The sequence below is a fragment of the Aeromonas sp. FDAARGOS 1414 genome (assembly GCF_019047065.1).
In the GTDB taxonomy this organism is placed as follows: Bacteria; Pseudomonadota; Gammaproteobacteria; order Enterobacterales; family Aeromonadaceae; genus Aeromonas; species Aeromonas veronii_A.
Window position 1 is genome coordinate 2588492 of record NZ_CP077210.1, and the last position, 57671, is coordinate 2646162.

General features: G+C 57.5%; 54 protein-coding genes (1 of these 54 cut by a window edge). 20 read left to right on the plus strand and 34 right to left on the minus strand.

Annotation, left to right across the window (positions count from 1 at the left end; genetic code table 11):
- Positions 1-273 precede the first annotated feature (273 nt).
- Positions 274-1224: a transaldolase gene (tal, locus tag I6L44_RS11430; protein WP_139443195.1), complete on the plus strand. Its 951-nt coding sequence runs from the start codon at positions 274-276 to the stop codon at positions 1222-1224.
- Between the two features lie 160 nt (positions 1225-1384).
- Positions 1385-1567 (plus strand): DUF3545 family protein, encoded by a 183-nt coding sequence (locus tag I6L44_RS11435; protein ID WP_005338547.1) that lies wholly within the window; start codon positions 1385-1387, stop codon positions 1565-1567.
- Between the two features lie 314 nt (positions 1568-1881).
- On the opposite strand, the gene accA is transcribed toward I6L44_RS11435, so the two are convergent.
- The 17 genes from accA to rpsB all read right to left on the minus strand — a co-directional run bounded on the left by accA (position 1882) and on the right by rpsB (position 21148).
- The gene (gene accA / locus I6L44_RS11440; protein WP_204483984.1) at positions 1882-2832 is read right to left on the minus strand and encodes an acetyl-CoA carboxylase carboxyl transferase subunit alpha; all 951 of its coding nucleotides are present in this window, start codon (positions 2830-2832) and stop codon (positions 1882-1884) included.
- Positions 2833-2847: 15 nt separating this feature from the next.
- Positions 2848-6327 carry a DNA polymerase III subunit alpha gene (gene dnaE / locus I6L44_RS11445; RefSeq protein WP_216951876.1) on the minus strand — a complete coding sequence of 1160 codons (3480 nt, stop codon included), beginning with the start codon at positions 6325-6327 and terminating at the stop codon, positions 2848-2850.
- A 38-nt stretch (positions 6328-6365) separates the two neighbouring features.
- Positions 6366-6956 carry a ribonuclease HII gene (rnhB, locus tag I6L44_RS11450; RefSeq protein WP_216951877.1) on the minus strand — a complete coding sequence of 197 codons (591 nt, stop codon included), beginning with the start codon at positions 6954-6956 and terminating at the stop codon, positions 6366-6368.
- A 117-nt stretch (positions 6957-7073) separates the two neighbouring features.
- The gene (gene lpxB, locus I6L44_RS11455) at positions 7074-8213 is read right to left on the minus strand and encodes a lipid-A-disaccharide synthase (protein WP_216951878.1); all 1140 of its coding nucleotides are present in this window, start codon (positions 8211-8213) and stop codon (positions 7074-7076) included.
- Positions 8206-8997, minus strand: a complete 792-nt coding sequence (lpxA, locus tag I6L44_RS11460; RefSeq protein ID WP_005338557.1) for an acyl-ACP--UDP-N-acetylglucosamine O-acyltransferase — start codon at positions 8995-8997, stop codon at positions 8206-8208. Before lpxA ends, lpxB begins: the two co-directional genes overlap by 8 nt.
- Before the next feature lie 5 nt (positions 8998-9002).
- Complete coding sequence (fabZ, locus tag I6L44_RS11465) at positions 9003-9425, minus strand: 3-hydroxyacyl-ACP dehydratase FabZ (protein ID WP_244775422.1); 423 nt, start codon at positions 9423-9425, stop codon at positions 9003-9005.
- Between the two features lie 63 nt (positions 9426-9488).
- On the minus strand, positions 9489-10508 hold the full coding sequence (gene lpxD / locus I6L44_RS11470; RefSeq protein WP_005338561.1) for a UDP-3-O-(3-hydroxymyristoyl)glucosamine N-acyltransferase: 1020 nt from the start codon (positions 10506-10508) through the stop codon (positions 9489-9491).
- Positions 10509-10511: 3 nt separating this feature from the next.
- Positions 10512-11024 (minus strand): OmpH family outer membrane protein, encoded by a 513-nt coding sequence (locus I6L44_RS11475; protein WP_005338563.1) that lies wholly within the window; start codon positions 11022-11024, stop codon positions 10512-10514.
- A gap of 149 nt (positions 11025-11173) precedes the next feature.
- Positions 11174-13705 carry an outer membrane protein assembly factor BamA gene (gene bamA, locus I6L44_RS11480; RefSeq protein ID WP_075114987.1) on the minus strand — a complete coding sequence of 844 codons (2532 nt, stop codon included), beginning with the start codon at positions 13703-13705 and terminating at the stop codon, positions 11174-11176.
- Between the two features lie 34 nt (positions 13706-13739).
- Complete coding sequence (gene rseP, locus I6L44_RS11485; RefSeq protein ID WP_005338567.1) at positions 13740-15092, minus strand: sigma E protease regulator RseP; 1353 nt, start codon at positions 15090-15092, stop codon at positions 13740-13742.
- Positions 15092-16288 carry a 1-deoxy-D-xylulose-5-phosphate reductoisomerase gene (gene ispC / locus I6L44_RS11490; protein ID WP_216951879.1) on the minus strand — a complete coding sequence of 399 codons (1197 nt, stop codon included), beginning with the start codon at positions 16286-16288 and terminating at the stop codon, positions 15092-15094. The genes rseP and ispC overlap by 1 nt, the downstream gene beginning before the upstream one ends.
- The gene (locus I6L44_RS11495; protein ID WP_302055866.1) at positions 16288-17115 is read right to left on the minus strand and encodes a phosphatidate cytidylyltransferase; all 828 of its coding nucleotides are present in this window, start codon (positions 17113-17115) and stop codon (positions 16288-16290) included. The genes ispC and I6L44_RS11495 overlap by 1 nt, the downstream gene beginning before the upstream one ends.
- A 57-nt stretch (positions 17116-17172) precedes the next feature.
- On the minus strand, positions 17173-17949 hold the full coding sequence (gene uppS / locus I6L44_RS11500) for a polyprenyl diphosphate synthase (RefSeq protein ID WP_216951881.1): 777 nt from the start codon (positions 17947-17949) through the stop codon (positions 17173-17175).
- A gap of 72 nt (positions 17950-18021) precedes the next feature.
- The gene (gene frr, locus I6L44_RS11505; RefSeq protein WP_216951882.1) at positions 18022-18579 is read right to left on the minus strand and encodes a ribosome recycling factor; all 558 of its coding nucleotides are present in this window, start codon (positions 18577-18579) and stop codon (positions 18022-18024) included.
- 48 nt (positions 18580-18627) lie between these two features.
- The gene (gene pyrH, locus I6L44_RS11510) at positions 18628-19362 is read right to left on the minus strand and encodes a UMP kinase (RefSeq protein ID WP_005343782.1); all 735 of its coding nucleotides are present in this window, start codon (positions 19360-19362) and stop codon (positions 18628-18630) included.
- A gap of 71 nt (positions 19363-19433) precedes the next feature.
- Positions 19434-20315 (minus strand): translation elongation factor Ts, encoded by an 882-nt coding sequence (gene tsf / locus I6L44_RS11515; protein ID WP_005343781.1) that lies wholly within the window; start codon positions 20313-20315, stop codon positions 19434-19436.
- Positions 20316-20419: 104 nt separating this feature from the next.
- Complete coding sequence (rpsB, locus tag I6L44_RS11520) at positions 20420-21148, minus strand: 30S ribosomal protein S2 (protein WP_204385178.1); 729 nt, start codon at positions 21146-21148, stop codon at positions 20420-20422.
- A gap of 371 nt (positions 21149-21519) precedes the next feature.
- On the opposite strand from rpsB, the gene map reads away from it, so the two are divergent.
- The 4 genes from map (at position 21520) to I6L44_RS11540 (ending at position 26555) form a co-directional block, all read left to right on the plus strand.
- A complete protein-coding gene (gene map / locus I6L44_RS11525) occupies positions 21520-22308 on the plus strand; it encodes a type I methionyl aminopeptidase (protein ID WP_216951883.1) in 789 nt (262 codons plus the stop codon).
- Between the two features lie 86 nt (positions 22309-22394).
- The gene (gene glnD, locus I6L44_RS11530) at positions 22395-25043 is read left to right on the plus strand and encodes a bifunctional uridylyltransferase/uridylyl-removing protein GlnD (protein WP_216951884.1); all 2649 of its coding nucleotides are present in this window, start codon (positions 22395-22397) and stop codon (positions 25041-25043) included.
- A gap of 174 nt (positions 25044-25217) precedes the next feature.
- On the plus strand, positions 25218-26045 hold the full coding sequence (gene dapD / locus I6L44_RS11535; protein WP_216951885.1) for a 2,3,4,5-tetrahydropyridine-2,6-dicarboxylate N-succinyltransferase: 828 nt from the start codon (positions 25218-25220) through the stop codon (positions 26043-26045).
- Positions 26046-26171: 126 nt separating this feature from the next.
- Entirely contained in the window at positions 26172-26555 is a 384-nt protein-coding gene (locus I6L44_RS11540; RefSeq protein ID WP_005338583.1) for a DUF3461 family protein, read from the plus strand.
- A 269-nt stretch (positions 26556-26824) separates the two neighbouring features.
- Here the strand turns inward: I6L44_RS11540 and ptsG are convergent, their stop codons facing one another.
- The 6 genes from ptsG to I6L44_RS11570 form a co-directional block, all read right to left on the minus strand.
- Positions 26825-28255, minus strand: coding sequence for a PTS glucose transporter subunit IIBC (gene ptsG / locus I6L44_RS11545; RefSeq protein WP_005338586.1), 1431 nt, complete (start codon positions 28253-28255; stop codon positions 26825-26827).
- Positions 28256-28678: 423 nt separating this feature from the next.
- Positions 28679-29650 carry a MalM family protein gene (locus I6L44_RS11550; RefSeq protein WP_216951886.1) on the minus strand — a complete coding sequence of 324 codons (972 nt, stop codon included), beginning with the start codon at positions 29648-29650 and terminating at the stop codon, positions 28679-28681.
- Positions 29651-29736: 86 nt separating this feature from the next.
- Positions 29737-31056, minus strand: coding sequence for a maltoporin (locus I6L44_RS11555; protein ID WP_302054505.1), 1320 nt, complete (start codon positions 31054-31056; stop codon positions 29737-29739).
- A 530-nt stretch (positions 31057-31586) separates the two neighbouring features.
- Positions 31587-32027, minus strand: a complete 441-nt coding sequence (locus I6L44_RS11560; RefSeq protein ID WP_216951888.1) for a flavodoxin — start codon at positions 32025-32027, stop codon at positions 31587-31589.
- A gap of 90 nt (positions 32028-32117) precedes the next feature.
- Positions 32118-32891 (minus strand): tRNA pseudouridine(65) synthase TruC, encoded by a 774-nt coding sequence (gene truC / locus I6L44_RS11565; RefSeq protein WP_041202291.1) that lies wholly within the window; start codon positions 32889-32891, stop codon positions 32118-32120.
- Positions 32888-33223, minus strand: coding sequence for a YqcC family protein (locus tag I6L44_RS11570; RefSeq protein ID WP_005338596.1), 336 nt, complete (start codon positions 33221-33223; stop codon positions 32888-32890). Before I6L44_RS11570 ends, truC begins: the two co-directional genes overlap by 4 nt.
- A 276-nt stretch (positions 33224-33499) precedes the next feature.
- On the opposite strand from I6L44_RS11570, the gene I6L44_RS11575 reads away from it, so the two are divergent.
- The 5 genes from I6L44_RS11575 to I6L44_RS11595 all read left to right on the plus strand — a co-directional run bounded on the left by I6L44_RS11575 (position 33500) and on the right by I6L44_RS11595 (position 36432).
- Positions 33500-34540 carry a DUF3549 family protein gene (locus tag I6L44_RS11575; RefSeq protein ID WP_005358648.1) on the plus strand — a complete coding sequence of 347 codons (1041 nt, stop codon included), beginning with the start codon at positions 33500-33502 and terminating at the stop codon, positions 34538-34540.
- Between the two features lie 111 nt (positions 34541-34651).
- A complete protein-coding gene (locus I6L44_RS11580) occupies positions 34652-34951 on the plus strand; it encodes a DUF3301 domain-containing protein (protein WP_139409987.1) in 300 nt (99 codons plus the stop codon).
- A 74-nt stretch (positions 34952-35025) separates the two neighbouring features.
- Complete coding sequence (locus I6L44_RS11585) at positions 35026-35262, plus strand: DUF2789 family protein (protein ID WP_005338602.1); 237 nt, start codon at positions 35026-35028, stop codon at positions 35260-35262.
- Positions 35263-35346: 84 nt separating this feature from the next.
- Positions 35347-35643 carry a hypothetical protein gene (locus tag I6L44_RS11590; RefSeq protein ID WP_216951889.1) on the plus strand — a complete coding sequence of 99 codons (297 nt, stop codon included), beginning with the start codon at positions 35347-35349 and terminating at the stop codon, positions 35641-35643.
- Positions 35644-35646: 3 nt separating this feature from the next.
- Positions 35647-36432, plus strand: coding sequence for a Zn-ribbon-containing protein (locus tag I6L44_RS11595; RefSeq protein ID WP_216951890.1), 786 nt, complete (start codon positions 35647-35649; stop codon positions 36430-36432).
- A 92-nt stretch (positions 36433-36524) separates the two neighbouring features.
- On the opposite strand, the gene syd is transcribed toward I6L44_RS11595, so the two are convergent.
- A complete protein-coding gene (gene syd / locus I6L44_RS11600; RefSeq protein WP_216951891.1) occupies positions 36525-37073 on the minus strand; it encodes a SecY-interacting protein in 549 nt (182 codons plus the stop codon).
- Positions 37074-37277: 204 nt separating this feature from the next.
- Here syd and queF point away from each other — a divergent pair, with 204 nt between their 5' ends.
- From queF to I6L44_RS11635, 7 genes are all read left to right on the plus strand, one after another.
- On the plus strand, positions 37278-38126 hold the full coding sequence (gene queF, locus I6L44_RS11605; RefSeq protein ID WP_216951892.1) for an NADPH-dependent 7-cyano-7-deazaguanine reductase QueF: 849 nt from the start codon (positions 37278-37280) through the stop codon (positions 38124-38126).
- Positions 38127-38303: 177 nt separating this feature from the next.
- Positions 38304-40586, plus strand: a complete 2283-nt coding sequence (locus tag I6L44_RS11610; protein ID WP_216951893.1) for a hypothetical protein — start codon at positions 38304-38306, stop codon at positions 40584-40586.
- 79 nt (positions 40587-40665) lie between these two features.
- Complete coding sequence (locus tag I6L44_RS11615; protein WP_216951894.1) at positions 40666-42279, plus strand: diguanylate cyclase; 1614 nt, start codon at positions 40666-40668, stop codon at positions 42277-42279.
- A gap of 148 nt (positions 42280-42427) precedes the next feature.
- The gene (gene ppnN / locus I6L44_RS11620) at positions 42428-43783 is read left to right on the plus strand and encodes a nucleotide 5'-monophosphate nucleosidase PpnN (protein ID WP_019445906.1); all 1356 of its coding nucleotides are present in this window, start codon (positions 42428-42430) and stop codon (positions 43781-43783) included.
- 135 nt (positions 43784-43918) lie between these two features.
- Positions 43919-44719 carry a flap endonuclease Xni gene (xni, locus tag I6L44_RS11625; protein WP_216951895.1) on the plus strand — a complete coding sequence of 267 codons (801 nt, stop codon included), beginning with the start codon at positions 43919-43921 and terminating at the stop codon, positions 44717-44719.
- 159 nt (positions 44720-44878) lie between these two features.
- The gene (locus I6L44_RS11630) at positions 44879-45886 is read left to right on the plus strand and encodes an isocitrate dehydrogenase (protein ID WP_005349723.1); all 1008 of its coding nucleotides are present in this window, start codon (positions 44879-44881) and stop codon (positions 45884-45886) included.
- A gap of 117 nt (positions 45887-46003) precedes the next feature.
- A complete protein-coding gene (locus I6L44_RS11635) occupies positions 46004-46462 on the plus strand; it encodes a hypothetical protein (RefSeq protein WP_136501476.1) in 459 nt (152 codons plus the stop codon).
- An 82-nt stretch (positions 46463-46544) separates the two neighbouring features.
- Here I6L44_RS11635 and rlmM read toward each other — a convergent pair whose 3' ends face one another.
- The 6 genes from rlmM to dinB all read right to left on the minus strand — a co-directional run bounded on the left by rlmM (position 46545) and on the right by dinB (position 53160).
- Entirely contained in the window at positions 46545-47639 is a 1095-nt protein-coding gene (rlmM, locus tag I6L44_RS11640) for a 23S rRNA (cytidine(2498)-2'-O)-methyltransferase RlmM (RefSeq protein WP_005338617.1), read from the minus strand.
- Entirely contained in the window at positions 47632-48018 is a 387-nt protein-coding gene (locus I6L44_RS11645; protein WP_216951896.1) for a DUF423 domain-containing protein, read from the minus strand. Before I6L44_RS11645 ends, rlmM begins: the two co-directional genes overlap by 8 nt.
- Before the next feature lie 51 nt (positions 48019-48069).
- Positions 48070-48699 carry an alpha/beta family hydrolase gene (locus I6L44_RS11650; RefSeq protein ID WP_216951897.1) on the minus strand — a complete coding sequence of 210 codons (630 nt, stop codon included), beginning with the start codon at positions 48697-48699 and terminating at the stop codon, positions 48070-48072.
- Positions 48692-49612: a transcriptional regulator GcvA gene (locus I6L44_RS11655; RefSeq protein WP_185227590.1), complete on the minus strand. Its 921-nt coding sequence runs from the start codon at positions 49610-49612 to the stop codon at positions 48692-48694. Before I6L44_RS11655 ends, I6L44_RS11650 begins: the two co-directional genes overlap by 8 nt.
- Positions 49613-49896: 284 nt before the next feature.
- Positions 49897-52038, minus strand: coding sequence for a methyl-accepting chemotaxis protein (locus tag I6L44_RS11660; RefSeq protein ID WP_216951898.1), 2142 nt, complete (start codon positions 52036-52038; stop codon positions 49897-49899).
- Positions 52039-52104: 66 nt separating this feature from the next.
- Complete coding sequence (dinB, locus tag I6L44_RS11665; protein WP_216954444.1) at positions 52105-53160, minus strand: DNA polymerase IV; 1056 nt, start codon at positions 53158-53160, stop codon at positions 52105-52107.
- A 131-nt stretch (positions 53161-53291) separates the two neighbouring features.
- Between dinB and I6L44_RS11670 the strand changes: the two genes are divergently transcribed.
- Positions 53292-53498, plus strand: a complete 207-nt coding sequence (locus tag I6L44_RS11670) for a hypothetical protein (protein WP_101530802.1) — start codon at positions 53292-53294, stop codon at positions 53496-53498.
- Positions 53499-53609: 111 nt separating this feature from the next.
- On the opposite strand, the gene I6L44_RS11675 is transcribed toward I6L44_RS11670, so the two are convergent.
- Both I6L44_RS11675 and I6L44_RS11680 read right to left on the minus strand, forming a co-directional pair.
- Complete coding sequence (locus I6L44_RS11675; protein WP_101530803.1) at positions 53610-54170, minus strand: DJ-1 family glyoxalase III; 561 nt, start codon at positions 54168-54170, stop codon at positions 53610-53612.
- Between the two features lie 37 nt (positions 54171-54207).
- On the minus strand, positions 54208-55161 hold the full coding sequence (locus I6L44_RS11680) for a ketopantoate reductase family protein (RefSeq protein WP_216951899.1): 954 nt from the start codon (positions 55159-55161) through the stop codon (positions 54208-54210).
- 201 nt (positions 55162-55362) lie between these two features.
- Here I6L44_RS11680 and I6L44_RS11685 point away from each other — a divergent pair, with 201 nt between their 5' ends.
- The gene (locus I6L44_RS11685; protein ID WP_216951900.1) at positions 55363-55845 is read left to right on the plus strand and encodes a YajQ family cyclic di-GMP-binding protein; all 483 of its coding nucleotides are present in this window, start codon (positions 55363-55365) and stop codon (positions 55843-55845) included.
- Positions 55846-55942: 97 nt separating this feature from the next.
- On the opposite strand, the gene I6L44_RS11690 is transcribed toward I6L44_RS11685, so the two are convergent.
- Together I6L44_RS11690 and I6L44_RS11695 are read right to left on the minus strand one after the other, a co-directional pair.
- On the minus strand, positions 55943-56785 hold the full coding sequence (locus tag I6L44_RS11690; protein WP_216951901.1) for an outer membrane protein OmpK: 843 nt from the start codon (positions 56783-56785) through the stop codon (positions 55943-55945).
- 156 nt (positions 56786-56941) lie between these two features.
- A protein-coding gene (locus I6L44_RS11695) for an MFS transporter (RefSeq protein WP_216951902.1) crosses the window boundary here: on the minus strand, positions 56942-57671 show its 3' portion. Its footprint extends 650 nt past the window's final position; the window shows 730 of its 1380 coding nt (coding positions 651-1380); its start codon lies beyond the right edge, outside the window; its stop codon occupies positions 56942-56944.

A 57671-nucleotide genomic window follows, 5' to 3' on the forward strand; every position in this document is an offset into this window, starting at 1 on the left:
GGAGCGAGGTCGGAACGAAATGTAAAAAACCTTACTAATCATATAGTTTCAAGCCATAAAACGGGATAACTCAACAGCCTGAATGTTTAACAACCAAGCGCCCCTATTGCAGGATGCAGCACATCAGTATTAATTAGGCAGGCAATGACGATGGGCCGCCCCCATCGCGCTTTTCTGAGCCTGAGGCACCAAGATCCTGTAATTTTATTTCAGAACCACCGTCTCAAGCCCGCAACCCAGGGATTACTCCCTCATTAAGAGATGATATTCGCTATGGCCGATAAATTAACCCAGCTGAAAGCCCTGACCACTGTTGTTGCCGACACCGGTGATATCGAAGCCATCAAACGCTATCAGCCCATCGATGCCACCACCAACCCCTCTCTGGTTCTGAAGGCCTCCGAGATCCCCGAGTACGCTCCGCTGATCGAAGACGCCATCAAGTGGGCCAAAGCCCAGAGCCAGGACAAGGCACAGCAAATCATCGACGCGGGCGACAAGCTGGCCGTCAACATCGGTCTGGAAGTGCTGAAGATCGTTCCGGGCCGCATCTCTACCGAAGTGGATGCCCGTCTCTCCTTCGATACCGAAGCCAGCATTGCCAAAGCCCGCAAGCTGATCCGTCTTTACAACGAAGCCGGCATCAGCAACGACCGCATTCTGATCAAGCTGGCCTCCACCTGGGAAGGGATCCGTGCCGCCGAGGTTCTGGAGAAAGAGGGTATCCAGTGCAACCTGACCCTGCTGTTCTCCTTCGCCCAGGCCCGTGCCTGTGCCGAAGCCGGTGCCTTCCTGATCTCCCCGTTCGTGGGTCGTATCCTCGACTGGTACAAGGCCAAGCACAACCGTGATTACACCGCCAGCGAAGATCCGGGCGTGGTCTCCGTCACCTCCATCTACAACTACTACAAGCAGCACGACTACCCAACCGTCGTGATGGGGGCCAGCTTCCGCAACACCGGCGAGATCCTGGAACTGGCCGGTTGCGACCGCCTGACCATTGGCCCGGCCCTGCTGGAAGAGCTGAGCAAGACCGAAGGCGCCGTGGTACGCAAACTGGACTACACCGGTGAGCGCAAGGCCAAACCGACTCCGATGACCGAAGCCGAATTCCGCTGGGAACTGAACCAGGACGCCATGGCTCACGAGAAGCTGGGCGAAGGCATCCGCATGTTCGCCATCGACCAGGGCAAGCTGGAAACCATGCTGGCAAGCCGCCTGTAATCGGTTCTTTTTTCTGATAAAAACCGGGCCCCTAACAAGGGGCCCGGTTTTTTTTCATGGGCTTTTTTAGCGCTGTCATAGAGTCGTCACGAAAACGTTTTAATTTCAGATTCGTTATGTTATACGGGTGGTGAAAACGATAAAAACCAAGGAGGGAGCCATGGAAATGTTCAACTTCGATTATGACGAGGTGGTTGAACTCGGTTCGCGTAGCCGCGGGACAACGGGAAAAAAACGTAAATGGCGTGAAATCGAGGCGTTGAAAGACAAACATCGCCTGCAGAAGGAGCTGCAATCCATCGATATCGCCTATGAAGGTCTTACAGACGAGATTGAACTGTAATACCGCCAGACACCTGTAAAAGCGCTCCGCACAGTCGGGGCGCTTTTTTATGCCGCAATCGGATGATCACGTGGCTTGTCATGCCATCGCTAGCGATGCCACAGGATGCAGCGGGCAGGCGACAGACAACGCGTTGCCACAGTCCCTGACAGCCCTCACCAACAGCGTGGCATACCAACCCCTGCCCCTCACCCGCGAAGACTGAGCAGTGCCGTTTCAGGGCGCATTGGGGCAATCACCGCAAGACAAGTCATCAGCAATAAAAAGCCCCCGTCGCTGACGGGGGCCTGAATACTCGGGGCAGACGGCTGCTCTTAGCAGTAGCCGTAGCCCAGCAGACGCTGGTAGCGCTGCTCCAGCAGTTGCTCGGTATCGAGCGGACGCAGGGCGTCCAGATCCTGCTTGATGCGAGCCTTGAGGTTTTTGGCCATCTTCTCCACATCGCGGTGGGCACCGCCGAGCGGCTCCTCGACAATATTGTCGATGAGTTTCAGCTCTTTCAGACGCTGGGCAGTGATCCCCATCGCTTCGGCAGCCACAGAAGCCTTATCGGCACTCTTCCACAGGATGGAGGCACACCCTTCCGGCGAGATGACGGAGTAGGTGGAGTACTGCAGCATGTTGACGCGGTCACCCACGCCGATTGCCAGCGCACCACCTGAACCACCCTCACCGATCACGGTGCAGACCACCGGCACGGTCAGACCGGCCATCACTTTCAGGTTGCGGGCAATCGCTTCGGACTGGCCACGCTCTTCGGCACCGACGCCGGGGTAAGCACCCGGGGTGTCGATAAAGGTGATGATCGGCATCTTGAAGCGCTCGGCCATCTCCATCAGACGCAGGGCCTTGCGGTACCCTTCCGGACGCGGCATACCGAAGTTGCGCTTGATTTTCTCTTTGGTCTCGCGACCCTTCTGGTGACCAATCACCATCACAGGCTCACCGTCGAGACGGGCGATGCCGCCGACGATAGCCTTGTCATCGGCATAGGCGCGATCGCCAGCCAACTCGTCAAAATCGGTGAAGATATGCTCGATATAGTCAAAGGTGTAGGGGCGCTGGGGATGACGCGCCATCTGGGATACCTGCCAGGCACCCAGATCACCGAAGATCTTCTTGGTCAGCTCTTCGTTTTTCTTCTCCAGCCGGCGGATCTCGTCTTTCAGATCCACGGCGTGATTGCCTTCACTCACATGTTTGAGTTCATCAATCTGCGCCTGCAACTCGGCAATCGGCTGTTCAAAATCCAGAAAAAGACTCATAGGGCCTTAGAACCTCTAATCAAAAACCAATTCAACCCGCTCTCGTCCAAGCAGGACTCGCAAGTCATCTATCAGTTGATCGGTGGGCGTCACCCGCCACTCGGTACCGAGCGTCAATCGCACCCGGGAGCCGGGGCGACGATAGTTTACCTGAACCGGACAAACTCCGGCACGGGCGGGCTCCAAAATCTCGCACAAACGCGGGAAAAAGCGATCATCAATCCGCTGTTCATCGAGGGAGATGCGAATTGCTCTGGCAAAACGCTCCCTCGCATCGTTGATATCCAGTATTTCACGGGCCGACATTTTAAGGCCACCGGAGAAGTCATCAAAGCTGACCTGTCCAGAAACCACCAAAATACGGTCTTTTTGCATCAACTCTTCGTACTTTTCCAGCGCTTCGCTGAAAAGTGTCACATCGAGACGGCCGGAGCGGTCGTCCAGAGTGAAGATCCCCATCTTGTTGCCGCGCTTGGTCACCATGCTGCGGGCCGCAATCACCAGCCCCGCCGCCGTGGTCACGGTATCGCGGGAGGTGGGATGCAGATCGCACAGGCGACCCGAGGTATAACGACGCAATTCGCTGCTGTACTGGTTGATGGGGTGGCCAGTGAGATAGAGCCCAAGGGTCTCGCGCTCCCCTTCCAGCCACACCTTGTCAGGCCAGTGCGGCACGTTGGCAAACGCCTTCTTGACGTCGTCAATCTCTTCGGTGAGCACGCCGAACATGTCGACCTGCCCCACCGCCTGCGCCTTGGCGTGCTGCTCGGCGGCCCGCATCGCCTCCTCCAGCGTCGCCATCAGGGCGGCGCGGTGGGGGCCGAGCCGATCCATGGCGCCGGAGAGGATCAGCTTCTCCATCACCCGCTTGTTGAGCTTCTTGATGTCGACCCGGTTGCAGAAGTCGAACAGATCGCGGAACGGGCCGTCCTGATCCCGGGCGCTGAGGATAGCATCGATAGGGCCTTCACCCACCCCTTTCACCGCCCCAATCCCGTAGACAATATGACCATCTTCGTTGACCGAGAAGCGATAGCGGCCAGTGTTCACATCCGGCGGGATCACGGTGAGCCCCATCCGCTGGCACTCGTCCACCAGAGTCACGATCTTGTCGGTGTTGTCCATATCGGCGGTCATCACCGCCGCCATGAACTCGGCCGGGAAGTGGGTCTTGAGCCAGAGGGTCTGGTAGGAGACCAGCGCATAGGCGGCGGAGTGGGATTTGTTGAAGCCGTAGCCCGCAAACTTCTCCACCAGATCGAAGATCTTCATCGCCAGTTCGCCGTCGACGCCATTCTTGACGGCGCCCTCCTCGAAACCGGCCCGCTGCTTGGCCATCTCCTCGGGCTTTTTCTTACCCATCGCCCGGCGCAGCATATCCGCGCCACCCAGCGTATAACCCGCCAGGGTCTGGGCGATCTGCATCACCTGCTCCTGATAGAGGATGATGCCGTAGGTGGGCTCCAGAATCGGTTTCAGGCTCTCGTGCTGCCACTTCTCGTCCGGATAGGAGATCGCTTCATTACCGTGCTTGCGGTCGATGAAGTTATCCACCATGCCAGACTGGAGCGGGCCCGGTCGGAACAGGGCCACCAGTGCGATCATGTCTTCGAAGCAGTCGGGGCGCAGCCGCTTGATGAGATCCTTCATGCCGCGGGATTCCAGCTGGAATACCGCTGTGGTCTCATAGCGTTGCAGTAGGTCGAACGACTTCTTGTCATCGATAGGGATGGCGGCGATATCCACCGGCGGCTTGCCCTCTTTGGCAAGACGCGGGTTTATCATGCCGAGCGCCCAGTCGATGATGGTGAGGGTGCGCAGACCCAGGAAGTCGAACTTCACCAGACCTGCGTATTCCACATCGTTCTTGTCGAACTGGGTGACCGGGTGATGGCCTTCGTCATCGCAATAGAGCGGCGCAAAGTCGGTGATCTTGGTGGGCGCGATCACCACGCCACCTGCGTGTTTACCGGCGTTGCGCACCACCCCTTCCAAGCGGCGGGCCATGTCGATGAGGTCTTTGACCTCCTCATCCTGCTCGTAGAGCTCGGGCAGCTTGGGCTCAGCCTCGAATGCCTTGGCGAGCGTCATGCCCGGATCCGGCGGGATCAGCTTGGAGATGCGATCTACAAAGCCGTAAGCGTGGCCCAGCACCCGGCCTACGTCCCGCACCACCGCCTTGGCAGCCATGCTGCCGAAGGTGATGATCTGCGACACCGCCTCCCGACCATACATGTCGGAAACGTGCTCGATCACCTCGTCGCGCCTGTCCATGCAGAAGTCGACGTCGAAGTCGGGCATGGATACCCGCTCGGGGTTCAGGAAACGTTCGAACAGCAGGTCAAATTCCAGCGGGTCGAGGTCGGTGATCTTGAGGGCGTAGGCCACCAGAGAGCCAGCCCCCGAGCCCCGGCCCGGGCCAACGGGGATGCCGTTGTCCTTGGACCACTGGATAAACTCCATCACGATGAGGAAGTAACCCGGGAAGCCCATCTGGTTGATCACTTTGAGCTCGATGTCGAGACGCTCGTCATACTCGGGACGGCGCTCGGCCCGCACCGCCGGATCCGGGAACAGGAATTCCAGCCGCTCCTCCAACCCCTCTTTCGACTTCATGACCAGGAAGTCTTCGGTGGTCATGTCACCGGTCGGGAAGTTGGGCAGGAAGTATTCGCCGAGGCGCACCGTCACGTTGCAGCGCTTGGCGATCTCCACCGTGTTCTCCAGCGCCTCGGGGATGTCGGCAAACAGCTCCGCCATCTCCTCCTGGCTGCGCAGGTACTGCTGCGGGCTGTAGCGGCGCGGCCGGCGCTTGTCCATCAGGGTGTAGCCGTCGTGGATGGCGACCCGGATCTCGTGGGCATCGAAGTCATCGGCGGTGAGGAACACCACCTCGTTGGTGGCCACCACCGGCAGCGCAAACTCGGTGGCAATCGCCACCGCCATGTGCAGGTAGACCTCTTCGTCGGGTCGACCGGTACGCAGCAGTTCGAGGTAGTAGGCATCGGGGAAGTGGGTCTGATAGAAGGCGACACACTGCTCGGTCATCTGCCGGTTGCCCTTGAGCAGGAACTTGCCCACATCCCCCTCGCGGCCGCCGGAGAGGACGATCACCCCCTTGGCATGCTCGGCGAGCCAGCTCTTGTCGATGACCGGCCGCCCCTGCACGTGGCCGCGCTGGTAACCACGGGAAATAAGCAGGGTGATGTTCTGGTAGCCGTCGTTATCCATGGCGAGCAGGGTGAGACGGAACTGCTCGTCGCCGAGCTCATCGCTCTGCACCCAGAAGTCGGCCCCGACGATGGGCTTGATCCCCTTGCCGTGGGCCGCGCCATAGAAGCGCACCAGACCGCACATGTTCATCTGATCGGTCAGCGCCAGCGCCGGCATGTTGTTGGCCGCAGCCGCCCCGACGATGGGGTTGATCTTCTGCAGGCCATCGACCATGGAGAAGTCGGAGTGGACTCGCAGGTGGATAAAACGGGGGTCAGCCATCGTCATCTCCTCTCGCTGCTCAAACTAAATGGCATGGTCTACTCGATCCCCAGTGCGCGGCGCACCGGTTTGAAGCTCTTGCGATATTCGGGCAACGGGCCACGCTCGGCCAGAATGGCGAGGTGATCCGCAGTCGGATAACCCTTGTGACGGGCAAAACCATATTCGGGATGACGGCTGTCCAGCTCGGTCATCTCCGCATCGCGGGTCACCTTGGCGAGGATCGAGGCGGCGCTGATGGCGGCCACCAGGCTATCGCCCTTGACCACGGCACGCGCTTCCATCGGCAATGCAGGGCAGCGGTTGCCATCGATAAAGACCAGCTCGGGGGTGACCTTCAGTCCCGCCACGGCTCGCTGCATCGCCAGCATGGTGGCATGCAGGATGTTGAGCTCGTCGATCTCCTCCGGAGTTGCACGACCGATGGCCCAGGCGAGCGCTTTCTCTTTGATCTCGTCAAACAGGGCGAGGCGCTTCTTCTCGGAGAGCTTCTTGGAGTCGTTGAGCCCTGCGATCGGATTGGCGGGATCGAGAATGACCGCAGCGGTGACCACGTCACCCACCAGGGGGCCACGACCCACTTCGTCCACACCGGCAACCAGCTTGTCGTCAGGAATATCGATCATCATCTTGTAGCCTTGAATCAAAACAGGCCCCGTGGGGCCTGACAGGGGTTGACTGGCGCAGCATTACCGCTCGAAAAGGATGAACGGGTAGCGCGGCGCAATCGACGGTCCGAAATAGCGTTATCTGCCGAGCAGATCCGCCACCGCATCGGCGGCCTGCGAGTCGGCATTGCAGCGGATCAGCTGGTGCAGCTCGGTGAAGGTATTGACCAGCGCACTGTTGTCGTGCTCGAAGTACTTGCTCACCTCTTCCACCAGATTCTCCGGGGTGCACTCGTGCTGGATGAGTTCCGGCACCAGCATGCGACCGGCGAGCAGGTTGGGCAGAGAGACAAATTCGGTCTTCACCAGTCGCTGGGCCAGCCAGTAGCTGAAGGGCTTGAGCTTGTAGCCCACCACCATCGGCTTTTTCACCAGCATGGCTTCGAGCGCTGCGGTGCCAGAGGCCAGCATCACCACGTCGGCGGCGATCATCGCCTCGCGGCCCTGCCCTTCCAGCAGCACCATGTCGAGACCCGGCGCTACCTCGGCCTTGATGGCCATAAACTGCTCACGCCGTTTCTGGTTGACCAGCGGCACGATGAAGCCGAGATCCGGATAGCGCACCGTCAGGTGTTTGCATGCCTCGAGAAACAGGGGAGACATAAAGCCCACTTCTGCGGTGCGGCTGCCCGGCAGCACTGCCAGCCAGCGGCGATTGGCATTGATACCGAGATTGCGACGTACGGCTGCCTGATCCGGCACCAACGGAATATCATCCGCCATGGTGTGACCGACAAAACGGCAAGGGGCGTCGAAGCGGTCGTAGAAGGCTTTCTCGAAGGGCAGGAAGGCGAGCACCATGTCGGTGGCGGCCTTGATCTTGTGAATGCGGTTCTGGCGCCAGGCCCACACAGAGGGGCTGACATAGTGAACCGTCTTGATACCGGCGCGGCGCAGTTTCAGCTCCACTCCGATATTGAAATCTGGTGCATCCACGCCGATGAAGATATCGGGCGGATTGGCAATAAAGTGGCGCAGCAGTTCGCGACGAACCTTGAGGATGCGCGGCAGACGCCCCAGCACCTCGGTGATCCCCATGACGGAGAGCTCTTCCATCTCGAACAGGGCCTTGACGCCCAGAGCCTGCATGCGCGGCCCGGCGATCCCTTCGAACTGCGCGTCCGGGTAACGGACTTGCAGCTCGCGCACCAGACCGGCAGCCAGAATGTCGCCGGAGACCTCTCCGGCGACGATACCGATACGAACCGGATCAGGCACGGATGATCCCGCGCTCGTTGTCTTTGAGGAAGTCCACATAGAGCTGGACGGCCGGCTCGGCTTGCGCCATCTCGATCAGCACCGGCAGCACCTCTTCGATGGTCTTGCCGGAGCGGAAGATCTCTTTGTAGGCACGCTTGACGGCAGAGATGGCCTCGGCGCTGAAACCGCGGCGACGCAGACCTTCGGAGTTCACCCCGAACGGCTTGGCGTAGTTGCCGGCAGCCATCACGTAAGGCGGTACGTCCTTGTTCAGGGCGGCGCAGCCACCGACGAAGGCGTGGGAACCGACGCGGCCGAACTGGTGAATGGCGGAGAGACCACCAAAGATCACGAAGTCACCGATCACCACGTGGCCAGCCAGGGTCGCGTTGTTGGCGAAGATGCAGTTGTCACCAATGATGCAGTCGTGGGCAACGTGGACGTTGACCATGAACAGGTTGCCGCTGCCCACCTTGGTCAGGGATTGATCCTGAATGGTACCGCGGTGGAAGGTGCAGTTCTCGCGAATGACGTTGTTGTCGCCAATCTCGAGGAAAGTGCGCTCACCGGCGTACTTCTTGTCCTGGCAATCCTCACCGATGGAGGTGTGCTGGAAGATCTTGTTGCCGCGACCAATCTTGGTCGGGCCCTTGATCACCACATGGGAACCTACCCAGGTGTTGTCACCGATTTCCACCTCGGCGCCGATGACAGAAAAGGGGCCGATTTCAACCCCTTTACCGATCACGGCAGACTCATGGACGATGGCTGTATCGTGAATGATGGCAGTCTGGTCGATCACGTGTGTTAAACCTCGCGTTTGGCGCACATCAGCTCGGCGGTACAGACCACTTCACCGTCGACGGTAGCGACACCGGTGAACTTGGCAATACCGCGACGCTCTTTCAGGAACTCCACGTCGAGCACCAGTTGATCACCGGGGCCGACCGGACGCTTGAAGCGAGCGTTGTCGATTGAGGCAAAATAGTAGAGTTCATTGGGAGACGGTTTGCCCACCATGGTAAATGCCAGGATACCGGTGGCCTGTGCCATCGCTTCCAGGATCAGTACCCCTGGGAACACCGGCTTGGCCGGGAAGTGCCCCTGGAAGATCGGCTCGTTGAACGAGACGTTCTTGATGGCGCGCAGAGTTTTGCGCTCATCGCTGATCTCGTAGTTTTCCACCCGATCCACCATCAGGAACGGATAACGGTGGGGCAGCAGATCCATGATTTCCTGGATACCCAGGCTCTTCTTTTCAGTAGTCAAAACAGTACCCTATACCAATCGTGATTATTCTTGATCCAGCTTCTTCTCAAGCTTGCTTAACCGCTTGTGCATCTCTTCGATACGCATCACCCGGGCGGCGGTCTTGCGCCACTCTTTATTGGTTTGCAGAGGGATGCCGGAAGAGTAGACACCGGGCTCGGTAATGGGTCGCATCACCATGGCCATACCGGTAACGGTGGCCTGATCGCAGATCTCCATATGCCCGTTAAAGACGGAAGCGCCACCAATGATACAGTATTTGCCGACCTTGAGACTACCAGCCATCACGGTGGAGCCCGCCACGGCAGTGCCGTAACCAATCTCCACGTTGTGGGCGATCTGGCACTGGTTGTCGATGATGACGTTGTCAGCGATGCGGGTATCTTCCAGCGCACCGCGGTCGATGGTGGTACAGGCACCGATCTCGACCCGGTTGCCGATAGTCACGCCGCCGAGCTGGGGGATCTTGATCCACTCGCCACGCTCGTTGGCATAACCGAAACCATCGGCGCCGATCACTGTGCCGGATTGAACCAGACAGTCGGTGCCCATGGTCACATTGTGATAGAGGGTGACGTTGGCCCACAGCCGGGAGCGGGCTCCCAGCCGGGTGTTCTTGCCAACGAAACAACCCGGGCCAATGCGTACATCATCACCCAGCACGACGCCGGATTCGATCACTGCATTGGCGCCGATGGCCACTCTCTCGCCCAGTTGTACGTCAGCCGCGATAACGGCGCTCGGATGGATATCCGTGGCCGGCTGCGGGGTGGTGTCCAGCAGTTGGGCTACCCGGGCAAAGCCCACATAGGGGTCTTTGAGCACCAGGGCATTGGTGGGACAAAATGGCAGATCCGCTTCTGTAATGAGCACGGCGGTCGCCTTGCTCTGCTCCAGATAGTGCCGGTACTTCTTGTTGGACAGGAAGGTGATATCCCCCTCCCCGGCCTTTTCCAGTGTCGCTACCTTGCGGATTTCCAGGGTTCCGTCGCCATGGACCTGGGCCCCCAGTTGCTGGGCCAGCTGTGCGAGAGTGAATGCCATCAATTAGTTGCTCTTGCTTACCTGAGAAATAACCTGGCCGGAGATGTCCAGCTTGCTGGCGGCATACGGGGCGGCATTGCGCTCCAGCACCAGATCGTAACCATTGCTCTTGGCGATGGAATCGATGGCAGCCTGCACCTTGGTCAGGATCTTGTTGCGCTCTTCGGACTGACGGCGACCGTTGTCCTGCTCAAAGGCTTGACGCTTCTGGTTGAACTCCATCTGCAGCTTGGCCAGCTTCTCCTGGTTCTGCTTCTTCTGCTCGGCGCTCATGAAGGCTTCATCCTTGCGGAACTTCTCGACCAGCTTCTGGCCTTCCTGTTCCAGCTTCTGCAGCTCACGCATGCGCGGCTCGAATTCACCTTTCAGCTTGGCTGCAACGGCTTCACGCTGGGGCAGCTTTTGGAAGACTTCGCCCATATCCACCACGGCGATCTTGGTCTCAGCGAAGGCAGAACCCATGCCGGCAGCCATCAGTGCAAAGCTCAAACCAGCTACTTTCAACGCTTTATTCACACTTACTCCTTGTTCCCTCATGGCGAGGGCTACCTGATTTACCCGATTATGCAAGCGGCGTTAGGACCGTCTTGTTACCTGGTGAGGCACGCATACCGCGCGTCCCATCATTGAAGACCCCCACCGCATGGGTGGGGGCAAAACTCTGCTTAGAAAGTACGACCGATGTTGAAGGAGAAGACTTCGGTGCGATCCCCTTCATATTTCTTGATCGGCTTGGCCAAGGCGAACACCAGCGGCCCCATCGGCGAGAGCCACTGCAGGGAGACACCGGCAGAGACCCGGATATTGCCCGGGTTGGAGTAGTCCTGGCTCAGATAGTTGCAATCAGAACCGGCGGCGCAAGGATATGCTCCGTTGGCAAAATCGGTGCTCCAGACGGTACCAGCGTCCATAAAGACGGTGGAACGGATCTGCGGACGATAGGTCTCGGAGACGAACGGGGTCGGGAAGACCAGCTCCAGTGAGGCGACGGCCAGAGCGTTGCCCCCCACCGAGGTGTCGGAACCTTCGTAGTAGCCAGTTTCACACGGCTGAGAACCCGTGCAACTGCCAGCACCCGGCTTGTTGTAGGTCTTGTAGATCGCCTTGGGACCAATGGTATTGCTCTTGAAGCCACGTACCGTATCGAAACCACCGGCATAGTAGTTCTCGAAGAACGGCAGCATGGAGTCATCGCCATAGCCGTTACCGTAAGAGACACGACCCTTGCCGATCATTACCCAGCTGTGATCCGCATCGAGCGGGAAGTAGTGGGCATCTTCGGCAGAGAGCTTGTAGTACTGCAGCTCCATGCCCGGTACGGTCACCTTGGCGTTGATACGCTGACGATCGCCAGAAGTCGGGAACATCCCCTTGTTCAGGGTAGAGCGGGTCCAGCCAGCGGTGACATCGACGGTCACAAAGTCGAGGTTGGAACCATCCTGTGAGTAAGCATTCCAGAACTGATCCATCTGTACCGACTGGCGGTTATCATTCCACTGATCCCAGCAGTAGGTATTGCCATCAGTATCCGGATTGTCCTTCAGACACTCCTGATAGTTCTGGGCATTGAAGGACGGACGGCTCAGCTTGGTGCTCTCGATACCGGTACTGAAGTCGAGACGGTTGAACTCGTTGACCGGGAAGCCGCTGGAGAGACGGAAACCGATGGTTTCGTTCTCGTAATCAACGATATCGGCATCATCGGCGCGGAACTGGTTGTAGTAGACCCGACCACCCAGGCTGACACCATCCACGGTGAAGTAGGGGTCGTTGTAGCTCAGGTCAACGTTCTTGGAGTAGTCGTTGGTGCTGGCGTTGATGGAGACCTTTTTACCGGTACCCATAAAGTTGTCCTGGGAGATCCCCGCCTGCAGGCTCAGACCCGATTCGGTACCGTAACCGATACCGGCGTTGATGGAGCCTGCTGGCTGCTCCTTGACCTTGAAGTCGAGGTCAACCAGGTCATCGTTGCCCGGCACCCGCTTGGTGTCCACTTCTACACTCTCGAAATAACCGAGACGGTTGAGACGGCTCTTGGACTGCTCGATGTTGTCGGAGGAGAGCCAGGTGCCTTCCATCTGGCGCATCTCGCGACGCAACACCTGATCTTCGGTGGTTGCGTTACCGCTGAAGTTGATGTTGCGCACATAGACACGAGGGCCCGGCTCAACGTTGACGATCAGCTCAACTTCCTTGGTCTTGTCATTGACCTGCGGGAAGGTGACCACTTTCGGATAGGCATAACCGTAACGGCCGAGGAACTTGGAGAGCACCTCTTCGGTATGAGTCACCTGACTGGCAGAGTAGGTGCTGCCGGCAGCAATCGGGATCAATCCCTTCATCTCGCCACCGCGGTCGATCAGGTCACCCTTGAGCTGGACACCGGAGACCTTGTACTGATCCCCTTCCTTGATGTTGAGGGTGACGTAAACGCCCTTCTTGTCGGGGGTCATGGAGACCTGGGTAGACTCCTGCTGGAAGCGGATATAGCCACGATCCATGTAGTAGGAGCGCAGGGTCTCGATATCACCCGCCAGCTTCTGTTTCTGATAGCGCTGATCGGCGGTGAAGTTCCACCAGGGCACTTCGTCGCGCAGGGAGAGCTGGGCAATCAGTTTCTCTTCCGGGAAGACGCTGTTGCCGACGATGTTGATCTGCTGGATCTTGGCCGCTTCCCCTTCCACGAAGGTGAACTTGAGGTCGACCCGGTTGCGCGGCAACGGGGTGACGATGGCCTTGACCTTGGCGGAGTATTTACCCACGCCATAGTAGAAATCTTCCAGTCCCTTCTCGAGGGAGGTGAGCACAGTGCGATCCAGCGGATCGCCCACACGGATGCCGGAGGACTCCAGACTCTGGGTCAGTTGCTCCTCTTTGATATCCTTGTTGCCGGCAAACTCGATGCTGGAGATGGTCGGACGCTCCTTGACCATCACCTGCAGCACCTGGCCGTCACGGTAAACCTTCACATCCTCGAAGTTACCCGAGGCATAGAGCTTTTTGATGGCGCTGGCCAGAGCCACGGAGTCGACGGTATCACCGACCCGGATCGGCAGGTTCAACAGTGCGGCACCCAGGGTCACCCGTTGCAGACCTTCGACCTGGATATCTTGCACCACAAAAGAGGCAGGGGCCGCCTGGGCCAGGAAACTGGCACCCAGCAGGCAACTCAACACCAATGCTTTTTTAACAGCCATTTTGTTCTTATGTGTCCTTGTTGATGCTCTGGCCTCAGAGGCGAGCGAAATCGTTAAACAGCGCAATGCCCATCAATAACATCAGAATGGCGGCACCGATCCTGAAACCCACTTCCTGTATTTTCTCTGATACCGGCTTGCCGGTGACCGCTTCGATAAGGAAATAGACCAGATGGCCACCATCGAGCACCGGCAGGGGGAACAGATTGATAATCCCTAGGTTGACGCTGATCAGCGCCAGAAAACTCAAGAAATAGACCAGACCATAGTCGGCACTGCTGCCGGCGCCCTTGGCAATGGAGATGGGGCCGCTCAGGTTGTCCAGCGACACGATGCCACCGATCAACTTGCCAATCATGTCAAAGGTGAGCGTGATCAGGCTCCAAGTCTTGTCCGCGCCATGCCACAGCGCCTGCAAAGGCCCATACTGTAACAGAATTCGATATTCATCCGGTAATGGAACCAGTTGCGGTGAGAGACCGACGAATCCTACCAGCTTGCCCTGCACCTTGCGGCTATCCGGGGTCAGGGTCACGTTGAGATCACTGTTGTTGCGCTCAACCACCACTTGCAGGGGTTCGCCCGGTGCCTGCTGCACCAGTTCGACAAACTGGGCCCACGCGGTAATAGGCTGATCGCCGACCTGTTTGATACGGTCACCGACCTGCAGCCCCGCCTTTTCACTGGCACTCTTGGCCACCACGGCAGCCACGACTGGCAGCACTTTGCCACTCAGGGGGACGATCCCCAGACTACCGATGGGCGACTCTTTATCCGGATCGAAGGTCCAGCCGGTCAGCGACAAGGTTTTGTCGGTGGCATAGCTGGTATTGGGTGCCTGCACCTTGAGAGTCACAGCATCATCACCCAGATGGCTGATAAGGGCGTAAGTGACGCTCTCCCAGTCACCGGTCTGCTCATCGCCGACCCCGACAATCTCCATCCCCGGCAGCACACCCGCCTCGGCTACGATGGATGCCGGACGCACTTCACCGATCACCGGCTTGACGCTCGGCACCCCGATGATAAACATCAGCCAGAGGGCAAACAGGGCAAAGACGAAGTTGGCCATGGGACCTGCGGCGACAATCGCCATCCGCGCCCAGACACTCTTGTGGTTGAAGGCATACTGCTCGTCACCGGGCTTGAGTTCATCGACCCGGCCATCGAGCATCTTGACGTAACCACCGAGGGGGATCAGCGCCAGCACATATTCGGTGCCATCTTTACCCATCCGGCGCCAGATCGCCTTGCCAAAACCGATGGAGAAGCGCTCAACCTTGACGCCACAACGACGGGCCACCCAGAAGTGACCAAACTCGTGCACCGCGACCAGCAGGCCCAGCGCAACAACAAAAGCACCGATATTCCACAACACACCGCCCATCAGCCAAGCTCCTCAATCAAAATGTGAGCACGGGCTCTTGCCGCACCGTCCAGGGCAAACAGATCATCGAGCGAGCCGACGGCGCTGCTCTCCAGCGCCAGCATCACTGCCTCGTTGATCCGGGCAATATCCATAAAACCGATGCGCCCGGCCAGGAAGGCGGCAACCGCCTCCTCGTTGGCCGCATTGAGCGCAGTAGTCGCCGCTTGTCCCTTCTGGCAGGCATTGATGGCCAGCGCCAGACAGGGGTAGCGATCATAATCAGGCCGGATAAAGCTGAACTCTCCGACACTGAAGAAATCCAAAGGTTCCACACTGGAGGGGATGCGATTGGGATAAGCAAGCGCATGGGCGATGGGGGTACACATATCCGGATTGCCAAGCTGGGCCAGCACGGAGCCATCCTTATACTGCACCATGGAGTGGATCACCGACTGCGGGTGGATCACCACCTGGATCTGCTCGGGCGCCGCATTGAACAGCCAGCGCGCCTCAATGTACTCCAGCCCCTTGTTGATCATGGTGGCGGAGTCGACCGAAATCTTGGCCCCCATCGACCAGTTGGGATGAGCGATGGCCTGCGCCGGCGTCACCTTCGCCAGCTCGCTGATCTCGGTGTAACGGAACGGGCCGCCAGAACCGGTCAGCAAAATCTTGCTGATCCCCGCCGCCGCCAGATCGCAAAAACCGGGCTGGCGCTGCACGGCGGTCGGCAGACACTGGAAGATAGCATTGTGTTCGCTGTCGATGGGCAGCAGCTCGGCGCCATGTTCGCGCACGGCCTCCATGAAGAAAGCACCGGACATCACCAGCGCCTCCTTGTTGGCCAGCAAAATTCGCTTGCCGGCACGTACCGCGGCCATGGTCGGGGCCAGTCCGGCCGCACCGACGATGGCGGCCATCACGCTATGGGTGTCGGGGTGAGCGGCAACCTCGCAGAGGGCTGCTGCACCAGACATGACCCGGGTCGCACTGCCGTGCGCTTTCAGACGGGCAGCCAGTTCACGGGCGGCATCCTCATCGACCATCACGGCAAAACGGGGGGAGAATTCAAGGCAGTCCCGCAACATGGCATCCACGTTGCGGGCGGCGGTCAACGCCAATACTTGCCAACTGCCCGGGTTATGGCGCAGCACTTTCAAGGTACTCTGACCAATGGAGCCAGAGGCCCCCAGAATAACCAGTGACTTGTGCATCAAAACTCCTGACTGAGTAGCAGATAACTGAGCAGAAACACCGGCAGGGCGGCGGTCAGGCTGTCGATCCGGTCGAGAATGCCGCCATGACCCGGCAACAGGGTGCCGGAGTCCTTGATGCCCGCCTCGCGCTTGAACATGCTTTCGGTCAGATCGCCGAGTACGGAGGCTAGCACCGCCAGCAGAGAGCAAAACAGCACGGTGATCATCTTGGCAGGAACAAATCCCATCGACCAGGTGACACCGATGGCCAGCAGGCTGGCGGTAAAGAGGCCGCCGCACATCCCTTCGATGGTTTTGCCCGGACTCACAGCCGGTGCCAGCTTGTGCTTACCGAACGCCTTGCCGAAAAAATACGCGCCAGAATCTGCCGCCCAGACCAGTCCCATCACGAACAACAGGATCCAGGCCCCCATCATGGGGTCATGGTAAAAGTTGTAACCACGGATGGCGACCAGCGACCAGAAGAAGGGAACCAGAGTCACCAGACCAAACAGCGACTTGAGCCAGATAGACTCTTTCCACAGCTTGGCGCTTTGGGGATAGCGCAGCACCATCAGCAGACCCAGCAGCCACCAGCTTACCGCGGTCCAGAGCACGCCCATCACGAGGGGGTGCAGGTGAGGCGTCCAGAGTTGCTCCACCGGCAGCCAAAAGAGGCTGGCACCGAGCAACAGACAAAATACGATGGGTAACCATTGCTGCGGAGCAGCAGAGACAAACCCACTCCATTCGCGACTGGCCAACAAAAACACCAGCGCTGCCAACAGGGCAAAAAATTTCAATGGCAGAAAGAAGAGCGCCCCCAACACCAGGGGGATCAACATCAAAGCAGTAATAATTCGTTGTTTTAGCAAAAGAAACCTCTCTCTTGGGAGCGGGGTTTAGCCGGTCTGCTGCTCGGCGATCAATTCCCGTATCTGTTCACCCGTGCAACCGAAGCGACGCTCGCGGGCAACGAAAGAGGCAACCGCCTCACTGAACTCGGCCTCGTTGAAATCGGGCCACAATACCGGGGTAAAATAGAGCTCTGCATAGGCGAGCTGCCATAACACAAAGTTGCTGATGCGATGATCGCCACCGGTACGGATCAGGAGATCCACCGGCGGCAGGTCGGCCATACACACTTCGCGACCAAGCATGGATTCATCGATGTCATCGGCGGCCAGTTCACCGGCAACAACCGCGCGGGCCAGCTTGCGAGCCGCCTGAGCGATATCCCACTGGCCGCCATAGTTGGCCGCAATATTCAGGGTCAATCCCTTGTTATTGGCGGTCAAGGCTTCCGCCTTGGCGATTTTGGCCTGCAACCGATCACTGAAGCGAGCGGTATCGCCAATCACCCTGAGCCGGATCCCGTGACTGTGAAGTTTGTTCACCTCGCGGCCCAGCACGGTAATGAACAGCTCCATCAAGGCGCTGACTTCCCCTTCCGGACGACGCCAGTTTTCGCTGGAGAATGCAAACAGGGTCAATGCCTCGATCTTGGCTCGCGCAGCAAAGGTAACGGCCTCGCGCACTGACTTGACGCCCGCCTTGTGGCCATAAACCCGCATCTTGCCTCGGTTCTGGGCCCAGCGACCGTTACCATCCATGATGATGGCGACGTGACGGGGTAAAGACGAGTTGGCACAATCACCCAACGCAGCCAAAAGCGACATGGTTTTCTCCCACAAAGACAAAAGCGCCGTGCAGGGGCACTACACGGCGCTCGTAATATACCTTTCAGGCGCTTAGATTTCCATTAGCTCCTTCTCCTTTGCAGCAAGAGCCTCATCGACCAGCTTGATGTAGGAGTCAGTCAGTTTCTGGATCTCTTCCTGGGCGCGACGGTCGTCGTCTTCGGAGATCTCTTTGTCCTTCAGCAGCGCTTTCAGGTCGGCGTTGGCATCGCGGCGAATGTTGCGCACGGCAACACGGGCGTTTTCCGCTTCGGCACGGACGATCTTGGTCAGGTCGCGACGGCGCTCTTCGGTCAGCGGCGGCAGCGGCACGCGCAGGGTCTGGCCATTGCTGGAGGGGTTCAGGCCCAGATCGGAGGTCAGGATCGCCTTCTCTACCGCCTGGATCATGGAGCGGTCAAAAATGGAGATGGAGAGGGTGCGAGCATCTTCTGCCACGACGTTGGCCAACTGTTTCAGCGGAGTGGCAGCACCGTAATACTCAACCTGGATGCCGTCTAGCAGGCTCGGGTGAGCACGGCCAGTACGGATCTTGGACATCTGGGTCTTGAGTGATTCGACACTCTTGCCCATACGCTCCTTGGCGTCGTTTTTAATCTCGTTGATCACAGCGGTTTTCCTTTTGGCGAACGAGCCGCCATGCGGCTCGCATCTATATTATTTGCTGACGTAATGGATCAGGGTACCTTCCGGCTCACCCATGATAACCCGGCGCAAAGCGCCCGGCTTGTTCATGTTGAACACCCGGATCGGCAGATCATGGTCACGTGCCAGAGTAAAAGCAGCAAGATCCATCACCTTGAGCTCTTTTTCAAGAACTTCATCATAACTCAATTCATGGTACAGCACGGCATCCGGATTCTTGACTGGATCTTCGTTGTATACACCATCAACCTTGGTGGCCTTGAGCACTACATCGGCTTCGATCTCGATCCCGCGCAGGCAAGCCGCAGAATCGGTAGTGAAGAAGGGGTTGCCAGTACCGGCAGAGAAGATCACCACTTTGCCTGCACGCAGCTGGCTGATTGCCTCGGCCCAGCTGTAGGAATCACAAACCCCTTGCAGGGAAATGGCAGACATCAGACGGGCATTCACATAAGCACGATGCAGAGCATCACGCATGGCCAGACCGTTCATCACGGTTGCCAGCATACCCATGTGGTCGCCCACCACGCGGTTCATGCCCGCCTTGGCAAGACCGGCACCACGGAACAGGTTGCCGCCACCGATGACCAGACCGACCTGAACACCCAGCTCAACCAGCTCTTTGATCTCTTGGGCCATCCGCTCCAGCACTGCCGGATCAATGCCGAAACCCTCGGATCCTTGCAGGGCTTCACCACTCAACTTCAGAAGAACACGTCTGTATGCAGGTTTGGGATTGGTACTCATGTCACTGATTCCTGGTCATATAAAGACCGCGACATAAGTCGCGGTCTGGGGAAACGGAAAAACCGGTTCGATTAGGCCTTTTGAGCGGCCGCGATTTGGGCTGCAACTTCAGCAGCGAAATCGGTCTCTTGCTTCTCGATGCCTTCGCCCACTTCGAAACGGGTGAAGGAGACAACGTCAGCGCCTTCTTTCTTCAGCAGCTCGGCAACAGTCATGGAAGGATCTTTCACGAACGGCTGACCAGTCAGGGAAACCTCACCGGTGAACTTCTTCATGCGACCTTCAACCATCTTCTCGGCGATCTCTTTCGGCTTGCCGGAGTTGATGGCGATGTCGATCTGGATTTCGCGCTCTTTGGCAACGACTTCAGCAGATACATCTTCAGGCTTGACGAATTGCGGGCTGTTGGCTGCAACGTGCATGGCCAGATCTTTGGCCAGTTCGTCGGAACCACCGGTCAGCTTGGTGATAACACCGATGCGGGAACCGTGAACGTAGGTGCCCAGGTTGTCACCTTCAACCAGCATCACGCGACGCAGGTTCATGTTCTCACCGATCTTGGCGATCAGGTTGGTGATGGTCAGCTCTACGGATTCGCCGTTGCCAAAATCAGCGGCTTTCAGCGCATCAACGTCTGCGATCTTCTGGGTAGCTGCGATCTCGACGATCTTCTGACCCATGGCCAGGAAACCGGCATCCTTGGAAACGAAGTCAGTCTCGCAGTTCAGCTCGATCATGACGGCAACGTTGCCTTCGGTACGGGCGAAAATCACACCTTCAGCGGCGATACGGCCAGCTTTCTTGGCGGCTTTGGCCTGACCGGATTTACGCATGTTCTCGATGGCCAGCTCGATATCGCCGTTGGCCTCTTCCAGTGCTTTTTTGCAATCCATCATGCCAGCGGCGGTGCGCTCGCGCAGTTCTTTTACCAGGGCGGCAGAAATGTTTGCCATGTCCAGTATCCTCGGTCTTGAATTGACAAGAAACAGGGGCCACAAGGGCCCCTGCTAACCAATTACATCAGCTTGGTTAATAAGGGCTTTGCAGACCTTATCAATTACTCAGCTTCAACGAAGCCATCTTGTTCGGCTTGAACAACGATGTCCTGCTCGCGAGCTTCCAGTACGGTGTCAGCAGCAGCATTCAGGTACAGCTGTACGGCACGGATAGCGTCGTCGTTACCCGGGATGACGTAATCAACGCCGTCCGGGTTGGAGTTGGTATCAACGATGGAAACTACCGGGATACCCAGGTTGTTGGCTTCTTTGATAGCGATGTGCTCGTGGTCGGCATCGACAACGAACAGAACGTCAGGCAGGCCGCCCATGTTCTTGATACCACCCAGGCTCTTCTCCAGCTTTTCCATTTCGCGAGTACGCATCAGCGCCTCTTTCTTGGTCAGCTTCTCGAAGGTACCGTCCTGGCTCTGGGTTTCCAGATCTTTCAGGCGCTTGATGGACTGACGAACGGTTTTCCAGTTGGTCAGCATGCCGCCCAGCCAGCGGTGGTTAACATAGAACTGGTCGCAACGCTCAGCGGCTTCTTTTACGGCTTCAGACGCGGCACGCTTGGTACCTACGAACAGTACCTTGCCTTTCTTGGCAGCTACGGAGCTGATGAAGTTCATGGCATCGTCAAACATCGGAACGGTTTTTTCCAGGTTGATGATGTGAACTTTGCTGCGGGCACCGAAGATGTAGGATTTCATTTTCGGGTTCCAGTAACGAGTCTGGTGACCGAAGTGAACGCCGGCTTGCAGCATGTCGCGCATAGAAACTTTAGCCATTTTATACCTCTATATTGGGGTTAGGCCTCCACACATCCCATATAACCGACCCGTTAAGGCACCCCGGCATATGTGTCGATGTGTGTGTGTTGTTTAAGTAAGGGTGATGAAATCGGGACGCAAGTTCCCCATTCCGGCGCGCTTTATACCATAACTTTGTTCAGGACACCACCGGCCGACACTCTAAACAGGTGTAAATCTGGATCCCGCCAGAGGAGGTTGCGACTGCCATTTGACGCTGTGATGACAATCACACTGGAAGTACGCGGGGGTTGCGGATAAAATTTTGGCCTGATTGCAAACGCATCTATTTTTCATTACCTGATTGCCGGACATCGATAGATGCGCGATCAGGTCCCAAGAGAGATCCCATGTCCATTAAAATCAAGACACCGGAAGAGATTGAAAAGATGCGCGTTGCCGGCCAATTGGCCGCCGATGTGCTGGTCATGATTGCGCCCCATGTCAAAGCTGGCGTCACCACTGACGAACTGAACACCCTCTGCCACAACTATATTGTCGACGTGCAGCAGGCCATCCCGGCCCCGCTCAACTATCACGGTTTCCCCAAATCCATCTGTACCTCGGTGAACGATGTGATCTGCCACGGCATCCCGAACCACAAGAAGCTGCGTGATGGCGACATCATCAACCTCGACATCACCGTTATCAAGGATGGCTACCACGGCGATACCTCGGCCATGTTCATCGTGGGCGAGACCACCCCGCTGCGCCGCCAGCTCTGCAAGGTTGCGCAAGAGAGCCTCTACGCTGCCATCAAGAAGGTGCGTCCGGGTGCCTGCATCACCGAAATTGGCGCCGTGATCCAGCCCATCGTCGAGAAGGCCGGCTTCTCCGTGGTGCGTGACTACTGCGGCCACGGCATCGGTGCCGAGTTCCACGAAGAGCCGCAGATCCTGCACTACCGCAACAGTGGCAAGCTGGAGCTGAAAGCAGGCATGTGCTTCACCATCGAGCCGATGGTCAACAGCAAGAAGTATCACTGCAAGGTCAATCCGAAGGATGGCTGGACCGTGACCACCAAGGATGGCGGCGACTCCGCCCAGTGGGAGCACACCCTGCTGGTGACCGAGGATGGCTGCGAGGTGCTCACCCTGCGCCCCGATGACACTATCGACCGCTTCATCAAACACAGCTAACATCGAACCCCGGCCCTGAACTTCCAAAGCGCCGGGGTTTTTACTTCTGTTTCAGCCGTTTGCCTGCCACTTGCGTGTGAGATGCCATGGACGCCAGCCTGCTTTCCCCCCATTTGTTACCCGATGATCAGCTCACTCGCGACAACTGCAAAGAGTACCTGAGCCGCTTTCTCGGCTGGCTGCACGCCCGTTTTGATGCCGGCGACAACATCATCGAGCTGGTTGCCACCCGCTCCGAATACATGGATCAGTTGCTCTGCCGCCTGTGGCAGAAGTTTGGCTTCGACAAGAGCGACCTGACCCTGATCGCGGTGGGGGGCTATGGCCGCGGCGAGCTGCACCCCCACTCCGATATCGACCTGCTGATCCTCTATGACGGCGACGAACTGGACGAAGTGTTGGGACTACGCATTGGCGAGTTCATCACCCTGTTGTGGGATCTCAAGCTGGAGGTGGGTCAGGCGGTGCGCAACGTGGCGGAGTGTCTCGAGCAGGGGCGCGCCGATATTACGGTCGCCACCAACCTCATCGAGGCCCGCTACATCACAGGTCGCCAGGAGGGCTTTCGGCAACTGAAAGAGGCCACCGGCCCCCAGCACTTCTGGCCAAGTGAAGCCTTCTTTCGTGCCAAGCGCCAGGAGCAGGCGGAGCGTCATCAACAGTTTCTCGGCACCGCCTACAAGCTGGAGCCCGATCTCAAGAGCAATCCGGGCGGCCTGCGCGACATTCAAACCCTCGCCTGGGTCGCCCGCCGCCACTTTGGCGCCACTACCTTGTTCGAGATGACCAGCCACGGCTTTCTCAATCGCGCCGAGTACCGCGAACTGCTCGACTGCCAGAATTTTCTCTGGAAGGTGCGCTTTGCCCTGCACATGGCCATCAACAAGGGAGATAACCGCCTGCTGTTCGATCGCCAGCGCACCGTAGCCCAGATGTTGGGGTTCGAGGGGGAAGGCAACACTCCGGTCGAGCAGATGATGAAACGCTTCTATCAGACGGTACGGCGGGTCTCCGAGCTCAACGAGATGCTGCTGCAGCTGTTTGACGAGGCGATCCTCGGCAACACCGCCATGGATGTGCGCCGCCTCTCCGACGAATTCCAGATCCGTGGCCGCCTCATCGATGCGGTGGATGCGGAGCTGTTTAGCCGTGAACCGGCCGCTATCCTGCGCCTCTTCTATCAGATGGCCCATCATCCCGAGATTGCGGGCATCCACTCCGCCACCTTGCGCCAGCTGCGCGAGGCGCGCCGCAAACTCAACTGCTGGTTGCAAGACTTGCCCGACTGCCGTCGCCTCTTTATGGCGCTGCTGCGCCACCCCAACGGCATCGGCCTACCGCTCACCCTGATGCACAAGTACGGCATCCTCGCCGCCTATCTGCCGCAATGGAACCTCATCGTCGGCCAGATGCAGTTCGACATGTTCCACGCCTACACGGTGGATGAGCACACCCACCGGCTGCTCAAGAACATTCATCAGTTTCCCAATCCGGCCAGTCGCCAAACCCATCCGCTCTGCCATGAAGTGTTCACCCGACTGCGCAAACCGGAGCTGCTCAGCATCGCCGCCCTGTTCCACGATATCGCCAAGGGGCGGCGTGGCGATCACTCGGAGCTCGGCGCCGTCGATGCGTTGGAGTTCTGCCAGCTGCACGGTCTGGATCGCTACGAGAGCCGACTGGTCGCCTGGCTGGTGCGCCATCACCTGCTGATGTCGGTTACCGCCCAGCGCCGCGATATCTACGATCCCGACGTGGTCACCGACTTTGCCCAGAAGGTGCGTGACGAGCAGCATCTAGACCTGCTCTACTGCCTCACCGTGGCCGATATCTGCGCCACCAACGATACCCTGTGGAACGACTGGAAGGGCACCCTGCTGCGGGAGCTCTACTTCGCCACCCAGAAGGCGCTGCGCCAGGGGCTGGAGAACCCGCCCGACATGCGGCTGCGCATTCGCGAAAACCAGCGTCAGGCCAAGCAACTGCTTGCGCAACGGGATGTATCGGAAGAGGCAATCAACCAGCTCTGGGGCGACTTCAAGGCCGATTACTTCCTGCGTCACAGCCCGGAACAGATCGCCTGGCACTGCCGCCACATCATCGAGCATGGCGACAATCCGGCTCCGCTGGTGATCATCGGCAAACACCCGACCCGCGGCGGCAGCGAGGTATTTATCTACTGCCGCGATACCCCGAATCTGTTTGCCACCGTGGCCTCGGCGTTGGATCAGAAGAACCTCAACATCCACGACGCCCAGATCATGAACTCGCGCAGTAACTATGTGCTCGATACCTTCGTGGTGCTGGAGCCGAGCGGCGAGCCCATCAGCCCCAATCGCACCGCCACCATCAAGAAAGCGCTGGAGAAGGCGTTGCAGGAGCCGGGCAAGCTGGTGCTGCGCAATAAGCCGTTGTCGCGGCGCCACCGCCAGTTCAGCGTACCGACCCGGGTAGTCTTCCTGCCCCGCTCTTCGCCCACTAAAGGGGAGAGCCGTCACACCCTGATGGAGCTGACTGCCCTCGATACCCCCGGCTTGCTGGCGCGGATCGGTGCGGTTTTCCAGCAGTGCGGACTGTCGCTACACGCCGCCAAAATCGCCACTTTTGGTGAGAGGGTCGAGGACTTTTTCAGCCTGACCAGCCTCGATGGCGAGCCATTGACCGCCGAGCAGCAAAAACAGCTGGAAGAGCGACTGGTACACCAGCTCAATCCCCAGCAGTCGGTACTGGATTAAGCGAAGAGTGATTCGAAAGAGGCTGATTGTCGGGCGTTTTTTGCCATACCAAACAACTGGTTGGCGCACACAGGATGAAGAAATGGCCGCTGGCCGGAAGAATTCCGGTCAACCCCTTAAAAACAGTCGGAAAAGTGTGATACAACAAACAGAATTTTTTAAAGGAAACCTGTCATGACCGAGTTGCAACAGATCATTGAAGCGGCCTTCGAGCGCCGCGACATCATTACTCCGGGCTCCGTGGATAGCGCCACCAAGTCCGCCATCCTGCAAGCCATCGACCTGCTGGACTCCGGCAAAGCACGGGTTGCCGAGAAGATCGCCGGTGAGTGGGTTGTCCATCAGTGGTTGAAGAAAGCGGTACTGCTCTACTTCCGCATCAACGACAACGGCATCATCAAGGGCGACGATGCCCAGTACTACGACAAGGTTCCCCTCAAGTTCTCCAACTATACCGCCGAGCAGTTCAAGGAAGCGGGTGTGCGCGTGGTGCCGCCGGCAACAGCTCGCAAAGGCTCCTTTATCGCCCCCAATACCGTGCTGATGCCCTCCTACGTCAACATCGGCGCCTTCGTTGACGAAGGTACCATGGTCGATACCTGGGCCACTGTCGGCTCTTGCGCCCAGATCGGTAAGAACGTCCACCTCTCCGGCGGCGTCGGCATCGGCGGCGTACTGGAGCCGCTGCAGGCCAACCCGACCATCATCGAAGACAACTGCTTTATCGGTGCCCGCTCCGAAGTGGTTGAAGGGGTGATCGTCGAGGAAGGTTCCGTCATCTCCATGGGCGTCTTCATCGGCCAGTCCACCCGCATCTATGACCGTGAAACCGGCGAGATCCACTACGGCCGCGTACCGGCTGGCTCCGTGGTCGTCTCCGGCTCCCTGCCCTCCAAGTGCGGTAAATACAGCCTCTACGCGGCGGTGATCGTCAAAAAGGTCGATGCAAAAACCCGTGCCAAAGTCGGCATCAACGCCCTGCTGCGCTCCATCGACGAGTAATCAGCATTGCTGTGATGAAAGGGCGCCTGATGGCGCCCTTTTCATTTTGGCGCCCCTGTCACAGGCAAGCCATGAGGCATCGGTTAAGATGGATGGGACAGGATCGTTTCAAACCGAGGAAGCCTGATGTACGAGAATCTGAAGAGCCTGGGGATCCAGGATCCCGCCTCCGTCGACAGCTATACCCTGCGCCAGGAGGCCAACCACGACATCCTCAAGATCTACTTCAAGAAGCAGAAAGGCGAGTTCTTCGCCAAGAGTGTCAAATTCAAGTATCCACGCCAGCGCAAGACCATGCTGGTCGATTCCGGTACCCATGAGTACAAGGATGTCACCGAGATCAACGCCAACCTCAAATATGTGGTGGATGAGCTGGACAACCTGACCCAGGGCGTCCATCAGCAGGCCGACCCGGACATCAAGCAAAAGATCCTGCGCGACCTGCGCCATCTGGAAAAAGTGGTACAAAACAAGATCAGCGAAATCGAACGGGATCTGGAGAAACTCTAACCCTCCCCCTCTTGCTTAAAGAGCGCCCAATGTGGCGCTCTTTTTATTGGCTGACTTTATATAGGTTTATCAGGTGATGACATGCGATAAGTCGAGCGAGGCACACCAGCGGTTGTGCCGACATAGGGCATCCCGTTACACATCGCATCTTGGGTAACGAGACTCCTGCCGAGTTCGACCTGCTGTGACTCGCACGATCCATAACCAGAAATAGCAAGAGGGAGGCTTTCGCCTCCCTCTTCAAACACGCTGATATTCAGGCAACAGGATTAGTTGCTCTTCATCCAGATGTCCATGTCGGTTTTCAGGTTGTCGGACTTGGTACCGAAGATGGCTTGAACGCCGGAACCAGCCACTACCACACCGGCAGCACCCAGTTTCTTCAGACCAGCCTGGTCAACCTTGGCAACATCTTTCACACCAACACGCAGACGGGTGATGCAGGCATCCAGAGAAGCGATGTTCTCTTTACCACCGAAGGCGGCAACCAGAGCAGCAGACATCTCGTCTTTGCCTTGGCCAACGGCCTCTTCAGCAGTCTCGTCTTCACGACCCGGGGTTTTCAGGTTCATGGCACGGATAACGAAGCTGAATACGACGTAGTAGATAGCCGCGTAAACCAGACCCAGACCAACCAGCAGCAGCATGTTGTCGGCACGCGGTGATTGCACCACGAAGTCGATGAAGCCGTTGGAGAAGGTGTGACCGTGTACGATACCCAGAGAGTTGGTCAGCACATAAGCCAGACCAGCCAGTACAGCGTGGATTGCGTACAGAACCGGAGCGATGAACAGGAAGGAGAACTCGATCGGCTCGGTGATACCGGTCAGGAAAGAGGTCAGGGCTGCAGAGGCCATGATACCAACGATCTTGGCGCGGTTTTCCGGCTTGGCAGCGTGAGCAATGGCGAACGCAGCAGCAGGCAGACCGAACATTTTGAACAGGTAGCCACCAGCCAGCTGACCAAAGCCGTTACCGGCAGCGCGGGACGCGTCATCAGCAGTCAGGAAGCAGGTCATGATACCGTGAACAGTTTCACCGGCACCGTTGACGCAGGTACCAGCCTGATAGAAGAACGGTACGTTCCAGATGTGGTGCAGACCGAACGGGATCAGGGAGCGCTCAACCACGCCGTAGATACCGAAGGCCAGTACCGGGTTCTGGTTGGCAGCCCAGTCAGAGAAGGCACCGATGGCGCCACCCACTGGCGGCCAAATCACGGACAGGATCACACCCAGACCGATGGAGAGGAAACCGGTGATGATGGGTACGGCACGTTTGCCCGCGAAGAAGCCCAGGTACTCTGGCAGCTGGATCTTGTAGAAACGGTTGAACGCCCAGGCAGCGATACCACCGGCCAGGATACCACCCAGCACGCCGGTTTCGATGGTTTCAACACCCATCACAGGTGCCATGACCTTCAGGGTTGCGACCATGATGCCGTAGCCAACGATGGCTGACAGACCGGATACACCGTCGTTATTGGTAAAGCCCAGAGCAACACCCACTGCAAACAGCAGGGCCATCTGGCCAAATACAGAACCACCGGCTTGCTCCATCAATTGGGAGACAATTTCCGGCATCCAGCTGAAATGGGCAGCACCCACCCCCAGCAGAATACCTGCGACTGGCAAGACTGATACTGGCAGCATCAGCGCCTTACCAACCTTTTGCAGATTAGAGAAAGCATTTTTGAACATTGTGTGCGCTCCTGAATGGATTGTCGTCCCTGAACGATCTATCTGGATGAAATAAGCACTGATTCATTCAGATATCTTCGAGTCGGGCTTGTTTATTTTGACCATCAGAATATAACCCAGCGGGTCATAAATTGCTGCTTTCGAAGGCGGGGGAATATTGAATTTGGAGGGAAGATCACAACTTGTTTAGCGGCTAAAAAACGCATCTAATATAAGTTAATAATCCGCATTGTCACTCTATTACAAAGACATATAAATAGCAGTTTCACTTTGTATTTTAATAATACCATTTACATCAAACGGCAACCTATTGTAACCAAGTGTAACGGCGTGACTTTTATTTATTACAGTCTACCGATTAAAAAGGCCTCCAACAAGGGAGGCCTCAACAAATATATCTGACCAGCAAACGGTCGTATTACTCTATTTTTGCGAGCGCTTGACCGCATCAATAAACACGCTTTTTGCCTTGGTTGAACCAGCCCGTTCAGCCTCGTTCACCAGCTTCATCGCCTTGTCGATATCCCCCGCCTTGACCGCTTTTTCGATCTGGCTCTGGTAGAAGGCTTCTGTTTCACTCAGCATGGCAGGAGCAGGTTTGGCTGCGACCGCAGCTGTTGTAGTTGTGGTAACGGCTGCAGTCGTCGCTATCGCGGCAACCTGCTGACCCTGGCTCATGGCCACCTTATCGGCATATTCGGGTTTGAATACCGCTTCAAGACCACTCCCACGGGCCATATCTTTGACTTTGATCTGCACCAAACCCCAAGGGGAGTGCGGGATCACCGGATCCTTGATATCAGGCTCAACGGTACCATTAGCACGAGCAAACGCTTTTGATGGATGAAGGATTGTTGTGCTGCCAGAGAGTTGGTCCGCAGGCGCATAGACGATCATGTATGTTTCGCTGGCCGGGTTGCCAGGCATGCTGCGGTCAACAAAGAGACGCCCTTCGATACGGTCGTTATCGAGCAGGTGAGCAGGCTGATAACTGAATACAGACTCACCCAGTACGCGAGTCACCTTGAACTCGGCATCCAGCATAATGACTTTGGGCACCATCACGGTTTTGCTCACCTGTGATGCCAGGCTGATCGCCAGATTACCGGTGTTGGCCGGCAGGCGATAAGCCGCAAAGTAACTCATCCCCTCATCAAACTGAAAAGTGGGTTGCTTGCCATCGATGGCCAGCAAGGTCTCACCTTCAGGCAAGGGGGCATAACTGAAATCTTTAAACGCCACACAGCAGCTGGAGGCTTTGGCCAACGCTTGCTTGGCTTGATCTGCATCGCTCAAGATAGAGCCATGTTCTTGCAGAGGAACAACCATGTTGCCGGCACAACCGGTTAATAGCGCAGTGATTACGGCTGCAATAGACATCTTTACCCGTTTCATTTTTCTTATCTCCATAATCCGGTGGCCGTGATCCGGCGAAACAAAACTGCCCCCATGAGGGGGCAGTCACTAACTTAAACTTTTGCTTACCACCAAGCTTCTGCTTGCACACCAAACTGGTAGGTGTCTTTGGAGGTATTGCCTTCGAAGACTTTCTTGTCTTCGTCGTTAGCCAGGTAGGAGGCGAACACACGGATTTCCGGACGGGCCCAGAAGCTGGAACCAGCAGACCAGGCTTGAGCCAGGGTCAGCTTGTAGCCGGCATCTTTGTCTTCGCTGCCATTGGTGGACTTGTTGTTGTCCTTGAAGTAGCCGCCTTCAAAGATGGTCTTGTTGAAGTCATCCCACTTGTACATCGGGCGAACAACAACAGACATGGTTTCCCACTTGTCGTTGCCGTCCCACATTTCGTTGCCTACACCGTAAACCAGCTGGTGACCCATCTCCCAGGAGTTGCCCATCGGAACAACGCCCCAGTTGATGATACGGAAACCGTCAGCACCGTCTTTGGCTTCAGCGCCGTACCAGGAACCATCGCCATAGAAAGCCATGGTCTTGGAGTAACCTTCGGTACCGTATTGCAGCACGGTTTTGTTGAAACCACCGAGGATGCCTGCGGTCAGTTCAGCAGTCAGCATCACGCCATCTTGCGGATTCTTTTTCAGTGCTTTCTGATCGTTGGTCTCATTGACCAGAGCATAGTCAACGCCCAGTTCCAAGGACGCATCGGTCCACAGCGGGATGCCGGCATAACGCAGATCCAAGGTGTTAACGTTCAGATCTTCATTCTTCTGATAGGTCGGGTTACCGTTGCCATCCACTCCGGTTTGGGTGTACTGGCCAAACACATCGGCAGCGCTGCGATCGTTGCGTACCCATGCGAAAGAGACTTTACCCGGACCAGCCTGGATGCCTTCGATACCAGCACCAGCACCGGAGATATTCCAGTAGTAGAAGTCGGAGATGTGGATGTCATGGCGTTGATAGTAACGCTTACCAGCCCACAGGGTTGCTTCAGGAGCAAAGTTCAGCAAGCCTTTGGCTTGTACGTTGAACTGACGCAGAGCGAAGTCAGAATCACCATTGCACTGCTTGGCATCGAAGTTACAAACAGTACCGGTACCTTCCCAGTCGTTTGAACCGTTGGAAGCCATGGCAAACATGGAATCAACATAGAAAGTCTTGCCATCTTTGTTGAATACTTCCTGACCCAGTTGCACTTCACCGTAGGTATCATTTTCGTTACCCAGACGGCCAACTTTATTGACGTTGTATTTAACCATGTCGCCGTCGCCGGAAACACCGACACCGGAACGGAAGTAACCGTGGAAATCTACGGCAAAGGCGGCTTGGGAAGCCAGGGCGGCAGTAACAGCTGCTGCAATCGGGAGCCACTTCATTTTCATTGTCATATTCCTTATTTCCCGCAGTGAGGAGTGTGATCCTGAATATTCAACTTCTTATCACCATGTAATCCTGTTGGTGATAACCGAGGTTGATTATAGGGAGCGTATTTCACGACAAATATGAAGCGACTCACAAAATGGCGACAAATCGCTCGGCAAGCGATCACCACAACACAAGCAGGTAAAAAAACGACCAAAGAAGCAATAAATGACCAGCAAGACCACAAAACTAGCAATAAAAACAAACCTGAAAGCGTTACCAGCAATTAATTCGCGACTGAACCAAAGTCATTATTTTACGTTCGAATGACAAAAACATGACTGAGATCGCTTTCAAGATGGAACTTTTATTTGGATGACGGGTCTGCGGTGCGCGTGAAACCATTACGGCAATGGAATGCTAAAAGGGGAAAATACCCCTCCGCCATCAGGGGAAATATGCGTTGCAGAGTGAGATGGTTTTTGTGCAAATAACAATCCCCTGCTACTTAAGGCTCAGGGGATTGATATGGCTCTATTCAAGAGAATATTCAGGGCTGAATATCCCACTTTTTCAGCCAGCTGAGTGCCACCTGTTCGGGTTCATCGTGCACGGTGGCATCCAGCTCCAGCGGGGAAATCACTCGCGTGGCCCCCAACTCTTGCAGCAATCCGTCCAGCCGACGGCCCGCGCCACAAAAATGGTCATAGCTGCTGTCCCCCATGGCAATCAGGGCATAACGCAATCCCTTGAGCCAAGGTGCCTTGTCGGCCAGCTCGCTGGCAAAAGGCTGCAGATTGGGTGGAATGTCCCCCTGCCCGGTGGTGGCACTGACCAGCAATAAAAAACGGCCGGGGTCTATGTCCGCCAGCCGTGCTTCTTCATGCAGGGTACAGTGATGCCCCTTGCGTTCCAGCTCATCTGCCAAGGTCTCGGCCACCAGCATGGCTGCGCCGTAGACAGTTCCTACCACGATATCGATCTGCGCCATTCTCCTCTCCCTGCTTGAGTCACTCTTTTGAGCAACTCTATCAGCAAGCTGGCGTCAGATGCCACCGATTCAAGGCTGAGGATCAGGCGCTTAGTAGTCGCTCTCGCTGGCGGGCCAGCCCAGCTCGGCAAACAGGCGCAGCACATCCTGACCGAGTGGCGCCTGGATCCGCATCGGTACCTTGAGCACCGGATGGGTAAAGCTCAGGGTGCGGGCCACCAGCAGCAGCCGTTCACAGCCAAAGTGCTCGCGAAAGAAGCGGTTGTGACGGCCATCCCCGTGGGTGGTGTCCCCGACGATGGGATGGAACAGGTGATCCATATGGCGGCGAAGCTGATGCTTGCGGCCAGTCTTCGGGAACAATCTGACCAGGCTGTAGCGACTGGTGGGGTGCTTCTTGGAGACCGCATGAGGCAGCTCGACCTGATGCAGGCGACGGAAGGTGGTGACGGCATCCTGCGCCGGGCGATCCGGGTTGCTCATGGCATCGGCAATCTTGTCCAGCTGCTCCTTGAGGGGATAGTCGATCACCCCCTGCTCGGGCGCCCAGCCACGCACCAATGCCAGATACTCCTTGTGCACCTGACGTTGGGTAAAGGCTTCGGTGAGTGCGCGGGCAATCACCGGATCGAGCGCAAACAGCAGCACACCGGAGGTGGGTCGGTCAAGGCGATGCACCGGATAGACATGGCGACCGCCGATGAGATCCCGGGTCATCTGCATGGCAAAACGGGTCTCGCCCTTGTCGAGCCAACTGCGGTGCACCAGCAGACCGGACGGCTTGTTGACCGCCACCAGCCACTCATCCTGATAGAGCAGGGTCAGCTTCAGGTCACTCTCTTCTCGGGTTTGATCTGGCATCATTGTTCAATCACTTTGCCGGAAAGCAGCAGATCGAAGCGGGCGATCAGGCGCAGCAACGCTTCTGCCTCGGCCAGATCCTCTTTGTAGACTTCGCTGGCCATGGGATAGAGGGAGACGCTGGTGGGCAGTGGCGCCTGCAACATCACCAGCTGCTCCATGCGCGGGATCAGCACGAACTGCAGCCACTGATCAAAGCTCAGGGTATCGACACAAAAAGGCAGGGTGCTTGCCAGGGCTTCGTCACCGGGATGGTCAGCTTGCCAGCGCTCAAGGCGCTGCAACTCGGCGGTGAGTTCCCCCAACAGGCCAGCTACCAGCAAATATTGATTCATCTCGCTCTCTTCCTCATAACCACAAATTGATCCGCCGACCCGACAGGGTCAGCCAGGATGCCGATACATTCAGTCGCACAGCACCGGCGGTTCAGCCGGGTCAACGACATACACGGCAACCAGCGCGGCCTGCCGCCGTTAAAAAAGGGCAATACTATACACCTCCCCCCGCATGGCTGCCATGTTGATATCTGCCGCAGCGCACGTCTGCTGCCACTGGCTATCCTCGGCAAGGGCCTTATAATCGGCCCGCATCACCATTAGCCGGATCTCACCATGTCTGCGACGCCTACTGCCATCAATACCTTGACCGAATTTCTGACTCAGGCTGGCACCCAGTTCCAGCTGTTTGACATGGGCCGCCAGGTGCGGCCACTGGCAAGCGATACCTTTGTGCGCATCGAACAGCAGCAGGAGCCCTATCCCTGGCCGCTGCAACAGCACGCTTGGCTGGGTGTGCACTTCTTCCAGCCGAGCGAGTCTCGCCACTACCTCTGGTTCCTCAAGTTTGCCCTCGATGAGCGCGGCCTGCTGATGTCAAATGGCCCCAAGCTGTTCATGGATCAGGTGGTGGAGACCCTGGGCTACAAGCTCACCGGCGATCTGGACGAGGAAAAAGCCCAGCGCTTGGCCGACAATCCCTACACCTTCCGCCCGGCGGAGGCCAAGATGGCCAGTCTGCACGCCAAATTGGCGCGCCAGCTGGAGCAGGCCCCTTCCGCCTATTACGATGCCCTCTGCCACTATCTGGCCGCCCCCAACGATACAGGTTGGCAGACGCTGGGGCTGCAGGGCTTTGCCGATCTGGCGGAGCGGCTGCATGATGAGCGCAATCTGGCGCTGATCTGCAAGGCGCTGCCCAAACTGCCGCAAGAGCCGCTCTATGCCCTCTGCCAGAGCCTTGAAAACGCCCCGCTGCCACCGGCAGTACAAGGCGCCCTGCTCGAGCGGATCGGCATGGAGCAGGAGTGCGCAGCCCCCAACCCTGAGACCCTGGCCTACCTCTGCCGCGCCATGGCCTCCTGCCCCGGCAGCACTTTGCGCACCAACAAGCTGCTGACCCTGCTGCAAACCCAGCCAAGCCCTGCGCTACTGCTCGCCATCGCCGGCCGGCTCTGGCCCGATCTGAAAGATGCCAATCTGCTCAGCCACTATCTGGAACAACTGGCACTGCAACCGACCCAGTTCTTCAATCAGGTTTTTGCCGAGTTGGTCACTTTACCGGCCCTGCGCAATGATATGCTGGCCAGACTGCGCGACCCCGACCGCAGCGATGCGCTGGGCAAGGCCATCGGCCGTCTGTTTGCCTCGGCCTGATCCCTCGCCTCCCCCTCACGCCACGAGGCAACACGGCGGGAAATAGAAAAGGAGATCGGGAGTGCCGAGCAGGACTCCCGGTTATCGACATCACGATAAGGAAGCCCGCCTATGGGAGAGATGCTCGGAATTTTGTTGCTGATTGCGATTGCCGGCCTGTTCTGGCTGCAACGCCAACAGGCAGAAGTGGCCTGGCAATACATGCGCCGCTACTGCCAGCACCATGATCTGCAACTGCTGTCACTGGCTCGCCATCGGCGGGAGCTGGCACATAATCCCCTGCGGCTGCTGACCCACTATCAGTTTGAATTTTCCAGCGATGGCGAGAGCCACTATCAGGGCACCCTCAAGATGCAGGGGCTGCACATCGTAGGCGTTGATCTGCCACCCCATCGCATCCCCTCTGCCTGATCCCCAATCTCGTCTCTGCGCCCGATGGCTGTGCCTGTCTATAATCTCAGGGATTAAACAAAGGGAGAGACGAGATGGAACCCCTTGTCCACGATCTGCCAGCCCTGTTTGCCCAGCTCGGGATGGCCAACGACGAGCTGAGCCTGCACCGCTTTGTGCACGACCATCACCTCGACAATGAAACCCTGTTGCCGGAGGCCGGTTTCTGGAACGCCGCCCAGGCCAGCTTTCTGCGCGATGCCCTGTGGAACGACTCCGACTGGTGCGAGGCGATCGACCAGCTCGATGTGATGCTGCGCCAGCCCCGCTAAGCCGCCCGCCCCTTTCCTCCCCTGCTGGCTTTGGTTAAGATCCCGCCCCGATATCGATCCCCCCTTCTCACCCAGAGCATGCTTATGTCCGCCCACGAGATCATCCGAATTGCCAACGAGCTGGCCACCAAGGGCCTGACACCCACCACCGCCATGATCAAGGCCCGCCTCACCCAGCCTGTGCCGATAGCCGAGCTGCTGAAAGTGCTGAGCCAGTGGAAGCAGCAGCCCGTCGCGACCGCCGAGAGCGAGATCCTGCAAGAGGCAGCCCCCCAGCCAGCGCCGGCGCTCACCCTGCAGCAACTCGCCGAACAGCTCGCACGCATCGAACAGAAGGTGGATCGCCTGACCGACCTGCTCCTTCAGCAGGGGCAAGGCTGAACCATGTATATCGTCGAACTCTGCTTTGAGTGTTACCGCGATACCTCCCTTGGCGACGCCGAGCGGGCCATCGTCAACTACCTCGACATGCTGCGTTATCAGGGCCAGATCCTCGGGCGGGAGTTCCCCACCAGCATGCATGAGGGCTATTTCGTCAGTCGGGTGGTCTGCCCGGAACAGGATAGCCTGCACCCCGACAACCAGAGCGAGCAGGTCAAACTGGCCGAACAGCAGCTCAATCAGGCCGGGCTGCTGGCGCCGAAACTCCAGCTGCAGGGGGCGGATCTGCTCTCCGACAGCACAGATCCTTGCGGCCAGCAGGGCGAGCGGCCGAGCTGGATGATGCTCTACACCAGCTTCCTGCACACCTGCTCGCCGCTGCGCTGTGGCGACCACTTCGCCCCCATTCCGCTCTACCAACTGCCCGCAGTCGCCAACGGCGATCAGAAACAGATCATCAAGTGGCAGGAGGATTGGGAGGCGTGTGATCAGTTACAGATGAACGGCTCCATCGCCGAACATGCGGCGCTGCACGAAATCGGCGAAGTGGGCAGCCGCCTCTACCGGCGCGGCACCGATCTGGCCAAGCGGCTGGAAGTGCTGAGCGGCATCCCCACCTACTACTACCTCTACCGAGTGGGCGGGTTGAGCGCGGCCGAGGAGAAGGCGCGCCCCTGCCCCAGCTGTGGCGGTGAGTGGGCGCTGGCAGAGCCACTGCACGAGATCTTCGACTTCAAGTGCGACAGCTGCCGTCTGGTCTCCAACCTCTCCTGGGATTTCAAGGATTAAGCGCGTTCCCTATACGCAACCCCATAAAAAAGAGCCTTGCCGCATAGCAAGGCTCTTTTCGTTCCGATGGGTAACCTTGGCTCGAGCAGGTGCTATTGCGGCAACGTCTCCAGCCGCTCCAGAAACGCCGGTAAGGAGGGAGCCAGCGTCAGACGGCGGCCTGAATCGAGCCACTCCAGCCACACCTGACCACTCTCGTTATCAAGGGAGATGAGCGTCATCTCGTTGCGGGTGGTGGCAATAAAGATGGAGAGGGTTCGTTTTAGCTTGCGCAGCATCAGCAGGTGGCCGATCAGGTTCTCCTTGAGCAGGTCGAGATCCGCCTCGTTCCACGGCAGGATCAGTTCAAGGCGCAGCCCCTTGAAGAGGCAGGGCACAGGGCGGCTGAACCAGTGGCCAAACAGGGTGGTCGCTGCGGGATGAAGCTGCAGCTCCAGCGCCTCGTTCATGGCGGTGAAATCGCCGGGCTCGGAGCGCTGGTGAGGGCGCCAGGCCACCCGACCATCGGCGGGCTCACCAAGCTGGCAGGGGGAACGCCAGTCCGCCTCCCACTCGCACAGGGGCAGGCCTCGTCTGGCCTCGCCATCCCGTTGCCAGCGGGCAAAAAAGTGCTCCAGGGCAGACAAAACTTGATCCGACATCGAAAATCCCCACAATTGCTGGCAAAGTCCGCTATTGCACCACCAAACCCGGTAACAGACAAGGTTGCCAGCCGACCTAGTGACCCGGGAAACAGAACCCGGGATACAGAGAGGCCGACGCCCAAGCCAAGCGGCTGCAACCATCCGGCCCTGCAATGGCCCGTTTCATTCCACTCATCATGAGCAGATTACGTGAGCAACCCTGTGAGCAAACAAGATAGATACGCCGGGGCCAGCGCCCTGACCGGCCTGAGCCTGGGCCAGCAATCCGATTACATCAGCCAGTACACCCCCTCCCTGCTGCAGCCGGTTCCACGTAGCCTGAACCGGGATGATCTCAAGCTGGGCGATGACCTGCCCTTTAGCGGTTGCGATGTCTGGACCCTCTATGAGCTCTCCTGGCTCAATGCCAAGGGCAAGCCGATGGTGGCGGTGGGTGAAGTGGCCATTCCGGCCACCAGTGCGAACCTGATCGAATCCAAATCCTTCAAGCTCTACCTCAACTCCTTCAACCAGACCCGTTGCGACTCTATCGAGGCAGTCGCCGCCATGCTGACCAAGGATCTGAGTGCCTGTGCCGGTGAGACCGTCAAGGTGACCCTGTTCCCCCTCGACAAGGCGCCGCACCAGATTGCCCTGCTGCCCGGCGAGTGCATTGATGAGCAGGATATCGAGGTAGACAATTACGAGTTTGATGCGTCCCTGCTGCAAGGGGCGGTCGGCAGCGAGCAGGTTGAAGAGACTCTGCACAGCCACCTGCTCAAATCCAACTGCCTGGTCACCAGCCAGCCCGACTGGGGCTCCGTGGTAATCCGCTACAAGGGGCCGAAACTCGATCGGGAGAAGCTGCTGCGCTACCTCATCTCGTTCCGCCAACACAACGAGTTCCACGAGCAGTGCATCGAGCGGATCTTTATCGACCTCAAGCACTATTGCCAGCCTGAGCAGTTGACCGTCTATGCACGCTATACCCGCCGCGGCGGCCTCGACATCAACCCGTTCCGCTCCGATTTCGAAGCCGTGCCAACCAACCTGCGTCTGATCCGTCAATAAGAGCAGACGTTGATAAAGGGCTTCCCGGTATCACACCACAGCGCCCTGCTATCTCAACCCTGCTGGCGCCTTGATGCATCCGGCTACAAAGGAGCCTGAGCACACCATCAGTAAACGCTGGACTCGCAGGGGTGGGCTTGGATAACATGCCAACACCTCTGCGCCGTCCTTAATCCAATGAATCAACTGTTTTTTCTGGCTATGATGATGTCTTCTCTGTCCGCTCCAAATCTGGATCTGGACAAGGAGCAACTATCCCTGGATCTGCAACAGGCCCAATCACTGGTGCTGACCGACCCTGCCAGATGTGTTCAGATCACCTCCGCCTTTCTGACGCGTGCGGCCAATAATCCCCAGCAAATCATCAGTAATCGTCAGGAGTTCGGCTATCGCGAGCCTCTGCTCAGCTACAGCACCGTTTCGCAAACCATCGGAGCACACCTGCTTGAAGGGGAGTGCCGAATCCAGCTTGGCCAATATCAAGCTACCCAGCAAACCCTCGACAAGGCGATGGAGCTGGCGGAGAGAGAGCGCCAACCCGAACTCAAGGCCCACGCCCTCTATCTCAAAATCCGTAGCCAGGGGCTAAGGCAAGATGGCCAGAACAACAGCCGTATCCTGCTGGAACAATTGGACGAACAGCTGGCCCGTCCCGACCTCAAACAGAGCCAGTTACAGATCTATAGCCGCCTGCAACGCACCAGCTACGAGATTGAAAATCAGCATCTTGAAGACGCCAAGACCCATCTGGCGGATGCAAGGATCTGGGCTGCCAAAGCCGCCAATCCTCTTGCCAGCGCCTGGGTCAGCGCCATCAGCGGCGACCTTTATCGTGTGCTGCAACAACCCCAGCTGGCATTGGGTGAATATATCGATGCCCAGCAGCAGGCCAAGAATCTCAACGACCCGCTCTTTCTCGGCTTGCTCTCCAACCAGATAGTCAAACTCTATCAGCAAGAGCAGGAGCCCCAGAAAGCGCTGCAATATGCCAATGAAGCGGCCAACTATTTTCACTCCATCGGCAATCCGTCACTGCTATGCGACTCACTTATCGTGCTGGCCCGACTCAACCGTGATCAGGGCGACCTCAATATGGCGCTGGTCTACTTCTTCAATGCGCTGGATTTGCTCGATGAGGGAAGCAGTCGGCCGCAGGCCTCTCTGCTCAAGTACGAGATTGGCAAAACCTATCTGCAAAGCGGTAACCTCTCGCTGGCCGGCAACTACCTCAATGCAGCCCGGCAGTCCCACGAGTTGGGCGATGCCAAAGAGCCGCTGATCGATACCCTGCTGTTGCTCGGCGAGCTCTATCTGAAGAAGCAGGAGGCGGCCATCGCCATCCTGCAGCTGGAAAATGCCCGGGCACTGGCCAATCAGGTAGGCGACACTCGCCGCCAGTACGAAGTATTCCGTCTGTTGTCACTTGCGTATGAGCAGAAGGGATACCTGCACCAGGCCCTCGACAGCTACAAGCGCTTCCATCGTTTGGGAGAAGAGGTTCGCCAGCAGGAAATTGATCAGGAGCAGGCTGCGATCCGCGACAACTATGTCCAGGTTGAACGGGTACAACACATCAAGGAGCTGGAGCAGCAGCTTAACAACAGCCAGCACCAGCAGGAGCGCTATCTCTGGTCGAGCATTACCACCAGCCTGCTGCTGGCGCTCTTCATCTACCTCTTCTTCACCCTCTGGCTCAAATTGCGTACCGCCCGTCTGCAACTGAAACGCACTGGCGAGGCCCTGCTGATCGAACCCCGTTCCGGACTTGCCAACTGGCAGCGGCTGATGAATCGCTGGCCACGAGAGATGGCAAAACGCCAGCTGAAATCGGAGCGCTGGTATCTGAGCGAAGAGCACAGCGAATTCGATGACAAGCTGCACTACCTGTTGTTCAGGGTGCCCTTTATGGTCAACACCCTCGAGCGCCACGGCTATCAGGTCAGCCGTGAAATCGAGCAGGCGTTCGGCATCTATATGGATACCCTGACCCCGCAAGATGGCCGTATCTATGACTTGCGTGAAGGACACATGCTCTATGTGGTGCCACAGCGCCACGTGACCAACCTGCATCAACTTGCGGGAGACCTGCTAACCGCAATCGCCGCCTTCCCTTGCCAATACGAGCTTGATCGCCAGATAAGCCTGGGGATTGTCAGCCACCCCTTCCTGCCCAAGGCGGCGACCGCGCTCGATCACAATGGCCTGTTCGACCTCTGCTATCTCGCCCTTTCGGGAGCCATTCAGCTCAGTGAAAAATACCGGCAAAACGCCTGGTTGGAGCTCGCCGCCATCGATTGCCAGCAGGCTGCATTTTTTAATGGGGATGTGTGGCAATGCGGCTTGATGGCAATTGACAAGGGGCTGGTAAAAGTCAATTCTTCTCATGAAAAGCAATGGGTTAACTGGCCCAGCCTCGCAAGGATGCAAGCGGCTGAAGGCCAGCCGGCAAATAATAGATAACAGACGACACTCAACCTCGGGTTCGGCCACTGTTGCTATCCAACACCAAAAACAATAATGACAACAGGGCGACCTGATAATGAATGACATCGCTGCCGTAGCAGGACAATTGGCCAGGCTCAGGGAATCCCTCCAGCAAAAACAGCTGGAGCTCGACGGCGTTCTCTCCTTTTCCGATGCAGAGCGAGCTCGTGGCATCCAGTTTATCAACAAGCTGATGCTCTCTTGCCGCGGCTTCGATCGTGAGCTGGACAATCGCTTCGCCAAGCTCAAGCAGAGACTGGATAGCAATCCCGCATTCACCTCGCTGGATGCAGAGCTACTTGCCATCGAGAAGTTGCTGCAGCAGCACAGCAATGCACTGGAAGAGTCGCTCACCCTGACCCAGGCAGCCATTGATCTTGGCTCAAAACAGCTAAAAACCATCAAGGGCTTCCCGGAAGAGACCCGAAAATCCCTCAAGGAATTTCTGAAAAGCCCCGCCGGCTATGGTATTGCCGATCATCAAAAGAAGGTGATCCGCCTGCTTGAATTCTATCAGCAGGCGATCAAGATCCAGCTGCTGCCAAGCCAGCCACTGTCCGGCTCTTCAGCGCCCCAACAGCAAGAGAGCGAGCCCGGTTGTGAACCCCAACCTGATGTTGAGCCGTTTGACCTCAAAGATCATGCGCGTATCGCAGACGAACTGCAGCGGCTGATCACCGAACTTGATTTCGCCGGTTCAATTGGCGAGAGCCTCGGGGATATCCGCCGTCAACTGCTGATCGGCATCAATCCTGCCATGCTGGCAGAGACCTGTATGCAGGTCATCGAACTTATCATCGAAGGCACCCGCGAGGAGCGCAAAGCCTCCCGCGCCTTTCTCAGCTCCCTCAACGAGAGCCTGTCAGCAGTGCATGTCGGCTTTACCGAATCCCTCGATGAGGGGCGTGCGCTACAAAATGAAACCCGTGAAACCCGCGAAGCTCTGGTCTGCGAACTGCAGGCGATCGACCACTCCCTGGCCAGCCATAACTCCATCGATGCGCTCAAGCGTGCCATCTCCGGCCATATGGGCGCCATCAATCTGCTGCTGCAAGAACGGGAAAGTACCGCAGCACGGGAACGTCACCTGCTCACCCGCCTCTCCACCATGGAGTCCAAGCTGCGCTTGATGAAGGATGAGACCGCCGAATACAAGAAGCGGCTGACCATTCAGAAGCACAAGCTGTTCCTCGACAGCCTGACTCAGGTACACAACCGGGCCGCCCTCGACGAGCGGCTGGAGCAGGAGTTCAAGCGCTGGCTTCGCTACCGCACTCCGCTCTGCATGGCGATCATCGACATCGATCACTTCAAGAACATCAATGACAATTATGGCCACATGGCCGGCGACAAGGCGTTGAAGGTTGTTGCCAAAGCGCTGCAGAGCGCCCTGCGTGACACTGACTTCATCGCCCGTTTCGGCGGCGAAGAGTTCGTGGTGCTGCTGCCCAATATCAACCCGGACAAGTTCCAGAAGCCGCTGGAAACCCTGCGCCAGACCATCAAGAGCATCCCGTTCCGTTTTCGCGATGCCAAGGTGGAGATCACCATCTCCATCGGCGCAACCCTGTTCAAGGATGGTGACAACCCCTCCGATGTGTTCGAACGGGCGGACAGAGCGCTCTACCACTCCAAGAACGCAGGTCGGGATCAAGTGACACTGGCCTGAGTTGTGACTAAAAAAACAGCGAACAGTCGTCGCCCTATTTCCCTCCCCCCTCCGTTGCCACTACTATCAAACTCAGGGGATGCAACATGGCATCCCTTTTCTCCCCAGGGAAAAAACACAACGATAACAAGTGAGTAAAGGGGAACCTATGATTACGCACATCAATCCCGTTGGCAGCATGGATTTGCTGTCACAGCTCGAGGTGGATCGCCTCAAGCAGACTGCCTCCAGCGATATCTATCAACTGTTTCGCAACTGCTCGCTGGCGGTGCTCAATTCCGGCAGCCATACCGACAGCTCCAAGGAGATCCTGGAGCGCTTCAAATCATTCGACATTCATGTGATCCGGCGCGAGCGCGGGGTCAAGCTGGAACTGTTCAACGCCCCCGAGCACGCGTTCGTCGATGGCGAGATCATTCGTGGTATTCAGGAGCACCTCTTCTCGGTGCTGCGCGACATTCTCTATGTCTCCAACCAGCTTGAATCGAACCGGCTGGTCAACCTCACCAATTCGACTCATATCTCCAACGTGGTGTTCGCCATCCTGCGCAACGCCAAGGTGATCCTGCCTGGCGCCGATCCCAACCTGATCGTCTGCTGGGGTGGCCACTCCATCAACGAGATCGAGTACCAGTACACCCGCGCCGTGGGCAGCGAACTGGGCTTGCGTGAGCTGAACATCTGTACCGGCTGTGGCCCTGGCGCCATGGAGGGTCCGATGAAGGGGGCCGCCGTCGGCCATGCCAAACAACGGGTACGCAACGGGCGCTACATCGGCCTGACCGAGCCCTCCATTATCGCGGCCGAACCGCCCAACCCCATCGTCAACGAGCTGGTGATCCTGCCGGATATCGAGAAACGGCTGGAAGCCTTCGTGCGCCTCGGCCATGGCATCATCATCTTCCCGGGCGGAGTCGGCACCGCCGAAGAGCTGCTCTATCTGCTCGGCATCATGATGCATCCGGCCAACGAACGACAACCCATGCCCATCATCCTGACCGGCCCGAAAGAGAGTGCCGACTACTTCCGAGCCATCGACGACTTCATCAAGGCGACCCTAGGTGAACCGGCGACCAAGCTCTACCGGATCATTGTTGGCGATGCACCGGAAGTGGCCCGAGTGATGAAGGAGGCGATGCCGAAAATCCGCGAATACCGCAAATCGGTCGGTGATGCCTACTCCTTCAACTGGTCCCTCAAGATTGAGCCGGAGTTCCAGCTCCCCTTCGAACCGGATCACGCCAGCATGGCCAGTCTGGATCTGCACCGCAACCAGCCGCCCCAGTTGCTGGCCGCCAACCTGCGTCGTGCCTTCTCCGGCATCGTCGCCGGCAACGTCAAGGAAGGGGGCATTCGCGCCATCGAGAAGAAGGGCCCCTTCAAGCTGCACGGCGACAAGGAGCTGATGCACCTGATGGACAAGCTGCTGGAGAGCTTCGTCAAGCAGCAGCGGATGAAGCTGCCGGGCAGTCAGTATGTGCCTTGCTACGAAATCGTCCGCTAGGGTACAGATACATCATTGACAGAGGGGCGCATCGGCGCCCCTCTTTATTGGCGCTATGCCTTCCCGACTGCCATCAATCCCCCATAAGGCGAGCGGTTTGTTACAATGGGGCGTCCCGACCGCCAAGAGTGCCCCATGTCAACTATCCGGCCACACCTGCTCATCATCGATGCCCTCAACCTCATTCGCCGTCTGCACGCGGTACAGACCCAGCAGGCACTGACCCCTGCCCAGGCGCTGGTTGCAACCCGAGCCAACCTTATCAATACCTGCCGCAAGCTGCTGGCCAATAGCGAGCCAACCCATGTCATTGCCGTGTTTGATGGCGAGGTGTATAGCTGGCGCAAAGAGGTCTATCCGGCCTACAAGGAGGGGCGAACCCCCATGCCCCCTGAACTGCGCGAGGGGTTGGCGACCCTGCAGGATGCCTTCTGGGAGTGCGGGGTCGACGCTCTGCTCTCCGAGACCGATGAAGCGGATGACCTTATCGCCACCCTCGCCAGCGGCATCGCCAGCCATGGCCATCAGGCGACCATCATCTCCACCGACAAGGGGTTCTGCCAACTGATCTGCCCGCAGATCCGGGTGCGCGACTACTTCAACAAACGCTGGCTGGATGCCGCCTTCGTCCAGCAGCAATATGGGGTAGCGCCTAATCAGCTGGTCGACTTCTGGGCCCTGACCGGTATCAGCGGTTCCAATATCAAGGGGGTTCCGGGGATCGGCCCCAAGACCGCCACCCAGCTGTTGCAGCAATATGGCAATCTGGCAGCCATGCTCGAAGCCTGCCAGCAAGAGGACGCCGCCAAGCCACTGATCAAACTGCGCCAACATCAGGATGAGGCCCTGCTGGCCCAGCGGCTGGTGCGCTTGCAGCGGGATATTCCGCTGGGATTCAACCTGCGGGACATCCGCTACCCGCCCCAGCCAGACTGAAGTGCCGAACAAAAATGCAGGCAAGGGCGTGAACCATGACGAGACTCACCCTCGCTGTTGATAAAAGTGAGTAGAATGTAAAGGAATGTGGTTGGTTTGCTGAGTAAATGCTATAAAGCAGCCCCATCCTCCCCTATACCCTGGAAGTGGAACCCTCTCATGTCCAAAAGAAAAATTACCGTGATCCCCGGCGACGGCATTGGCCCCAGCATCATTGAATCAGCCATCCAGATCCTGACCCATGCGGGCTGTGACTTTGAGTACGAATACGCTGATGCGGGTCTGGTTGCCCTCGAAAAGCATGGCGAGCTGCTGCCCCAGGCGACCCTAGATCTGATTGAGAAGAACAAGGTGAGCCTGAAAGGACCATTGACCACACCGGTCGGCGGCGGTTTTACCTCCATCAACGTCTCCCTGCGCAAGAAGTTCAACCTCTACGCCAACGTGCGCCCGGTCATCTCCTTCAAGGGCACCAGAAGCCGTTACGACAACATCGACATCATCACTGTGCGTGAAAACACCGAAGGCATGTACTCGGGCGCTGGGCAAAAGCGCAGTGATGACAACAAGAGCGCCGAGGCGATGAGCATCATCACCCGCGAAGGGGCCGAGCGCATAGTCAAGTTCGCCTTCGAGCTGGCCCGTCAGGAAGGTCGCAAGAAGGTCACCATCATCCACAAGGCGAACATCCTCAAGTCGACCTCCGGCCTGTTCCTCGAAGTGGCACGTGAAATCGCCAGCCACTACCCGGATATCCAGAGCGAAGAGATGATCGTCGATGCCGCCTGCATGAATTTGGTGATGTATCCGGAGCGTTTCGATGTCATGGTCACTACCAACCTGTTCGGCGACATCCTCTCGGATCTCTGCGCCGGTCTGGTTGGCGGTCTCGGCATGGCGCCCGGCGCCAACATCGGCGATGGCGCGGCCATCTTCGAAGCGGTCCACGGTTCTGCGCCGGACATAGCTGGCAAGAATATCGCCAACCCGACCTCGGTGATCCTCGCCTCCATTCAGATGCTGGAGTACCTCGGCATGCAGGATAAGGCAGAGCGGATCCGCGAGGCGGTACGAGCCACCATCGAATCCGGTGATCGGGTCACCCGCGATCTGGGTGGCACGGCTTCCACCAGCGAATTCACCCAAGCCATCATCGATCGCCTGTAAGCTAACCAATTGATTTTAAAAGGGAGCCTAGGCTCCCTTTTTTATATTTCCGAATCCTTTGCCACTCCCCAAACAGCAACTATGTTCAATAGAGAAGAAGAACAGGGAGTGTTTTTCATGAAGGGATACGGGTGCTATCTGGTTTCGGGTTTGATGCTGGTGTGTGGTGCTGCAAGTGCTTTCGAGCAGGATCAACAGACCCAAACCGCCAAACTGCCACAGCAGGAAAAACGGACTGCCACCGAGGTATGGCGCTCGAGCCTGAATACCAACGACCTACTCAAGGCACCCAAACCCCTGTCGTTTGGTATTGAAGTCTCCACCGACAACTTTGGTAATCAAAAGATCACCTCCTACCCGCAGCTCAATCTGACCCCGGAAAAGAGCGTCAGTCTGTCAGTTGAACGCTTTAGACCCAAGGTCAAGTTCAAGGCTGGCGGAATGAACACCGCCCTCAGGCTGAGAGGAGACGGGATAAAGATGCAATTCAATCCGGTCGACAAAACCATCCCGCTGCAGATAGAGATCAAGGTGACCGACGACGAATCCTCCCTGCGCCTCGATTACCGTTTCTGATATTTTCCGGCAGCCGAATAGCAAAAGGCCGACAGGTTTCCCTGTCGGCCTTGGTATTTATCGTACGGGCAAAACGGCTACATCACGCCTTGGGCTCGAGTTTGGAGACCCAGTACTTGTTGTAAACATGCACGGTGATCTCTTCCCGATCGTGATAGAGCTGCTTGGCCTGGATCACGAACGCGTTGTCGATCTCCTTGAGCATCTCGCGCAGCACTTCGATATTGTGTACCGATTCAGCATAACGCTTCTTCATCGGCAGCTTGAGGTTGAACATCGCCTCCTGGCAGTCGCCCTCACGGAACCAGTCCGCAATCATGTGAACGACCCGCGCCGGTTTATCGACCATGTCGCACACCAGCCAGTAGGTGTTCTTCTTGCTCGGACGCCAGACGAAACCGTCATCCCGGATATGCTTGACCTGGCCGGTATCCATCAAGGATTGGGCCATCATGCCATTGTCGACCGCCGTCACCATCATGCCACGGCGTACCAGCTGATAGGTCCAGCCACCCGGGCAAGCCCCCAGATCCACCGCCTTCATGCCTGAACAGAGACGCACATCCCACTCTTCCCGCGGCACGAAAACGTAAAACGCCTCCTCCAGCTTGAGGCTGGAGCGGCTCGGTGCATCGGCCGGGAAGCGCAAGCGCGGGATCCCCATGTGGAATCCGGAGTTGTTGAACGAATAGGAGTAGCCCAGCAACACATGATCATTGGCCATGAAGAAGGCGTGGAACACCGGACGGTTCGGCGTCTCCTTCTTGGTCAGGATCTCGTTGCTGCGCAGCGCCTGACGCAGCGGCACGGTGAACTTGCGGCAGAAGGCCGACAGCTCTTTCGCTTCGTTGGTATCCGCGGTTTCGACCCGCAGATCACCGCAAATGGTGTAGTCACTCACCGCCTCAAGGATCGGGGAGATCCTGTCCGCGACATCCAGATCCTTCAACTCATGGGTGACCACTAGCATCTGGCGGATGAAGATGAGCTCCCGGAACGGCAGCTTGCGAGCCAGCAGGTCCGCCTGCTCCTCGTCATACAGTTCGAAGATCACATAACCGCTGTCGTCCTTGACCCGGGCGAAACCGTAGCACTGCATGTTACCGGCACGCTCGGTGATCTCTGCAGCCGCCTCTTTCTCAAAACCGGGGCGGCAATAAAGCAGCAGATTATTCATTTTTTCCTCCAAGACGACAGCCAGCCCAGATCAGGGCCGTCCATCCCAACATAAAACAGAGGCCACCGGCCGGGGTAATCAACCCCAGCCCCTTGCTGCCAAGCAGCACCATGGCGTAAATACTGCCGGAGAATCCGATGATCCCCAGCACAAAGGCGGTGCCAGCCAGCTGGATCACCCTGCTGCGCACACCACACCAGCCCAGAACCAGCAGGGCCAATGCGTGAAAAAACTGATATTGCACGGCGGTATTGAACGCCGCCAGACGCTCGGGCGTAATGCCGGTCGCCGCCAATCCATGGGCGCCATAAGCCCCCAGCATGGTGGCCGTCAACCCGAAGAAACCAGCCAGTATCAGCCAATGTCGATGGATCTGCATCCTCACTCTCCCTCTCTCATCGAGGCTGGCAATCAAACCAACCCTATCGTGCTATCCGTGCCGGGCCACAAAATGGCTGATGGCCGCCGCCGCATGCTGCATATTCTCCTGCTCACTCACACCACTGGCTTTACGCGGTTTGAAACCATGATCACCATCGGTCAACCAATGGACCGATACGGCGGGTGAGAAGGGGAAATCGGCCAGTTCGGCGCGACTACCGAAGGTGTCGCGCTCCCCCTGCAACAGCAGGGTTGGCACTGCAATGTGCTTGAGTACCTCGCCTCGCCAACTGTCGGGCTTGGCCGGAGGGTGGAAAGGATACCCGAGAATGAGCAATCCTGCAGCATTCATCTCACCCTCGCCTTCACGATACAGTTCCGCCGCCATCCGCCCACCCATCGACTTGCCCGCCAGAAACAGCCGTGGATGGGCAAACTCGCGGATCATGTCGCGCCAATGGGCGAGCAGCACAGGCGCCCTGTCAGGCGGGCGGCGCTTGCCATCCTGTGCTCTCCTGGTCATGTAGGCAAAGTTGAAGCGCACCACTTCGATATCCGGCCCGGCCAGCAGGCGTGACAACTCGGCAAGAAAGGGGTGATCCATCCCTGCACCTGCCCCGTGGGCCAGCAAAATGCGAACGGGGGCATCAATTGCCCCCTCGCGGATCACATCAGGCATCGGCGAGCCTTGCCCTGCGACGCGCCTCTTCCTGCTCCACCAGCTCCAGCATCCAGTCGCGGAAGGCAACGATCTTGCCCTGATCCGACTGTTGCTCCTGGCACACCAGATAGAAAGCATTTTTGCTCACCAGCACCTGCTCGAACGGGCAGATAAGGCGGCCGGCCTCAATCTCGGGTTGTGCCAGCACGCTGTGGCCAAGCGCCACCCCCTGGCCGTGGATCGCCGCCTGGATCACCATGGTGGAGTGGCTGAAGATGGGCCCCTGATTGACGTTGGGGGCATCGATATCGAGCTGGCGGAACCAGGCCTTCCAGTCGCGGCGGGAGGTATCGTGCAGCAGGGTATGAAGAGTCAAATCTTGCGGTGTACGCAGTGGCTTGGATCCCGTCAGCAGCAAGGGGGAACAGACGGGGATCAGGTATTCGGTATGCAGCTTGTCACTACGCAGACCAGGCCAGTTGCCGCGCCCGTAGTAGATGGCCACATCCACATCATCGGTGAGCGACCCTTCATCGAGATCGACCGCCTTGATCCGCACGTCGATATCGGGGTGGCGCTCGCTGAACTTGACCAGCCGCGGCACCAGCCACTGGATGGCGAAACTCGGCTGCAAACTGACAGTCAACGCCCCCTTGGCACTGCGGGCCAGCAGCTTGTCGGTCGCCTCTGAGATGGAGGCAAAGATGTCCTTGATATCCAGGAAATAGCCCTGTCCCTCTTCGGTCAGCAACAAGGAGCGGTTTTTGCGGCGGAACAGCTTGATGCCAAGATACTCCTCCAGCGCCTTGATCTGGTGACTGATGGCAGCCTGAGTCACAAACAACTCTTCTGCTGCGCGGGTAAAGCTTAAGTGACGAGCCGCAGCTTCAAACGCCTTGAGGGCATTGAGCGGGGGTAAACGACGAGACATGACACCAGCCGACGATGAGTTTTTCTAATGGGGCGCATTATAATTTGTCGGTTGCGGGTCGACCAGTGAATAAACATAATTCGCCCAGCAATCAGTCGTCATATGGCTCACATTTTCTACTACGTGTTGGTTTACATGTGTTTTTAGTGAGTCTTTCGACTGTGATTGTGGTGTTGTGTTTCTTCCTCTGCGGGAAGAGGGGCTCAAATCTCACCGGTTTGACCCAGTCTGTCATCTGAATGTGTTTGGCGCCTCCAGCTGGATGGCGCCTTTTTTCATCCCTTCTATACCTTGAACTGACCCACCAGCTGCTGCTGTTTGTCCGCCAGCGCAGAGAGCTCGCGACCATTTTCGGCGGAGGTCGCCGCCTCGGCCCGAATGGTGTGGCTCACATCGCGAATATTGCTGACATTGCGGTTGATCTCGTCTGCTACCCGACTCTGCTCCTGCGCCGCCCGGGCAATCTGCTCGTTCATCTGATGGATGGTGGAGACCGACTGGATGATCTGCTCCAGCACCTGTACCGAGAGATCTACCTTGGCAAGCGTCTCGTCAGCTTGGTCATGACCATCGCGGATCGCATTGACCACAGCACCAGTACCTGATTGCAGCTGGCTGATCAGGTTCTGGATCTCGACAATGGCATTCTGGGTACGACCTGCCAGATTGCGCACTTCATCGGCCACCACGGCAAAACCTCTCCCCTGTTCACCGGCTCGCGCCGCTTCAATGGCCGCATTGAGTGCCAACAGGTTGGTCTGCTCGGCAATCCCCTGGATTACGATGAGGATGTCATTGATGTTGCCGCTGTTGGCCGAGAGATGCTCGGCTACCGGCTGGGCATCATTGATGATGGTCATCAGCTTGCGCATCGCCTCCTGGGTGTCAGCCACCACATACTTGCCTTCTTGCGCCGCGGCATCCGTCGTGTTGGCGGCAGTGACGGCTGCGCTGGCATTGCCCGACACCTGCATAGCCGTGGCACTCAGCTCTTCAAATGCCGTCGCCACCAGATCGATCTCCTGATACTGGGCCTGCATGCCGCTGCTGGTGCGCTCAGCCACTTGCGCGGCTCGCTCGGCACTGTTGCGCGTACCGGAGACGGTATCAATCACCTGACTGATGGTGGATTGCAACTTGTTGAGGAAGCTGTTGAACCACTTGGCCAGCTCGCCGATTTCGTCTTGCCGCTGGATCTCGATACGCTGGGTCAAATCCCCCTCACCGCTGGCGATATCCTTGAGGCGGGCAACCACGGCGCGGATGGGCGCCACAATCTGGCGCGCCATCAACCAGATAAAACTTAGGGCCACCAGCGAGATCAAGATGCCGATCAACAGTTGCGAGACCACGCTGCGACTGGCCTCGCTGGCCAGTTCATCCTGCAGTTGCTGGGCCGAGGCCAGCACCACGGTGCGCGGCAATTCAATGTAGATACCCCATTTACGTTCAGTGCCACGCATGGAGACCGGGACAAAGGTCTGCAACAAGGTGCCATCGCTGCTCCAGCGAGTCAGCTCCTGACCCTGACTGAGCCAGCCTTTCAGCTCGCTGGCCAGCCCCTGATACTTCTGATCCAGCCCACGCCCCATGGTCACATCGAACTCATCGGCTCCCGCCACGCGCCCCTCGTGACTGACCAGCAAGATTCTGCCCTTGCCGTCATAGAGCTCCTTGTCCATGGTACTGACCAGACTCTGCAAAGTGGCCAGCGAGATATCGACCCCGACCATCCCCAGCAAGGTCTCCTGCTCCAGTAGCGGGACCGTCACCGAGGTCATCAATATCTGTTTATCGCCCACATCGTCCAGATAGGGCTCCAGCAGGCAAAGGGCACGGGTGCGAATGCTGCAGCGATACCACTCGTTTTCGATGCCACCAGCCTCGGTCGGGCTCTCATCGGCCAGTACATCCTCATTCTGCACTTCCGGCTCTATCTTGCCGTTGTCATAGGCCCAGTAACTGGAAAAACGCCCCTTGTCGTTGGAACCCAGCGCCGTTGAGCCCTGATAGTTGCTGTCTTCCCCATCCAGCTGGTCAGGCTCGAACACCGCATAGACGCCGAGCAGGTTGGTCGATGAGGCTGCCGCATCGTGCAATTGCTGATTGATAGCCCCGCGCAGCGCCTCCGAATGAACGAAGTTGTCGGCCGCATTCTTGCGCTGGAACAGCACGCTCTCGGCCAGCAGACTGGCACGAAAATAGGCTTCATCAAGATAGCTGGTCACCTTGGCGGCCTGCTCTGACCCCATCGCTTTCATCCTGTTTTCGGCTGACAGCTGTGCCTCATGCATGGTGGCTTGCCGCACCTGGGACTGCATCTTGCTCGCGTTATAAATAGAGGAGGTGACCAGCGCAGCGGCCGTGACCAGCAGACAGCAACCGGCGATCAGGGTAATCCGTCCCTGGACAGAAAGAGCATTCATGCCAATATTCCTACTTCATGCAGATACAGGTAGATTATCGACTTTATAAACAAAAACTTAACCATCTCATAGCAAATCCAGCGAGAGTTGGTTTACTTCTCCCTCCTTCGGTAGCCCGACTACCAGTCCCAGCAGACGTATCGAACGCCCTTGTGCCCGCAGCAGCCCTTCCTTGAGCAGTGGTGTGAACAATGCGGCCTGATAGCCCCCTTGGCTGCGATAGACGGTAGTCTGATGGAAGTCGGCAAACTTGAGTTTAATCCCCTGCCCCATCACCTGCTCGGCAGGACACGCCAGCTGAAATCGCCGTTCCAGCTCAGGCAGCAGTTGCTGCAATACCTTCAGACAGGCCTCTTCGTCACAGAGATCGCTTGCCAGGGTGGTCTCCACCCCGATGGTTTTGCGGATCCGGTGCGCCTGCACCGGCTGTTCATCCAGCCCCCAGATCCGGGTCGTCAGCACCTCCCCCAGCTTGCCAAAACGGCTGCACAGCTCTTGTGCCGACAAAGCCCGCGCATCCTCACAGGTGTAGAGCCCCTGAGCCTCCAGCCGCTCGGCAGTCTTGCGCCCCACCCCGGGCAGTTTGCCGAGTGGCAGCTGACAGACAAATTCGGCCACTTCGTCGGGACGAATGACAAACAGACCATCAGGCTTGCGCTGCTCCGAGGCGAGCTTGGCGAGAAACTTGTTGGGGGCGACCCCGGCCGAAGCGGTCAATCCCAGTTCGGTGACGATGGCTTGCCGGATATCTTGCGCCATCAGGGTGGCGCTGCCACCACAACAGCGACTATGGGTCACATCGAGGTAAGCCTCATCCAGCGACAGCGGTTCAACCTGATCGGTATAGCGCAGGAAAATGGCCCTGAGCTGACGGGAGATATCCTTGTACACCGCCATTCGCCCCGGGATGAGTACCAGCGGTGGGCAGAGTTTTTTCGCCAGCGCGCTCGGCATGGCGGAGCGCACCCCGAACCGGCGCGCCACATAGTTGCAGGTCGAGATGACACCGCGCAGCTCGGAGGACCCACCGATGGCAAGCGGAACTTCCCGCAATGCGGGGTTGTCCCGCATCTCCACCGCGGCAAAAAAGCAGTCCATGTCGATATGGATGATCTTGCGCATACCACTGTATAAATAAACAGACATGGCATCATCTTACCCCAAGGATAACCACAGCTCTATCTCTCTCGTTACGGCTAAAATGGTAGACTCTAAAGAGACCTTAACCACCACAATGACAAGGAGCGTTCGGGATGAAATATCTTTGGCTGGGACTCTGTTTGCTGCCGCTGACCGGCATCGGCAAGAACAACCCGACGGCGGAGTGCCGCTGGTTGTACGACCGGATTGAGATACTGGAACAGGCCATCAAGAAAGGAGACACGCTGGGCACTCAGGAAGAGCTGGCACGCTGGCGTGAGGAATACAGCAAGAAACAGTGTTCACAATACGACTACTAAGCTTGGCAATATGATGTGGCCAACAACGGCAGACAACAAGCGGGCCCCGATCAAGATGACCGGGGCCCGGTTTTCAAAGCATGGCTAGTTTGATTCAGCAACAGAGTGCGCTCAAGGCAGCACCATAGGGCCAGCCACGGCGGTAGCCACATCATCCCCACGCAGCACCCGAACCAGTTCAAGCGCAAACTCGATGGCACTGCCCGGCCCCTGGCTGGTGATAAGGCGATGAGCCTCATCCCTGACGACCCGCTCATGTGACAGTTGCGATGTCGGTAGTCGGGACTGAAAGCCGGGATGACAGGTGACGATGGCACCATCCAGCAGAGCGTGATGTTGCAACACCACCACGGGGGCGGCGCAGATGGCTGCGCGCCAGCGACCAAGAGCGGCCTGCTCTTTGAGCCGTTCGATGGCCAGCGGGGTATCGCGGATCACTTCGCTGCCGGGCAAACCACCGGGTACCACGATGGCTTCAAAGTCCCGACGGGTCAGCTCGTCGATATGACAATCAGCCACCAGCTGCACCCCACGAGATGCCTTGATCTGACGCTCACCATGCGGGCAACAAGAGGCCAGCACCACCTCGATGCTGGCGCGCACCAGGGTATCGACAATCGCGACCGTCTCTATCTCTTCCGACCCGGGGGCCACCAGCACCAGTACACTCACGTTCGCCTCCTTGCAGCTTGCTCTGCCATGTAAAAGATCAGACGGCCTGACTCTTCTCTTTAATCGCCTGATAGAGACCCTGATTGACCGGTACGGCAATGCCATGCCGGGCAGCCTTGGCCAGCAGGAAGCCGGTGATGGCCTCAATCTCGGTCTCGCGTCCCAGCTCCATATCCTTATGCATGGAGGAGTAATTGTCAGCGGTCAGTTCCACCACTGTCATCACCCGACGCAGCAACTCCTCTGCCGTTGTTGCAACTCCTTCGGCGCACATCACATCCGCCACCTCCACGCAGATCTGCTGCAGGGCATCGGCAAAACGGGGGCCAGCCAGCTCGCCATTTTTCAGCTTGTAGAGGGCCGTCAGGGGATTGATGGCACAGTTGATGGCCAGCTTTTGCCACTGGCGTGCCACTATCTGCTCATCCCAACCCGCCTGACCCAATGCCTGCGCCAACTCATCTGCCAGTGATGCATGAGCCTTGGCCGCCTCGTTAAATGGCCCCAACCAGGTTTCCCCCTTGCCGGTATGACGGAACACGAAATGGCCCGCTTTCATGGCACCATGGCTGGTCACCCCGGCAATCACCGGGTTATGCGGGAACATCTGGACCACCTTCTCGGCAATCCCCATCCCGTTGTGCAGCAGTACGATCGGCACGCCAGCATCCAGATTGCCAGCCAGTGGAGCTAGGGCGCCAACCACCTGACTGGCCTTGGTCATCACCAACAGACGCTGGATTTTTCCCGGCTGGCTGGCAAATGCACGTTCGATATTGAGCAGCTGTACCTGCCCCTCCAGCGAAGTAAAGTCAAATCCGGGGTGCAGGGTAGATTGATGATGCTCACGCAACAAGACTCGAGTGGATTGACCACTGATGGTCAACAGGGAGGCAAAAACGCCGCCGAGAGCTCCGCACCCGAGCAGTGTCCACTTGGGCGCTACAGGTGGCATAACGGGTTGTCGGGAATTTTTTAATCCGCTTGGCATGATGTGACTCTGTCAGGGTAAGGGTTGCAATCCTCTCAACCTGTTACCGGGAATAAATGAAAAATAGCGCGAACGGACACTAACGGGTCCAATCTTCCTGTGCGCAGGGGATTCTAGCAGAGCACTCCCATCAAAATCAGCAAATTTGCCGTATTTCTGGTAGATTTGGCCCCCGATAACGCAACATGAGGAGCTTCGGCTATGCCGTCATTCGATATTGTCTCTGAAGTCAAAATGAACGAGGTGTTGAACGCTGTCGACAACGCTAATCGTGAACTGGCCACCCGTTTCGATTTTCGTGGGGTAGAAGCCAGCTTCGAGTTGAACAAGGAAGAGGTAAAACTGGAAGCCGATGCCGATTTCCAGCTCAAGCAGATGGTTGAAATTCTGCGCGGCGCCCTGCTCAAGCGCAACATCGAAAACAGCTCCATGGAAGTGGGTGACTCCGTTCACTCCGGCAAACGCTTCCACCTGACCGTCAAGTTCAAACAGGGGATCGAGAAAGAGATCGCCAAGAAGCTGGTCAAGCTGATCAAGGACTCCAAGATCAAGGTACAGGTCGCCATCCAGGGTGATGAAGTACGTGTCACCGGCAAGAAGCGTGACGATCTGCAAGAGACCATGGCACTGGTCCGTGGCGCCGACCTGGGCCAACCGATGCAGTTTCAGAATTTCCGCGACTGATGATGGGAGAGAAGGGCTCTCCCTTCTCCTCTTCTTTAATCGTCCGAGCATAAAAAAACCGGAGCAAATGCTCCGGTTTTTTGTTCCCCAAGTTTTATTAGAACTTGTAGGTAACAGAGAAGTAGTGGCTGAAGCCGGTGCTCTTCCACGGGGTACCGTCGTAGGCTTTGGAGCCATCTTTGGTACCGTAGGCATCCATGAAATACTTCAGGCCATAACCAACCGCGTAGCGATCGGAGTGCCAGTAGATACCGTGGAAGGTGGCCAGGTTGTCGCTGGTACGGTCAGCACGGTCATGGGTATCCAGGCCGAATTGATAATCCAGATAACCCTGGTAGGAGACAAAGCTGCCATTGCCGAAGGTATAGAAAGGCTTGAACCAGTTCATGGAGAACTGATAACCGTTCCACTCACCTTCTTCTTCGGTGAAGAACTGGTTCTCGGTGGCGTGACGTGCATACAGGTTCATGCCAACCTTGCCAAACCAGGGAACCATCACATCGGCACCCAGACCCAGCTGGTTTTCCATCTGCTTGTCACCAACGTTGTTCAGGTTGGCAATGTAAAGCTCTTGCACAGGACCAAAGGAGAGATCTTTACCTGTCAGCGCATCCAGAGACATACGCGGTGCAAACTTCATGAACAGGTTCTGACCATGGTGTTTATTGCTGTGACGGGAGTCGAAAATATCGAATACGTCGACGTAACCGTACAGGTCAAACAGGCCGGAGCGACCACCGAACTCCATCTCAAAATAGGTATCGTTGTAGTCCTCTTCACCGGTAGTGAAAGGGCGCTGGTCGATGGTGTGCATGACGTTGAACTGCATCCACTTGTAGTCATTCTTGTGGATATCACCGCTGTAGTCAGCAGCAAAGGCTGGAGTTGCGGCAGCAGCCAGCAGACCGGTAGCGATCAGAGTCTTGGTAAATTTGGCCATTTTATTGGTCTCTTGTGCGTTAGTTGAGGTTTTCCGTAGCCTGCCCACAAGGAGCGAGAGGAATTCTAATCAAATAAAATTGGGGGTGAAACAACTTCTCGGGAACTTTATCCGGAAGTGTGAATCTAATCACCCCCGATTCTACGCAAACGCTTGCTATTTGTCAGCAACTGAGAACAACTCACCCCCTTTACGGGCGACCAGCACAATCAACAACAACACGGGCAAGCCCAACAAACTGGTGCCGACAAAGAAGGCGCTGTAGCCAATCTGCTCCACCACCTGCCCCGAAAAACCGGCCAGCAACTTGGGCAGCAGCAACATCACCGAGCTGAACAGGGCGTATTGCGTCGCTGAAAACGCCACATTGGTCAGGCTGGAGAGATAGGTCACAAAAGCTGCGGTGGCGATGCCGGCGCTGAGGTTATCGAGCGAAATGATCAGGGTCAGCAGCTCCAGGTTGTGACCAACCTGATGGAGCAGGGCAAACAGCAGATTGGTGCTGGCGGTGAGCAGCGCCCCGAGAAACAGGATCCGCAGCGTGCCAAAGCGCATCACCAGCACGCCCCCCAGTGCCGCCCCCACCAGCGTCATGATAACGCCAAACACCTTGGTGATAGTGGCGACTTCGGTCTTGCTGAACTGCATATCCACATAGAAGCTGTTGGACATCACCCCCATCACCACATCCGCAATCCGGTAACAGGCGATAAGCAAAAGGATCAGCAGCGCCGAGCGACCATAACGGCGAAAGAAGTCGGCAAACGGACTCCAGACCGCCTCATAACCCCAGGCTCCGGCACTTGCCAAGGGGGCGGGCCACCCCTTTTCCTGCAGCAGTGCCTTGCGCTCTGCCTGTTGTCTGCCCTGACCGGCCAGATCGATA

Coding starts and splice junctions, on each gene's coding strand:
- tal (WP_139443195.1), top strand. CDS start 274: ATGGCCGATAAATTAACCCAGCTGAAAGCCCTGACCACTGTTGTTGCC.
- I6L44_RS11435 (WP_005338547.1), top strand. CDS start 1,385: ATGGAAATGTTCAACTTCGATTATGACGAGGTGGTTGAACTCGGTTCG.
- accA (WP_204483984.1), bottom strand. CDS start 2,832: ATGAGTCTTTTTCTGGATTTTGAACAGCCGATTGCCGAGTTGCAGGCG.
- dnaE (WP_216951876.1), bottom strand. CDS start 6,327: ATGGCTGACCCCCGTTTTATCCACCTGCGAGTCCACTCCGACTTCTCC.
- rnhB (WP_216951877.1), bottom strand. CDS start 6,956: ATGATGATCGATATTCCTGACGACAAGCTGGTTGCCGGTGTGGACGAA.
- fabZ (WP_244775422.1), bottom strand. CDS start 9,425: ATGGATCTGCTGCCCCACCGTTATCCGTTCCTGATGGTGGATCGGGTG.
- lpxD (WP_005338561.1), bottom strand. CDS start 10,508: ATGGCATTCACTCTCGCACAGCTGGCCCAGCAACTGGGGGCCCAGGTC.
- bamA (WP_075114987.1), bottom strand. CDS start 13,705: ATGGCTGTTAAAAAAGCATTGGTGTTGAGTTGCCTGCTGGGTGCCAGT.
- rseP (WP_005338567.1), bottom strand. CDS start 15,092: ATGGGCGGTGTGTTGTGGAATATCGGTGCTTTTGTTGTTGCGCTGGGC.
- ispC (WP_216951879.1), bottom strand. CDS start 16,288: ATGCACAAGTCACTGGTTATTCTGGGGGCCTCTGGCTCCATTGGTCAG.
- I6L44_RS11495 (WP_302055866.1), bottom strand. CDS start 17,115: ATGTTGATCCCCCTGGTGTTGGGGGCGCTCTTCTTTCTGCCATTGAAA.
- uppS (WP_216951881.1), bottom strand. CDS start 17,949: ATGTCGCTTTTGGCTGCGTTGGGTGATTGTGCCAACTCGTCTTTACCC.
- pyrH (WP_005343782.1), bottom strand. CDS start 19,362: ATGAGTACCAATCCCAAACCTGCATACAGACGTGTTCTTCTGAAGTTG.
- tsf (WP_005343781.1), bottom strand. CDS start 20,315: ATGGCAAACATTTCTGCCGCCCTGGTAAAAGAACTGCGCGAGCGCACC.
- rpsB (WP_204385178.1), bottom strand. CDS start 21,148: ATGGCTAAAGTTTCTATGCGCGACATGCTGCAAGCCGGCGTTCACTTC.
- map (WP_216951883.1), top strand. CDS start 21,520: ATGTCCATTAAAATCAAGACACCGGAAGAGATTGAAAAGATGCGCGTT.
- glnD (WP_216951884.1), top strand. CDS start 22,395: ATGGACGCCAGCCTGCTTTCCCCCCATTTGTTACCCGATGATCAGCTC.
- dapD (WP_216951885.1), top strand. CDS start 25,218: ATGACCGAGTTGCAACAGATCATTGAAGCGGCCTTCGAGCGCCGCGAC.
- I6L44_RS11540 (WP_005338583.1), top strand. CDS start 26,172: ATGTACGAGAATCTGAAGAGCCTGGGGATCCAGGATCCCGCCTCCGTC.
- ptsG (WP_005338586.1), bottom strand. CDS start 28,255: ATGTTCAAAAATGCTTTCTCTAATCTGCAAAAGGTTGGTAAGGCGCTG.
- I6L44_RS11550 (WP_216951886.1), bottom strand. CDS start 29,650: ATGAAACGGGTAAAGATGTCTATTGCAGCCGTAATCACTGCGCTATTA.
- I6L44_RS11555 (WP_302054505.1), bottom strand. CDS start 31,056: ATGAAAATGAAGTGGCTCCCGATTGCAGCAGCTGTTACTGCCGCCCTG.
- I6L44_RS11560 (WP_216951888.1), bottom strand. CDS start 32,027: ATGGCGCAGATCGATATCGTGGTAGGAACTGTCTACGGCGCAGCCATG.
- truC (WP_041202291.1), bottom strand. CDS start 32,891: ATGATGCCAGATCAAACCCGAGAAGAGAGTGACCTGAAGCTGACCCTG.
- I6L44_RS11570 (WP_005338596.1), bottom strand. CDS start 33,223: ATGAATCAATATTTGCTGGTAGCTGGCCTGTTGGGGGAACTCACCGCC.
- I6L44_RS11575 (WP_005358648.1), top strand. CDS start 33,500: ATGTCTGCGACGCCTACTGCCATCAATACCTTGACCGAATTTCTGACT.
- I6L44_RS11580 (WP_139409987.1), top strand. CDS start 34,652: ATGGGAGAGATGCTCGGAATTTTGTTGCTGATTGCGATTGCCGGCCTG.
- I6L44_RS11585 (WP_005338602.1), top strand. CDS start 35,026: ATGGAACCCCTTGTCCACGATCTGCCAGCCCTGTTTGCCCAGCTCGGG.
- I6L44_RS11590 (WP_216951889.1), top strand. CDS start 35,347: ATGTCCGCCCACGAGATCATCCGAATTGCCAACGAGCTGGCCACCAAG.
- I6L44_RS11595 (WP_216951890.1), top strand. CDS start 35,647: ATGTATATCGTCGAACTCTGCTTTGAGTGTTACCGCGATACCTCCCTT.
- syd (WP_216951891.1), bottom strand. CDS start 37,073: ATGTCGGATCAAGTTTTGTCTGCCCTGGAGCACTTTTTTGCCCGCTGG.
- I6L44_RS11610 (WP_216951893.1), top strand. CDS start 38,304: ATGAATCAACTGTTTTTTCTGGCTATGATGATGTCTTCTCTGTCCGCT.
- I6L44_RS11615 (WP_216951894.1), top strand. CDS start 40,666: ATGAATGACATCGCTGCCGTAGCAGGACAATTGGCCAGGCTCAGGGAA.
- ppnN (WP_019445906.1), top strand. CDS start 42,428: ATGATTACGCACATCAATCCCGTTGGCAGCATGGATTTGCTGTCACAG.
- xni (WP_216951895.1), top strand. CDS start 43,919: ATGTCAACTATCCGGCCACACCTGCTCATCATCGATGCCCTCAACCTC.
- I6L44_RS11630 (WP_005349723.1), top strand. CDS start 44,879: ATGTCCAAAAGAAAAATTACCGTGATCCCCGGCGACGGCATTGGCCCC.
- I6L44_RS11635 (WP_136501476.1), top strand. CDS start 46,004: ATGAAGGGATACGGGTGCTATCTGGTTTCGGGTTTGATGCTGGTGTGT.
- rlmM (WP_005338617.1), bottom strand. CDS start 47,639: ATGAATAATCTGCTGCTTTATTGCCGCCCCGGTTTTGAGAAAGAGGCG.
- I6L44_RS11645 (WP_216951896.1), bottom strand. CDS start 48,018: ATGCAGATCCATCGACATTGGCTGATACTGGCTGGTTTCTTCGGGTTG.
- I6L44_RS11650 (WP_216951897.1), bottom strand. CDS start 48,699: ATGCCTGATGTGATCCGCGAGGGGGCAATTGATGCCCCCGTTCGCATT.
- I6L44_RS11655 (WP_185227590.1), bottom strand. CDS start 49,612: ATGTCTCGTCGTTTACCCCCGCTCAATGCCCTCAAGGCGTTTGAAGCT.
- I6L44_RS11660 (WP_216951898.1), bottom strand. CDS start 52,038: ATGAATGCTCTTTCTGTCCAGGGACGGATTACCCTGATCGCCGGTTGC.
- dinB (WP_216954444.1), bottom strand. CDS start 53,160: ATGCGCAAGATCATCCATATCGACATGGACTGCTTTTTTGCCGCGGTG.
- I6L44_RS11670 (WP_101530802.1), top strand. CDS start 53,292: ATGAAATATCTTTGGCTGGGACTCTGTTTGCTGCCGCTGACCGGCATC.
- I6L44_RS11680 (WP_216951899.1), bottom strand. CDS start 55,161: ATGCCAAGCGGATTAAAAAATTCCCGACAACCCGTTATGCCACCTGTA.
- I6L44_RS11685 (WP_216951900.1), top strand. CDS start 55,363: ATGCCGTCATTCGATATTGTCTCTGAAGTCAAAATGAACGAGGTGTTG.
- I6L44_RS11690 (WP_216951901.1), bottom strand. CDS start 56,785: ATGGCCAAATTTACCAAGACTCTGATCGCTACCGGTCTGCTGGCTGCT.